This is a genomic window from Bradyrhizobium sp. KZN70725 (assembly GCF_055264925.1).
Map to the genome: position 1 here is coordinate 1 of NZ_JBUYWT010000036.1, position 54,362 is coordinate 54,362.

The window sequence follows — 54,362 nt, forward strand, 5'->3', positions numbered from 1 at the left end:
TGGTCGTCGCGCAATGCATAGCGTCGCATCGGCCGGCCCCTCCAAAAGCCGACCACCCATGAATCACTTATCCCCTGATTTGGGAATCCCTCAACTGAAGACAGGCTCTAGAGCATGATCCGGAAAAGTGGATACCGGTTTTCCGAAAAGATCATGCTCAAACAAAGAGATGAGATCATGATGCGATTCCATTGGAAACGCATCATGATCTAGCGCCTGCCGGCGGGCCCGACAAATTTCTCGTTGAACTTGTTGACGGACTGGCTGACGTCGCTGAGCGTCTTGCGGGTCTCGGCGATCATGGCGGTGGATTTCTTGTCGAAGCTCTGGATCAGCTCGCGCAGCGAGATCACGGTCGGCAGCAATTCGCCGCCATATTTGTCGCTGCCGAAGCTTTTCAGGAACTTGTCGGCCGAGTTCATCTTGGCGTCGACCGCGCTGATGCCATCGTCGGCGGCGTCGATGAAGCCGGCGATCAGCTCACCATTGCCGGACAGCGAATTGGTGAAGTTCTCGAGCCCGAGCAGCGAGTCCTTGATGTCGGCCTCGTTCTCGCTGATGACGCGGTCGACATTGCGCAGCGCGACCCGCAGCTTCTCCTGAATCCCCATCGTGCCTTCGGCGTCGGCCGTCAGCTCGGGAATGCCGTCGGCGCCGAGCGTCGGCGGCGGCGCATCGTCGGTGCCGCCGGTGAAGGAGATCGAGGCGATCCCGGTCAGGCCCTGGAATTCGAGGCCGGCCTGGGTGTCCTTCTTGATCGGGGCGTTGCCTTCGATCCGCGTCATCGCCACCACGCGGTGCCGGTCGAGCCTGATCGAGACCACCTCGCCGATCCGCACGCCGGCGAAGTTGACGCTGGCGCCACGGCGCAGGCCGGAGGCCGAGCCCTCGAAGATGACGCGGAACGGCACCATCCGCTTGATGCCGGCATAGCGCTGATAGCCCAGCCAGCCGCCGAGCGAGCCGGCGATCAGGGCCAGCGTTAGGGTGCCGATCAAGAGATTGCTGGCGCGCGCCATGCGTAAAACCCGTCTGCGAAGCAGACCCTAGGAGATAGCGGATTTGCCGCCGATAGTCACCGCGGGCTTTCCTTACCTCGCCCCGCTTGCGGGGTCGAGACGAGCGAAGCTCGCTCTTAGAGGTCGGATCGCATGCAGCGCAGCGGAATGCGGTCCGGGTGAGGGGAGTCTCCGCGCATTCGTCTCTCGCCGTCTTCGCGGAGCGAGCCCCTCACCCCAACCCTCTCCCCGTAAGAACGGGGAGAGGGAGAGGAGAATTACGCGCTCTGCTTCCGCGATGCCGCGAAGACGCCGGCCAGCACCAGCGCGAAGCCGATGAAGTGGAAGGCCTGCGGATGCTCGCCGATGAACACGATCGACATGATGGTGCCGAACACCGGAACCATGTGGAAGAACGGTGCGGCCCGGTTGGCGCCGATCAGCTGCACACCGCGGTTGAAGCACAGATAGGCCAGTGTCGAGGGGAACACCGCGACATAGAACAGCGACAGCAGGTTGTTGATCGTAAGCTGCATCACCGGACGCGTGCCGAGTTCCCAGATGTAGAGCGGGATCAGGACCAGCGCGCCGCAGCCGAAGGTGAAGGCGGCGACCGACAGGCCGTGGATCTTGGGCCGCTTCAGGGTCAGCACCGAATACAGCGCGAAGATCACCAATGCGACGATGAAGATCAGATCGCCCTTGTTGAACTCGATCTTCGACAGCGTCGTGAGATCACCGTGCAGCAGGATCACCAGCACGCCGGCGAGCGACAGCAGCACGCCGAACAATTGCGCCAGCGTCAGCCGCGCGCCGAGCAGGATCAGCGACCACAGCGCGACCACCAGCGGTGCCGCGGATTGCAGCAGCAGCGTGTTGAGCGCCTGGGTGTGCTCGAGCGCCCAGTATTGCAGCGTGTTGAAGGCGCTGATGCCGGTGATCGACATCAGCACCATGATGCCGAGATTGTTGCGGATCACCGGCCAGTCGCGGACGAGGTGCTTCCAGGCAAACGGCAGGATGATCAGGAATGCCGCCGACCAGCGCAGGAACGACAGCGTCACCGGCGGAATGTGGCCGGCGGCGAGGCGGCCGACGATCGCATTGCCGGCCCAGCATGTCGCGGTGATGCAGAGCAGCAGATAGGGCTGGTTGGCGATCCAGGAGCCGGCCGCAGGCGTTGATGTGGTGGAATCGGAGGCAGACATGAAGAGGGCCCGGGTTCACGACGCCGCGGCCTGCCCGGCTGGCACCGCCGGGCCGGTATGGATCTCCCCGGCTCGGATCACAGACACGGATTTCGTCATTCCATCAATGGGGATAGACGCATCGCGACCATGCGCGAAGACCCCTTCACCAAGGCAGCATGGCGGCGCCTGGCCGGGCCAGCCCCGCGCCGGTCGCGCAGGGGATCGAACATTTGGTCCTAGCCGGTCTCCGGCGGCCTGGTTTGGCGCTTGACGATCTGCTCGGCGAGCTCGATCAGGATCCGCTTGGTGTCGGGGTCCTGCACGTCGCGAAACACCCGCAGCATGCGCAGTTCGAGCAGGGACTGCAGCGATTCCGCTGTCTGGCCGGCCTGCGCCGGCGCTGCCGTGACCGGCCGGCGATTGAGGATGTCGGCGGCGATTCCGAGCATCTCGGCGACCGTCGCCAGGCGACCGGTATCGATCTTCACCGTGCCGTCGACGCCGTTCTTTTGCAGGGAGGCCCCTGCGCACAGGATCTCGGCGAGATCCGCCTGTGACAGCCCGATTGCGCGCCAGCGCGCCTGCACCAATTGGTCGATTTGGTCGTCCTGTGATGTGCTCATGATGCGTTCAGACCATCTCCAGCTAGGTCCGTGGACAGCATTTCCGCTACAAAAGTTGGTAGCAAATGAACCGGCGGTTCGTCGCGATGGGACTTCTACGGATCATCGGCTGGACAACGGGTCCTGCCGTACCGGGCAACGTGCAGGATGATCGGCGCCTCGACGCCGGCCGGGCAGTCGCGCCGGACGGGCACCCGAGTGCGCACCCTGGTCTGGGATGCTCGCATCAGCGTCATCCGGCCACGGCCCTTATTATCAAGACCGTGCGCGAATGCAATCAGGGGGCGATCGGGAAGATGAACCCAACCGGATGTGTGACCGCGCCACATATCGCGGTGTCTGGTCCTGGCAGGGCGATGCGGTCGGCATGGCGGCAGCCCCGCCATGGCTGCGCGGCGCCGCTCACAAATCGATGATTCCGAGCGCGATGCTCTTGGCCACCCCATGGGTCTTGTTGGATGCCTCGAGCTTGCGCAGCGCCTGCTTGATGAAGCCTTCCACCGTCTCCGGCGAAATGCCGAGGATCTGCGCGGTGTCGGCCACGGTCTTGCCGCGCGCCGCCCAGGCGATCACTTCCTTCTCCCGCCCGGTGAGCTTGATGGTTTCGGCGGCGTCCGCGGGCTTGAGGATGGTCGGCGCGTTGCGCTGGTCGCGGTTGACGATGTCCATCGCCCGCTGCACCCAGTAGATCATCAACAGATGCAGTTCGTGGCGATGGCAGACGAACAGCTTGTCGAAGTCGCGCGGCTCGTCCTCCCAGAAGAACACCGTCGAGCTCGAATGCACCGCGCCGAGCCGGTCGCGATAGTGGAAGGGAACGACGAAGCCGTCCTTGAATCCGAACTCCCGGGCGGCATCCATCGTCTTGACCTCGGGCGGTCGCTTGCGTCCGCTTCGCTCCGGCAGCTTCAGGCTGCTCCAGCTGAACGGCGTGTTGGTACGTCGTGACCGCGCCAGCGCCGGATCGGCATGAACGAACTCGTTCTGCACATACGCCCGCTTCCAGGCATCGGGAAATGTGCCGATATGATAGGGCAGATCAAGGTCGGGCCGGCCGGCATCGACAAAGGCAAAGCCCGAGAAGCCGTAATTCTGGACAACGCGATGCAATGACGAGCTGAGCTCGTCGATGGTATCCGACGCCTCGATGGTCGAAATCGCGTCTACCAGGCCCATTGACGAAAACCCCCGGTTTTAGGGGGTACCACAGTTAACCCCTTTCGTTCCAGATGTTCCCGCATTTGGAGGAAGGGACAAATGCTTCATTCATTGGACGGCTACCACGCCCTCATTACCAGGGAAGAGCTTGATCCGGCGCATGTCGGGGCGATGTTGCGGCTGCGCAAGCGCCTGTTCGTCGACCATTGCGGCTGGCTTCTGACCACGGTCGGGGATATCGAACGCGATCAGTTCGACTGCTGGTATACCGAGCACTGCCTGTTGTTCTCCGGCGTCGAGCTCGTCGGCGGCTTCCGGGCTATCCGCACCGATTATCCCTATCTCACCAAGTCGGTCTTCCCGCAGCTTGCGCTGCGTCGCTTTCCGACCAGCCGCGACGCCTGGGAGATCAGCCGTTTCGGCGTGCTGCCGAACGTTGCGAGGTCGCAGGCCGCACGCGTGAACTACGCGCTGATGTTCCGCTTCGCCGAGCTGCGCGGAGCGAAGGCGCTCGTCGCGTTGGCCGACCTCTCCTATGAGCGTTTTCTCACCCGCATGGACATCCGCACCCGCCGCTACGGCCCGCCGCAGGTGATCGGCAATGATCGCATGGGGCGCCCGCTGACGGCGCTCGCCGGAGAAATCCCGCTCGGTCTCGCCGCCAATCCCGGCCTGACCAAATTCCTCGACCTTGGACGGCAATTGGAGATCCACGATGCTTCACATGTTCTCGGACGTTCGAGCATTCCAGCGTGATCCGCTGCGTCTGCTGCTGACGCGCGGCAACGAGTCCGCGCTGGGGCTGGTGCCGTTGCAGCTCGGTCCTGCGCCGGTGTTCCTGGTGAACGATCCCGATCTGCTGCGCCCGATCCTCAAGGCGCCGGAGACCGACATCGGAAAGGGCAAGCTGATCAAGAAGCTGACGCCGGTGCTCGGCCGCAGCTCGCTGATGCTGAGCGGCGAGGAGCACAAGCGGCGCCGAGCGGTGCTGCAGAAGCACATGGCCAAGGGCAGCGTCGAGAAATTCCTGCCGCATATGTGCGCCGAGATCCGCGCGGTCGGCGCCAGCCTGGCGCGGCTCGGATCGTTCGATCCGCACCATGTCACCGCGATGCTGGCGCTGCGGACGATCTGCGTCGCGATCTTCGGCTCCCAGGTGATGTCGTCCGGCGACGAGGAAGCCCTGGTTCAGGCGGTGGGCGCGATCGAGGACGATCTTGCGGAAGAGATGTTCCGCGCGTTGCCGTTCGGTCCGGTGGCCTGGTATCGGCGGCGCAAGAACCGGATCTGCGCCAAGCTTGCGATGTCGACGGTGGTGCAGCGCCTGCGCCGCAAGGCCGGCTCGAGCAGCGCGCTGCGCGATCTCGAGGCGCTCGGCCTGACCGATCGCGATCTCGAGGACGAGATCCTGACATTGCTGCTGGCCGGCCATCACACCACGGGTTCGACCGCGGCGTGGATGTTCTACCAGATGGCCGCCGATCCCGCCCTGATGGACGAGATTGCCGACGAGGCGGCGGAGTGCCTCGGCGACGACGGCGAACTGCGGCTCGACGCGGTGAAGCGCGCCAATCTGAGCGCGACGCTGGTCAAGGAGGTCTGCCGGCTCTACCCCAGCGCCTGGTGGTTCTCGCGCGAGGTGATGCAGCCGGTGACGATCGGCGGGCGCGACCTCAAGGTCGGCACCTCGCTGTTGATCTGCCCCTGGCAGCTGCAGCGCGATGGCAGGCATTTCGAGGATCCGGACCGCTTCCTGCTGACGCGGCGCTACAACACCGACGCCTACATCCCGTTCGGCGCCGGTCCGCGCGCCTGCGCCGGGATGGGGGTTGCGATGCTCGAGCTGCAACTGCTCGCGCTCGAGATCGCCGCGGCCTATCGCTTCACCGGCGTCAGCCCGAATCCGGCGCCGTGGCCGAAAGCCTCGGTGACGCTGATTCCCCCGCCGATGACCATCGACATCGAAATCCGCGAGATGCGCCCGCGCATCCCGCATCTCGGCGACGAAGCCGAGCATCTGCCGTACATCCCAACCGTGGGTGCGGCGTCCATCAGCACACTACAATCGGTATCCCAATGACGACTCAGCTAACAACGGCCAGCGCCGGGCAAAGGGCCATGGATCAAGTGCAAGTGCGCAGTTTGCGCGACGTCATCGCTGTCTTGATCGAGCAGCGCAGCATCGTGAGGGCGGCCGGCGCAAGCTTCGCCGCGCATCTGCTCGACCTCGCGATCATGCAGCTGAGGCTCAACGTCAACGATATTACGGCGGAGGAATTATCCGGCCTGTCCGACTTCGTCGGCGCGGAGTTCATGAGGGACAAATCCTCGCATTGATCGCGGCGACCGGTCTTCGGATCAGTCTCGCGCAGGATTCGTCTTGCGCAGGATCAGTCTTGCGCAGGATCAGTCTTGCGTCGCCACCAGCGCCTTCATCGTGGCGCCGGCGGCAAGCGCGGCATCGTTCGGATCGATCTCGATCTGCAGGCCGCGCTGGCCGCCATTGACGAAGACCGTGACGTGGGTGAGGGCGGTCTCGTCGATCGCGGTCGGCACCTTCTTCTTCTGGCCGAACGGGCTGATGCCGCCGACATGATAGCCGGTCAGCCGCTCGGCATCGGCCGGGCGCATCATCCTGGCCGACTTGCCGCCGAGGGCGGCGGCAAGTTTCTTCATGCTGACCTCGCAGTCGGACGGCACCACGGCGCAGACCGGTTTGCCGTCGACCTCCGCCATCAGCGTCTTGAGCATGCGATTCGGGTCGACGCCGAGCGCCTCGGCCGCCTGCAGCCCGATGCTCTCGGCGCTGGAATCGTAGACATAGGTGTGAAGCTTGAAGGCAATGCCGAGCTTGCGCAGCGCCATCGTCGCTTGGGTGGAATTGGGCATGGACCCTGCCGGTTAATCTAGGTGAATGATCGCCGTAATAGGAGCTGCGATCAATCCACAGCAGGTCCGGCGTCACGTTGCCGTAACATTAAATTCCCGCCAGCCCGGCGCGGCCGGGCGCAGCATGGAATTTAATGGGGATATCAAAGGGTTGTAGGTCGTCTAAAAGGCGTAAACGAGCCCCTTCTTGCTTGCGCAGCCGAGCCGCTTCCTTTATCCGGTAGGCGCCTTGCGTGCGCGCGGCCGGGCGCCGCGATTTAGGCTGGGCATATCAATGCAGGTCGCTGTGGGCGGACGCGTTTTCGCCGCGATCATGGTCTGAAACACCTGAAGGGAACATCTTCGCAATGGCCAATGTTGTCGTCGTCGGCGCCCAATGGGGTGACGAAGGGAAGGGCAAGATCGTCGACTGGCTGTCGGAACAGGCCGACATCGTCGTGCGCTTCCAGGGCGGCCACAATGCCGGCCATACGCTCGTGATCAATGGCGAGACCTACAAGCTGGCGCTGCTGCCCTCCGGCGTGCTGCGGGCGAACAAGCTCGCGGTGATCGGCAATGGCGTGGTGTTCGATCCGCAGGCCTTCCTCGACGAGGTCGCCAAGCTGAAGGGGCAGGGCGTGGCGGTCGGACCGGACAATCTGCGGATCGCCGAGAACGTCACGCTGATCCTGCCGCTGCATCGCGAGCTCGACGCCTTGCGCGAATCGTCCAACGCCATCACCTCGATCGGCACGACCCGCCGCGGCATCGGCCCGGCCTATGAGGACAAGGTCGGCCGCCGCGCCATCCGCCTGATGGACCTCGCCGACCTCGACACCCTGCCGCACAAGATCGAACGCCTGCTGGCGCATCATAATGCGCTGCGCCGCGGCCTCAACCTCGCGGAGATCGACGGCAAGAGCATCCTGAGCGAGCTGTCAGCGATGGCGCCGAAGCTATTGCCCTATGCCGAGACGGTGTGGCGGCTGCTGGACCTCAAGCGCCGCGAGGGCAAGCGCATCCTGTTCGAGGGCGCGCAGGGCGCGCTGCTCGACGTCGACCACGGCACCTATCCCTATGTGACGTCGTCCAACACGGTGGCGGCGCAGGCCGCGACCGGCACCGGCCTCGGCCCGGGCGCGGTCGGCTATGTGCTGGGCATCTGCAAGGCCTACACCACCCGGGTCGGCCAGGGTCCGTTCCCGACCGAGCTGAACGACGAGATCGGCGAGGAAATCGGCCGTCGCGGCAAGGAATTCGGCGTCAATACCGGGCGCAAGCGCCGGGTCGGCTGGTTCGATGCCATGCTGGTGCGACAGACTGTCCGCACCTGCGGAATTGCCGGGCTGGCGCTGACCAAGCTCGATATTCTCGACGGGTTCGACAGCATCAAGGTCTGCATCGGCTACAAGCTCGACGGCAAGGAAATCGACCATCTGCCGGCGGGTGAGGGCGCGCAGGCCCGGGTCGAGCCGATCTATGAGATCATCGAGGGCTGGAAGCAGCCGACGGCCAATGCGCGGTCCTGGGCGGATCTGCCGGCCCAGGCCATCAAGTACGTTCGCCGGGTCGAGGAATTGGTGGGGTGTCCGATCGCCCTGCTGTCCACTAGCCCGGAACGTGAAGATACTATTCTGGTACAGAATCCGTTCGAGGCTTAACGGGATATTACCTATATCCCTCCAATTGTGTGGAAATGGCTGACTACTACCCGCTGATCGCCCGTGCCATCGCCGGATTGGACCCCAACGCCCCCGGCGAAGCCCGCCGTGCGCTGTATGCGCGGGCGCGAACGGCGTTGATCCAGCAGCTCCGCGGCGTGCAGCCGCCGCTCTCCGAGTCCGAGATCACCCGCGAACGGCTGTCGCTGGAAGAGGCGGTTCGCAAGGTCGAGTCCGAGGCCGCGCAGCGCGCCCGCGAGGCCTCCCGCCCCGGCGGCGCTGCCGCTGTCCGCGGCAGCCGCGCCAATGCCCGGCCGCCCGAGCCCGGTCCCGCCGACACTGCCGCGCGCCCGCGGCCCCCGGCCGAACCCCGTCCGCCGCGCAATCTGCGCCCCGACGCGCCGCCGCCGGCCCCGCCGCGGCCGCAAAACCCGCCGGTCCCGCCCGAGACCCAGGCGCCGCCGGTCCGGCCGGGCCCGCCCCGCCGCGGTCCGGAAGGCGCGCCGCCGCCGGTGCCGCCGGCCGCGCCGGGCGTGCGCGGCTTCCGCGACATCACCGCCGATGCTGACGATCTCGGCCGTGCCGCGGCGCAAGCCAGCCGCAACGCGCGCAAGACCTACGCCAACGTGCCGTCGCCCTCGCCGGAATTCGATCGGCTCGAGCCGAGCCTTGAGAATCGCGGCGGCGATCCCGAGGCGCCGTATTCCTACGACGAGTCGATCGAGGAGGCCGAGCGCTACACCCCGCAGCCGCCGCAAGGTCCGCCGCCGCAGCGGTCGCGGGCCGGCAACGGCGAGCGCGAGCCGAAGAAGCCGCCGCGCGTCGGCTCGATGTTCCCGTTCAAGACCGCGATCGTGATCGGCATCCTGCTGATCCTGGTCGGCACCGGCATCCTGTTCCGGCAGCAGGCCATGACCCTCGTCAGCAGCCTGTTCAAATCCTCGGCCCCGGTCGAGGCGCCGAAGGATGCCGCGTCGACGCCTGCGAGCAAGAAGATCACCGACCGCGTCGGCCAGCCCTCGTCGTCGGGCGAGACGGTCGCCCCGGTGGCGCAGCGCGTGGTGCTGTATGACGAGGATCCGTCGGATCCGAAGGGCAAGCAGTATGTCGGTTCGGTGGTCTGGCGCACCGAGCAGGTCAAGGGATCGGGCAACCAGAAGCCCGACATCGCCGTGCGGGCCGACATCGACATCCCCGATCGCAAGTTCAAGATGACGATGTCGTTCCGCCGCAACACCGATTCATCGCTGCCGGCGAGCCATACCGCGGAATTGACCTTCATCCTGCCGCAGGACTTCGCCAATGGCGGCGTCGGCAACGTGCCGGGCATCCTGATGAAGTCGAACGAGCAGGCGCGCGGCACGCCGCTGGCAGGGCTCGCCGTCAAGGTCACCGACGGCTTCTTCCTGGTCGGCCTCTCCAATGTCGACGCCGACCGCTCGCGCAATCTGCAGCTCCTGAAGGAGCGCTCGTGGTTCGACGTGCCGCTGGTCTACACCAACCAGCGCCGCGCCATCATCGCGATCGAGAAGGGCGCCCCCGGCGAGCGAGCCTTCAACGAGGCGTTCGCGGCGTGGGGTGAGTAGCGGCCTTAGCTCTCGCCCCGGTCGCCAGCAATGTCGTCGCCCGGCTTCGTCCGGGCGATTCCGTATCGCAGCAAGATCAGCGGCTGTTGCAGCGCATCGACGTGCAGAGCTCCGGAACATCGCCGCGACTTTCGATTTTTCCCTAGAACCGTCGCGCGACCGCGTTACACTTGGTTGACGTCGGGCAAGGGCACGCCATGAAACGCTATCTGATCTTCGCAGCCATCGGGCCGTTCATCGGCGGCTTCCTGCTGCTGCTCATGACCACCTATCAGTCCGGCTACTGGACCGAGACCAGTGGCGGCGAGGTGACCAAGCTGCTCGTCGTGTTCGTGAAGTCGCTGCAATACAATTATCTGTTCGGCATCGTGCCGTCGCTGATGTTCGGTGCGATCGACGACATCCTGATGCATGTGAGGCGGATCGCGCCGGTGGTGCGGATGCTGCTCGTTGGTGCGGTGGCGTTCGTCGGCGCGGCGTTGACCTACGCCTCGCACGGCTCCGAAAGCGGCGCGGTGCAGTTCATCCTGTACGGAATGGTCGGCTTCATCCCGGGCGTGATCACGTCCTGGCTGGCGCACAAATATGCCGAAGAGCTGCACGCGCCGGCGCAGCCGGCTTCCCAGCATTAGGGCAGGTGCTCAGTACCAAGGGAAAAGCAGAAGTCGCGTTCGGCGACTTCTGACCCAACCGCGAAATGAGCACGTCGCGATCGGACAAGGGCCGCGCTCAACGCCCGGCGCGGAATAGATCGCCCCTTGCAGTAATCGTATCAGCGCGCGTCCGGCTACCTTCACACAACTGTCACATCATCGTCATGCAAACGTAGTCCCAATGTCATGTCCGCGTTCGTCCTCGCGACCCGCGGCCGTCCGGGGCAGCGGCGATGCCGATCCCGGGCGTGCTCTATTCTGTGTTCGCGCATTTATTTCAGCCGTCGCTGCAGACGACCGGGACGTACCGATCTGCGTCCGGATTCGGGGAAAGGAATTTCGAGTGGCAGATGCAAGCTTCAGCCTTCTGACGGGCAACAGTATCGAAACGCGCCTGGTCCGAGCCGGCGGCATTATTTTTCGCGAGGGCGAGCAGGCCAACGAGCTCTTCGTGATCAAGAGCGGCTATGTGCGCATTCAGGTCGGCAACAAGACGATGGCGGATCTGGCGCCCGACACGATCTTTGGCGAGATGGCGTTGATCGACAATGAGCCAAGGAGCGCGACCGCCACGGCGCTCACGGATGTCGAGCTCGTCCCGGTCTCGGAAAAGCAGTTTCTCTTCCTCGTGAGCCAGACGCCGCATTTTGCCCTGAAGGTCATGCGGACGCTGGCGCAGCGGCTCAGAACCATGAACAAGGGCGTCTACTGAAGCGAGCATGGCGGAGCCTCGAAGTAACAGGCCTTGAAGGTGACACAGTGGTAATGTGACGCAACTTGAACCGCCTGCCTGCGTTACCATGTGATGGCCATGACCGAGGACGACATCTTCACGCCCCACGCCGCGCGATCGCGGCCACCCTTTGGCGGCGCGCAGGCGCGCGGTAAGGTCATCGACCAGGACGGGCGCGAACTCGCCGATGGCCCGCTGCATCCGCAGTTCCAAGGTTTTCAGGGAGCCTTTCAGGAAGGCTTCCAGTTCGACTTCCGCAACTCCACCGCCAATCCGTTCGGCAATCTGACGCGCGAGGAGCGGCTCGCGCGGCTGGAGATGATCGCAAGGCTGCTCGACGTCGCGTTCATCGTGCCGGGCACCAAAGTGCGCTACGGCATCGACGGGCTGATCGGCCTGATCCCGGTGGTCGGCGATATCATCACCACCGCGATCTCGCTATGGCTGGTGCGCGAGGCCCGGTTGCTGGGCGCGCCCTGGCACATCACCGCGCGGATGCTCGCCAACGTCGCCGTCGACGGCGTGATCGGCATGGTGCCGGTGGCGGGCGATGCCTTCGACGTCATGTTCCGCGCCAATATCCGCAATGTGCGGATGCTGCGGCGCTGGCTCGACAAGCAGCCGAGATTGTGACCCTCAAAAACAAAAGCCCCCGGAACGATCCGAGGGCTTTTCGTTGAGCGAAGAGCAGAAAGCTTATGCGGCGTCAGCGTCGGTCTGGCTGGCGGCCGGGCGCGGACGACGCGGCAGCGGAAAAGCCTCGCTCTCATAGAGCGAGCGGATGCCGTTCTGGTCGAAACGGGCTTCCTCGACCTGGAGATAGGCGCCGTTCAGCGAGTCCGCCGGCAGCTGCTCCATCGCGAACTGCACGGCCTCGGCAGCGGTGCCGAAACGGCGGTAGGCGAAACCCGCCCGCTTCTTCTTGCGGATCGCGGCGGGGAACAGTTCGGCGGATGTGTTATAGTTGAACGGACGCAGGGGACGCATGGTCGACGACCTCTTGTGTTCTTTTCAGTTGGCGTTGCGAAAGGGATTTTGGGGGACGGCGGCCTATTATCGGCGGCGCGCCGTACATGTCATTTCGACCCCTAATATAGGCCTCTTTGACAAAAATGCGACCCCAGAAGAGCCCCTGACAGGGCACATGCTGAATCCGCGCATAGCACCGGCACCAGCCAGATAAGTCATTTTGTTTCAATAACTTATGGCTCTCAAATCTTGTCGAGCCAGGCTAGGATCGCGACCACGATCAAAATCACCCCGAAAAGGCCCATTCCGGAGTGGCCGAGGCCATAGCCATAGCCGCGAATTCGGCCGCTATAGCCGCCCAGCAGGATAATCAGCAAAAGGATGATGAGGATCAGTCCAAGCGACATGGCGCCCTCCTCAGAACAGGCGGCAGCCGCACGGCGAGACGCCTACGGCCCCGCGAACACCGAGCAAAGCACATTCCGGCCTGCGAGTCGTTAAGGCCGTCAGCCGATCACGAGGATGTTGCCGGGCGCCGGAGCCAAAACAAAGCCCCACGCGACTGGCCTGCTGGTCGCGTGGGGCGCGGCGTGGTGGGCGCCGTTACTTCTTCTCGTCGAGCTTCAGCGCCGCCGAGTTGATGCAGTAGCGCAGGCCGGTCGGGCCGGGGCCGTCGTTGAAGACGTGGCCGAGATGGCCGTCGCATTTCGAGCACAGCACCTCGGTGCGGATCATGCCGTGGCTCATGTCGCGCTCCTCGTCGACATGGCTCTCGACCGCGGGCTTGGAGAAGCTCGGCCAGCCGCAGCCGGAATCGAACTTCTGGTCGGATTCGAACAGCGTCTGCCCGCAGCCGGCGCAGACATAGGTGCCCTTGCGGGGATCATGCTCGTATTCGCCGGTGAAGGGCCGCTCGGTCGCTTTCTCGCGCAGCACGGCGTACTGCATCGGCGTCAATTCCTTGCGCCACTCGGCCTCACTCTTGCGGACCTTGCCGTCGGTCTTGGTATCGGACATGGAAACTCCCTTGTTGGTTGTCATTGCGAGGAGGGAAGCGACGAAGCAATCCATCTTTCCGCTTGCCGCGGCATGGATTGCTTCGCTTCGCTCGCAATGACGGGAAGCGTCGCCTCAGTTGGTGACCTTGGTGCTGCCCACCAGCGTCGGCTTCTCGATGTAGTTCTCCGCGAAGATCTTCTTCAGGTTCTCGACCTTCGGGATGTCGTTATAGGCAATATAGGGTTGGTTCGGGTGCAGCGTCAGATAGTCCTGGTGGTAGCCCTCCGCCGGATAGAAAGCCTCGAGCGCGCCGACCTTCGTGACGATCGGCTTCTTGTAGACCTTGGCGGCGTTGAGCTGGGCGATATAGGCGTCCGCCACCTTCTTCTGCTCGTCGCTGGTGGTGAAGATCGCCGAGCGATATTGCGTGCCGGAATCGGGGCCCTGCCGGTTCAGCTGGGTCGGGTCGTGCACGACGGAAAAGAAGATCTGCAGGATCTTGCCGTAGGAGATCTTCTGCGGGTCGTACTTGATCTCGACCGATTCCGCATGGCCGGTGGTGCCGGTCGAGACCTTCTCGTAATCGGCGCTTGCCTTGCTGCCGCCGGAGTAGCCGGACACCGCGCTGACGATGCCGGCGGTGTGCTGGAATACGCCCTGCACACCCCAGAAGCAGCCGCCGGCCAGCACTGCGGTCTTGATGCCGGATTCCGGCGCGCTCGCGGCCGGCGCCGGGATGATCACGGCGTCCTCAGCGGCAAGCGAGGGCGCAACGGCAAAAGCTGTGACGGCCAGCGCGCCGATCGCGGCGGCGCACAGCGAGAGGCGGCTGAGGGAGCTTTTGGGCATGGGTTCCTCGTGGGGTCGCAAGTGGGGCCAGTCTAGAGCGGGAGCCGGCATTGGCCAATCAGGCCGGGTGGCTCCGACACTTCAAAATACGGGCGAGGAGGCGTTTTGTTACGGCGCCGGCCACACGGTTTCGTGAGGGAAATGCTGGGGATATAGCGCAATCTCTCCTCCCGTCGTCCCGGCGAAAGCCGGGACCATAACCACAGGATTGAATTGTTAGAAGGCTGTGGCCCCAGCGTCGTGCAACAATGACCTTCGGTGGTTATGGGTCCCGGCTTTCGCCGGGACGACATCGGGTATGTTGCGTCATCGAGAGTCATACATTCACGGTCTCTCAGGATGACGGGTCTACAAGTGCGCGGCACGTCACACCACCACGCTCAGCCGCTTCGCCGCCCGCGTGATCCCCGTGTAGAGCCACCGCGCGCGCGAGTCCTGGAAGGCAAAGCTCTCGTCGAACAGCACGACGTCGTCCCATTGCGAGCCCTGCGACTTGTGCACGGTCAGCACGTAGCCGTAGTCGAACTCGTCATAGGGCTTGCGCTGCTCCCACGGCACGCCTTCGACGCCGCCGTCGAAGCACTCGCCGCGCACCGAGACCTTGGTGACCTTGTAGCCGAAATCCTCGTCCGGCATCACGCGCATGGTGATGATCCTGGATTTGGACTGCGCGCGCGCCTTGACCCGCCACAGGCCGCCGTTGAACAGGCCCTTCTTGCGGTTGTTGCGCAGGCAGACCAGCTTGTCGCCGGCGACCGGCAGCGGATCCTCGATGTTCTGCCGCTGCCGCACCCGCATGTTGTAGGCGCGGCGGGTGTTGTTGCGGCCGACCAGCACCTGGTCGGCGCTCATCACGCGGTCCGGATCGAGCTCCTTGCGTGACACCACCTCGCTCTCGCCATGGCGGCCGATCTCGAGCTCGCGACCCTCGCGGATATCCATCGACATCCGCACGATCGGATCGTCCTGCGCCTGGCGGTGCACCTCGGTCAGCATCGCGTCGGGCTCGGCATCGGTGAAGAAGCCGCCGCCCTGGATCGGCGGCAATTGCGCGGGATCGCCGAGCACCAGCAGCGGGCAGTCGAACGACATCAGATCGCGGCCGAGCTCGGCATCGACCATCGAGCACTCGTCGATCACGATCAACTTGGCCTTTGATGCCGGCGCGTCGTCCCAGAGCTCGAAGCTCGGCTGCTCGACGCCGGACTCGCGGGCGCGGTAGATCAGGGAATGGATCGTCGAGGCGCTGTCGCAGCCCTTGTTGCGCATGACGAGCGCCGCCTTGCCGGTGAAGGCCGCGAACTTCACCTCGCCGTCGACGCCTTCGGCGATGTGGCGGGCGAGCGTGGTCTTGCCGGTTCCGGCATAGCCGAACAGGCGGAACACCGGCGGCGTGCCGTTCTGGCCGGGCTTGGCCTTCAGCCAGTCGGCGACGGCTTTCAGCGCAGTGTCCTGATGCGGCGTGAAGATGGTCATGGGCTTTCGGAAGAGTGAGCGCGCGACCGATAGCGCCGCGACTCAGGCCAGCACAAGCTAAACATTCATGCGTTCCGATCAAGCCGTCTCCCGCTGCGCGGAATTGGGGTTTCGCCCCCGAGGCTAGACTTGATCCGGAGCGCCACTAGACTGCCCCAAAACAACAAGCGGTCGAGACCACGATAACTGGTCAAAGAAGCGACCTTGGGAGTGACTCCATGAAATTCGGCATCTTTTACGAGCTGCAACTGCCGCGCCCCTGGAACGACGGCGACGAGCTCAGGCTCTACCAGAACGCGCTGACGCAATTGGAAACCGCCGACCGGCTCGCTTACGACTACGCCTGGGTCGTGGAGCACCACTTCCTCGAGGAATATTCGCACTCGCCGGCGCCGGAATCCTTCCTTGCCGCCGCGAGCCAGCGCACCAAAAACATCCGGCTCGGCCACGGCATCTTCCAGCTCACCACCAATCATCCGGCCCGCGTCGCCGAGCGGGTCGCGGTGCTCGATCTCTTGAGCAACGGCCGCTGCGAGTTCGGCATGGGCGAGAGCGCCTCGATCACCGAGCTGACGCCGTTCGGCCGCGACATGGAGACCAAGCGCGAGGTGTTCGAGGAAGCCGTGCAAGCGATCTTCCCGATGTTCAGCAAGGTCGGCACCGAGCATCACGGCAAGTATTTCGATATCCCGCTGCGCAATGTCGTGCCGAAGCCGGTGCAGAAGCCGCATCCGCCGCTCTGGATGGCATGCTCGCAATTGCCGACCATCGAACGCGCCGGGCAGAACGGGTTTGGCGCGCTCGGCTTTCAGTTCGTCAGCGCCGAGGCGGCGCATGCCTGGGTGCACGCCTATTACAACGCGATCACCAAGCGGCTGAAGAAGCTCGCCGACTACGAGATCAATCCGAACATGGCGCTGGTCTCGTTCTTCATGTGCGCGAAGACCGACGAGGAAGCGCGCCGGCGCGCCGACGGCGCAACCTTCTTCCAGTTCGCGCTGCGCTATTACGGCCAGGCCCAGAACCGGCAGCGGCCGGCGCCCGGCACCGTCAACATGTGGAACGAGTATAACAAGTGGAAGCGCGACAAGCCGGAGGCGCAGGAGGCTGCGCTGCGCGGCGGCCTGATCGGCTCGCCGGAGACCTTGCGCAAGAAGCTGCGGCGCTTCCGCGCCTCGCATATCGATCAGGTGATCCTGCTCAACCAGGCCGGCAAGAACACCCATGAGCACATCTGCGAGTCGCTCGAGCTGTTCGCGAAAGAAGTGATGCCGGAGTTCCAGCACGATCCCGAGCACGATGCCTGGAAGAAGGGCGTGCTCGATGGCTCGATTAAGCTCGAGGAGATCGACACCCAGGCGTTCACGGACCGCTATGGTAAACTCGCGGTCAATGTCGGCTCGAAGGCAGCAGCTGCGGGCTGATCAATTAATGCGCAGCCGCCTCGCGATCGCGTGAAGAAAATAATTCGCTACACGCGCTCGGAGCTTTAAAAGAAACGGCACGCGCGATGCCTGCACCGAAGTGCGGGCATCGCTATTTTTGTGCGGTGCTCGACAGCTTCATTCGCGCGCCCCATCATCCTGACATCGCATGATCGTGCAGCGCGATAGCGCGCTTGATCGTCAGGAGAGTTTGGAATGAAGCGTCGTGAGTTCCTCCAGCTGTCGCTCGTCACAGCCGCCGCCGCTGCGCTGTCACGCGGTGCGAAGGCGCAGGCGGACGCGAAGGAAATTCGTATCGGCTACCAGAAGAACGGCGTGCTCGTTATCACGCGCCAGCGCGAGGCCTTGGAAAATCATTTCAAGCCGCAGGGCATCGGCGTGAAATGGATCGAGTTCTCCTCGGGCCCGCCGATGATGGAAGCGATGAATGTCGGCAGCGTCGATTACGGCGCGGTGGGCGATTCCCCGCCGATCTTCGCGCAGGCCGCCGGCGCGGCCATCGTCTATGCCGCGGCGCAGCCCATCATCAACGGCTCCGGCATCCTGGTGCCGCAGAATTCGGCGATCGCGTCAATTGCCGATCTCAAGGGCAAGCGCGTCGGCTTCACCAAGGGATCGAGCGCGCATAATGTCGTGATCCAGACGCTGGAGAAGGCCGGGCTCACCTATGACGACATCACGCCGGTCTATCTGACGCCGCCGGACGCCGGTCCGGCCTTCGCCAATGGCGGCATCGATGTCTGGGCGATCTGGGATCCGTATTTCGCGATCGCCGAGACCAAGCAGAACGGCCGCATCCTGGTCAAGACGCGCGACATCACCAAGACCAACTCGTTCTACATCGCCAACCGCGACTTCGCCCGCAATCGCGGCGCGATCCTGCAGCAGATCGTCGATGTCACGACGTCGAGCGCGGCATGGGCGCAGGCGCATCCCGACGAGGTCGCCAAATCGCTGGCCGCCGTCACCGGCGTGCCGCTCGATATCCAGACCATCGCGGCGAAGCGGGCGGGCTTCTCGGTCGGACCCGTGACCGACGACATCATCGCGACCCAGCAGGGCGTCGCCGACCGCTTTTTCAAGCTCGGCCTGATCCCGAAGCAGATCGCGATCCGCGACATCGTCTGGCGCAATCCCCAGACCTGATCGGCGCGCGTTTGGTCATTTCCAATGCAGAGGATAGTCCCATGATGCGTTTATTTCGACGCTGGATCGCCCGCGCGGTGCTGTCGCTCAGCATCGTCGCCGCAACCGTCAGCGCCTCCTACGGCCAGGAGAAGGTGGTCCGCATCGGTTACCAGAAATATGGCAAGCTGGTGCTGCTCAAGAGCAAGGGCTCGCTCGAGGAAAAGCTGAAGGCGGTCGGCACCAAGGTGGTGTGGACCGAGTTTCCGTCCGGGCCGCCGCTGCTCGAGGCGCTCAATGTCGGCGCGATCGATTTCGGCAACACCGGCGAGGCGCCGCCGATCTTCGCGCAGGCCGCCGGCGCGCCGATCCAGTATGTCGCCTATGAGCCGCCGGCGCCGAAGGGCGAGGCGATCCTGGTGCCGAAGGACAGCGCGATCAAGTCGGTCGCTGACCTGAAGGGCAAGAAGGTCGCGCTGAACAAGGGCTCCAACGTCCACTATCTGCTGGTGAAGGCGCTGGAGAAGGCCGGCGTCAAATATTCCGAGATCGAGCCGGTGTTCCTGGCGCCGGCCGATGCGCGCGCGGCGTTCGAGCGCGGCGCCGTCGATGCCTGGGTGATCTGGGATCCGTTCCAGGCCGCGGCGGAGGCTGCGACCGGCGCCCGCACCGTCGCCGACGGCACCGGCATCGTTGCGAACTATCAGTTCTACTTCGCCTCGAAGAAATTCCTGCAGGCCGATCCGAAGATCGTCGAGCTCGTGCTGGCGCAGCTGAGCGAGGTCGATGACTGGGCCAAGGGCGATATCCACGCCGTTGCCGAGCAGCTGGCGCCGAGCATCGGCCTGTCGGTGCCGGTGGTCGAGGTCGCGTTGAAGCGGCAGGCCTACGGCATCAAGCCGGTCACCGATGCAGTGGTCGCGGACCAGCAGCAGGTCGCCGACACGTTCTTCGCGCTCGGCCTGATCCCGAAACAAATCAAGATTTCCGACGTCGCATGGAGGCCGGGCACGTGAGCAACCCAACCAACGCCAACATCCTCTGGTTCCTGCCGACCCACGGCGACAGCCGCTATCTCGGCACGTCGATCGGCGGCCGCGAGGTGAACTTCAATTATCTGCGCCAGATCGCGCAGGCCGCCGATCAGCTCGGCTATTACGGCGTGCTGCTGCCGACCGGGCGGAGCTGCGAGGATTCCTGGGTGGTGGCCTCGGCCGTCGCGCCCTGGACCGAACGCCTGCGCTATCTCGTGGCGGTGAGGCCCGGCCTGCAGTCGCCGAGCGTCGCCGCACGGATGACCGCGACGCTGGACCGGCTGTCGAACGGCCGCCTTCTGATCAACGTCGTCACCGGCGGCGATCCGATCGAGAACAAGGGCGACGGCATTTTCCTCGATCATGACGAACGCTACGCGGTGACCCGCGAGTTCCTCAACGTCTACAGCGATCTGCTGGCGGGCAAGACCGTCAATGTCGAAGGCAAGCACATAAGGATCGAGGACGGCCGCCTGCTGTTCAATCCGGTGCAGTCGCCGCGGCCGCCGCTGTATTTCGGCGGCTCCTCGGATGCCGGCATCGACGTCGCGGTCGACACCGTCGACAAATATCTGACCTGGGGCGAGCCGCCGGCGCAGGTCGCCGAGAAGATCGCCAAGGTGAAGGCGGTGGCGGCGCAGCGCGGCCGCAAGCTCTCGTTCGGCATCCGCCTGCATGTGATCGTGCGCGAGACCAACGCGGAGGCGTGGCGCGCCGCCGACGAGCTGATCCAGTACGTCACCGACGACACGGTGGCCGCCGCGCAAAAGATCTTTGCGCGGATGGATTCGGTCGGCCAGCAGCGCATGGCGCAGCTCCATGGCGGCCGCCGCGACCAGCTCGAGATCAGCCCGAACCTGTGGGCCGGCGTCGGCCTGGTGCGCGGCGGGGCCGGCACCGCGCTGGTCGGCGATCCCGAGACCGTCGCCGCGCGGGTCAAGGAGTATCAGGAGATCGGCGTCGATACCTTCATCATGTCGGGCTACCCGCATCTCGAGGAAGCCTATCGCTTCGCCGAATTGGTGTTCCCGCTGTTGTCGCTGGCGCAGGGCGGCAACGTGACGCCGATCCGCGTCAACACCGGGCCGTTCGGCGAGACTATCGGCAACGACTACCGTCCGCAGAAGCAGGCATCGCAATCATGAGTCTCATCGACAGTCTCCCGCGCCGCAAAGCGTTTTCGAGCGAAGTGGATGCCGGTTCCCGTGAAGAAAACGCGTCAAAACAAAAATCTGGAGCTCCGTTCCGATCCCATCGGAACGGAAACAGCTCCAGCGCGCCGAAACTCCCGAAGGTCGATGGCTTGATCCCCTGGATCGTGCCGCTGGCGATCGTGCTGGTGTGGCAGCTTGCCTGCGTCACCGGCTACGTGCCCTCGCGGGTGTTGCCGGCGCCGACTGACGTCGCGGTGGCGGGATGGAAGCTGCTGCTGTCCGGCGAACTGGTCCGCAACATCTGGGTCAGCTTCTGGCGCGCCTCGATCGGCTTCTTGATCGGCGGCGGCATCGGCTTTGCGTTCGGTCTCGCCAACGGGCTGTCGCAGCTGTCGGCAAAACTCACCGACACCACCTTGCAGATGGTGCGCAATATTCCGCATTTGGCGCTGATCCCGCTCGTCATCCTGTGGTTCGGCATCGACGAGTCGGCAAAGCTGTTCCTGGTTGCGCTCGGCGTGTTCTTCCCGATCTATCTCAACACGCTGCACGGCATTCGCACCGTCGACCCGCAGCTGATCGAGATGGGCCGCATCTACGGTATGACCGACGGCGAGCTGTTCCGCCGGGTGATCTTCCCCGGCGCGCTGCCCTCGATCTTCGTCGGCCTGCGCTTCGCGCTCGGCATCATGTGGCTGACCTTGATCGTCGCCGAGACCATCGCGGCCTCGTCGGGCCTCGGCTACATGGCGATGCAGGCGCGCGAGTTCATGCTGATCGACGTCGTCGTGCTCTCGATCCTGATCTACGCCTTGCTCGGCAAGCTCGCCGACAGCGCCTCGCGGGCGCTGGAGCGGCTGACCCTGTCGTGGCATCCCGCCTTCCAGAAGAAGTGAGAATGAGAATGCAAGAAGCGCTTCGTTTCGAAACCGCTGAAGCCGAGCCGGTCGACCGCACCGAGATCGTCGTGAAGGCGCGGCAGTTGCGGCGCGTGCCGGAAGGCGCGGCCCGCGGCCTGTCGCTGACCATCCGCGGCCTGCGCAAGGCGTTCGGCGACAATGAGGTGCTGCGCGGCATCGACCTGCACATCCCGGCCGGCCAGTTCGTCGCGATCGTCGGCCGGAGCGGCTGCGGCAAGAGCACGCTGCTGCGTCTGATCGCCGGCCTCGACGCGCCGACGGCGGGAACCATCGCGTTCGGCGAGCCGCCGCGGGCGCAGGACGTCCGCGTCATGTTCCAGGAGCCGCGGCTGCTGCCCTGGGCGCGGGTGCTGTCCAATGTCGAGGTCGGGCTGGGGCGCGAGCGCTCGTCTGCTGATGCACAGGCGCGCGCCGAGCGCGCGCTGGTCGAGGTCGGACTCGGCGACAAGCGCACCCAGTGGCCGTCGGTGCTCTCGGGCGGGCAGAAGCAGCGCGTTGCCCTGGCGCGGGCGCTGGTCAGCCAGCCGCGCGTGCTGGCATTCGACGAACCGCTCGGCGCACTCGATGCGCTGACGCGGATCTCGATGCAGCAATTGCTGGAGCGGGTCTGGCGCGACCAGGGCTTTACCGCGATCCTGGTGACGCATGACGTCGCCGAGGCGGTCGCGCTCGCCGACCGCGTGCTGGTCATCGAGGACGGCCGCATCGCAGAGGATGTCACGATCGACCTGCCGCGGCCGCGCCGGCGCGGGTCGGCCGAACTCGCTGCGCTGGAGGGCGAGATCCTGAAGCATCTGCTCGAAGGCAGCGAAGACAGTCTGTGAGGTTGCCATGAATTCCATCGTCCGCAATGTTTCGATCGTATCAGCGGTTGCGGCCGCCGAATTCCGCGGCGCGATGCGTCACCTCACCGGCGGCGTCAGCGTGATCACGGCCGGTCGGGCCAAGGATATTTCGGGAATGACGGTGACCTCGGTGTCGTCGCTCTCGGTCGAGCCGCCGTCCTTGATCGTCAGCATCAACCGCGCGGCCTCGTCATGGCCGCTGATCGCACGCCATGGCGTATTCGGCGTCAATATCCTGGCCGCGGATCAACGCGACATCGCCGAGCGCTTCACCGGCAAGGGCGGCCTGAAGGGCGCGGACCGCTTCACCGGGGCCGAATGGACGACGCGGGCGTCAGGCGTCCCGCTGCTGGTCGGCGCGCTTGCCGCGGTTGATTGCGAGGTCGAGGAGACCATCGAACGGCATTCGCACGTGATCGTCATCGGCCGCGTGCTCGACGTGATCGCGTCCGAGCGTACCGCCGCGCTGGCGTATTGGCACGGCGAGTATGTCGCGCTCGACCATGAGGAAGACGCCGCACGGCTGGCTGAGGTCAGCCTGCCGTCGCGTCATGTTCATGTGCGAGGGCCGCGTTAGCGCGCCGTGCTTATCCGGATCGGACTTTAGAAAACTGCGCTCAGCGATGCCGGGCTGTCGATGATCACATTGCTGCCGCGGACGCCAGCCCATACAGCCTGGACGGTCTGAGCTGCATTGGCCAGCGGAATGCCAACGACGAGTGTGGTCGGGATACGGCCAAAGCTCGACGGGGTCTCGTTATAGGTGAAGCTTGCGACGACCGGCGAGACCGTGCCATTGACGGTGACTCCGAACACGCCGCCCGGAATATCATTGCCCGTGGCGTAGGGATTCGGAACGTTAAGGGTGATGATCGCGGTGGTGCCGACGCCCTCCGGAATCGTCAGGCTGAGGCCTTGCATCGGCGTTAAAGTCGCGGAGGTTGTGGACAGGGTGCCGCTGGTCTGCGCGTAAAGGGCCATATCACTCTCCAGTTGTCTAAGAATGTAAATGCAATAGGAGATTGAATAAGGCAACCTGCCGCAAGATTCAAGGGATGAACGGCACCGAGGCCGGCGCGGCTTGTCGGCCGTGGCGCTTTCCCAATCGGCGCATTAAATGGCGCGGATGTTTCGGAGAGGTGACGGTTCGATGAAGCGCGTGGGAACCTGGCTGCTCTACATCGTCGGTGCGATCGCCGTCGCCTATCTTGCGCTCTATGCCTATGTGACGTTCACGGGCCGCGACATCACGCCCGGCGATCCGATCCGGATCTTCCGCAAGCCCGACGCGCCCAGCTATTCGTGAGGCGAGGCAAGCGGCGGGACTTGCCGCCACCAGGGTTTCTCAGCCGGCGTTCGCCATGCGCTGATAGTCGGGCGCGCCATTGCCGGCCGGGGTGATCGGGATGCCGCCGTCGGCATATTCGTTCAGCTTGTTGCGCAGCGTGCGGATCGAGATGCCGAGGATGTTGGCGGCATGGGTGCGGTTGCCGAGGCAGTGCTTCAGCGTTTCCAGGATCAGGTCGCGCTCGACATCGGCGACGGTGCGGCCGACCAGCGCGCGGGTGACCTGCTCGGCGGCCAGCGTGGCGTGCGCGACCGCGGGCGCGGTCTTGGCGAGGTCGAGCCGGTCGCCGTCGGGGGTCAGGATCGCCTCAGCGCCGATCTCGTCGCCCTGCGCCATCAGGACCGCGCGATGGATGGTGTTCTCGAGCTCGCGGACGTTGCCCTGCCAGCGGTTCGCGGTCAGGACGCGGCGGGCATCAGTCGAGATCGGACGCACCGGCATGCCGTTGGCCTCGGCATATTTCCTGGCGAAATGCTGCGCCAGCTCGAGGATGTCGGCCGGGCGGTCGCGCAGCGGCGGAATCTTCAGGTTGACGACGTTGAGGCGGAACAGCAGGTCCTCGCGGAAGGTGCCCTCGCGCACCGCCTCCGAGAGGTTGCGGTTCGAGGTCGCGATGATGCGGATGTCGACCGGGACCGGCTTGGTGCCGCCGACGCGGTCGATCACGCGCTCCTGGATCGCGCGCAGCAGCTTGGACTGCAGCCGCACGTCCATCTCGGAGATTTCGTCGAGCAGCAGCGTGCCGCCGGTCGCTTCCTCGAACTTGCCGATGCGGCGGGCGACCGCGCCGGTGAAGGCGCCCTTCTCATGGCCGAACAGCTCGGATTCAAGGAGGTGCTCGGGGATCGCGGCGCAGTTGATCGAGATGAACGGCCGCTTGGCGCGGGCCGAGCGGGAATGGACGTAGCGCGCCAGCACTTCCTTGCCGGTGCCGGACTCGCCGGTGATCATGACGGAGGCATCCGAGCCCGCGATCTGCTGTGCCAGCTTGATTACCCGGCCCATCGCCTCGTCGCGGTAGATCAGATCGCGCGCGTCGTTGGCGACCGCGGCCAGCACCGCTGCGATCAGCTCGGGGTCGGGCGGCAGCGGGATGTATTCCTTGGCGCCGGCATGGATCGCGGCGACCGCGGCGCGGGCGTCGTTGGAGATGCCGCAGGCGACGATCGGCACGTGGATGTGCTCGGCTTCGAGCCGCATCACGAGGTCGCGGATGTCGAGGCCGACATCGACCAGCAGGAGGTCGGCGCCCTTGCCGCCGCGCAGCACGTTCATCGCCTGTTCGGCGGCCTCGGCGTGGGTCACCGAGGCGCCGTTGTCCATCGCGATCTTGGTCGCGGTCGTGAGCTGGCCCTTCAGGGTGCCAACGATGAGAAGCCGCATGATGATCTCCTGTTCGTCTGGTCGCGCAGGTCCCGCGCGTGACCGCCTGAGTTGTTAAGAGCGTTCTGCCTTGATGATTTCGGTCATGGTCACGCCGAGCTTGTCTTCCACCAGCACCACTTCGCCACGCGCCACCAGGCGGTTGTTGACGTAGATGTCGATCGCCTCGCCGACGCGGCGGTCGAGCTCGAGCACGGTGCCCGGTCCGAGCTTCAAGAGGTCGCCGACGTCCATCTTGGAGCGGCCAAGCACCGCCGAGACCTGCACCGGCACGTCGAACACGGCCTCGAGATCGGCCGCGATGCGCGCGGCATGTTCGTCCTCGTTGTAGCCGATGTCGTCGATGGTGGGCGCGTCGGCGGAGTTGAGATCGGGAAGCGGGACTTGGGTGTCGGTGTCGGTCATGGTTCAGCCCTCAATCGCCTTCAGCCGGCCTGGCGCGGGACGCCAGATAGCGCCCGACGAGTTCGTTGATCTTGCCTTCGATCGCGGCGCGTTCCAGCACGACGCCGCCATCGGCCCATTCGATCCGGCAGTCGCCGGTCGCAATCGTCGGCTCGGCCAGGATCACCAGCCGGCCCTGAAAGCCGGAATGCGCCGCCATCCGCTCGATATTGTCATGCGCCGCCTCGTAGAGCGCGTCGTTGATGCGGACCACGAGATGCGGCGTCGCCACCAGATGCGAGAAGCAGTCGGAGACCAGCGCGGTGATCTCGCCGAGCGGCTCGCGCGCGATCAGCTCGGAACAAAGCTTGCGGGCGACCGCCACCGCGACGTCCACCGCCTCGGTCTCCATCCGCGTCTCGATGCCGGCGAAGCGCGCCGCGATGCCCTTGATCGCGGTGCCGATCTCCTCCAACGCCTGCGCGGCGCGGCGGTCGCTCTCGACCTTGGCCTCGCGCAGCGCGGCCTCGTAGCCGGCGCGATAGGCCCGCGCCTCGGCGTCGGCGACCTTCTGCGCGACCTCGGCCGGCGTCGGCGCGCGTTCGCGTGCGCGGTCCGGCGCCGAGAAATCCGTGTCGAACAGGAATTTTGCGGGCGCGGCCATCAATACACCAGCTCGTCGTCGGCGCGGTTCTTGGTCAGCGTGATCTCGCCGCGGGCGGCGAGATCCTTGGCGAGGTTGACCAGAAGCGCCTGGGCCTCGTCGACGTCGCGCAGCCGCACCGGGCCCATCGCGGCCATGTCGTCCATCAGCATCTTGCCGGCGCGCGAGGACATGTTGCCGAGGAAGAAGCTGCGTACCTCCTCGTTGGCGCTCTTCAGCGCGACGCCGAGCTTGTCCTTGTCGATGTTGCGCATCAGCGTCTGGGCCGAGGCGGTATCGAGCTTGATCAAATCGTCGAAGGTGAACATCAGCGCCTTGATGCGCTCGGCGGATTCGCGGTTTTCCTCTTCAAGCGAGGTGATGAAGCGGGTCTCGGTCTGGCGGTCGAAATTGTTGAAGATCTCGGCCATCACCTCATGGGCGTCGCGGCGGCGGGTCTGCGACAGGTTCGACATGAACTCGGTGCGCAGCGTCTGCTCGACGCGCTCGATGACTTCCTTCTGCACGGCTTCCATCCGCAGCATGCGGCCGACCACGTCGAGCGCGATGTCCTCGGGCAGGATCGCGAGCACGCGCGCGGCGTGCTCCGGCTTCAGCTTCGACAGCACCACGGCGATGGTCTGCGGGTATTCGTTCTTGAGGTAGTTGGCGAGCACCTCTTCCTGCACGTTGGAGAGCTTCTCCCACATGTTGCGGCCGGCCGGGCCGCGGATCTCGTCCATGATGCCGGAGACGCGCTCGGCCGGCAGGTATTGCTGCAGCAGCCGTTCGGTGGCGTCGAAATTGCCCATCAGCGCGCCGGAGGCCGACATCCGCGAGACGAATTCCAGCATCAGGTCCTCGACCACGTCGGCCTCGACGGTGCCGAGGGTCGACATGTGGACCGACAGCTCGCGGACTTCCTCGTCGTCGAGCATCGACCAGATCTTGCCGCCATACTGCTCGCCGAGTGCGAGCATCAGGATTGCCGCGCGCTTGGGGCCGGGTAGCGGCTTGCCCTTGGGCCGGGCGCTTTGCCGGTTCGCCAGCGTCGAGAGGACGGTGGCGATGTCGTTGGCGTTGGTGGTCTGGGGTACGGCGGCCATGTCAGTTCTCTACCGGCTCGCTCAGCCATTGACGGACGATGGAGACGGTTTCGTTCGGATTGCGTTCGGCGAGCTCGCCGACCCGGTGCACGGCCTGGGCGTGGACCTGGCCCTGGATCTGGGCGACGTCGATCAATTGCGCTGCGCCGCTGCCGCTCGGGATCAGCGCCTGACCCGGCGTTGCGGCGCTCTCGGCATGGGCTTCCGCCAGCGCGGGCATGCCCGCGCCGGTCAGCGCCGGAATGACGTCGGCCGCCACGATGCGCTTGACCAGCGGGCGGACCACCATGAACAGTACGACGAGGCCGAGCATCATCATGACGCCGAGCTCGATGACGTACATCACGTCATCCTTGGTGAACTGCAGCATGCCGAGCAGGCCGGTCGGCTCGGCGATCGGCTGCGCGGCGGGCGGCTCGGCGAAGCGCAGGTTGACGACCTCGACCTGGTCGCCGCGCTTCTGGTCGAAGCCGATCGCGGAGCGGACCAAAGCGGCGATGCGGTCGAGCTGCTCCTTGGTGCGGTCCTGATAGACCAGCTCGCCTTTTTCGTTCTTGGAGTAGCTGCCGTCGACCAGCACCGCGACCGAGATGCGGTTGACGCGGCCGGCCTCGGTCACCTCGGTCTTGGTGGTGCGGGAAATCTCGTAATTGTTGGTCTCTTCGCTCTTCTTGCTCTGGTCGCGGGCGCGGGCGGCGTTGTCCTGGTTCTGGCTGCCCGGCAGCTCGTTGGCGACGGTGACCTGGCCGGAATTGTCGGCGGTGAGGCTACTGTCCTCGCGGGTCTGGGTCGAGCGCAGCACGCGACCCTCGGGGTCGAACTTGTCCGAGGTCTGGGTGATCTTGTTGTAGTCGAAGTCGGCGGAGAGCTGGACGCGGGCGCGGCCGGCGCCGACCACTGACGAGACGATGTCCTCGACCTGCTTGCGCATCCGCTTCTCGAAGGCGGCGCGGCGCTCGTCGCCGACCGCGGCATCGGCGTCGGACTGGGCGCCGTCGGCGAGCAGTTGCCCGGCCTCGTCGACGATCGAGACCCGCTGCGGCTTCAGCCCGTTGACCGCGGAGGCGACGACGTGGCGGATAGCCCGGATCTGCTGCGGCTCCAGCGCGCCGCGTACCCTGAGCACGATCGAAGCGGAGGGCTCCGGCGTCTCGCGCGAGAACAGCGGCTTCTCCGGCAGTACCAGATGGACGCGCGCGGCCTGGACGCGGTCGATAGCGCGGATGGTGCGGGCGAGCTCGCCCTCCAGCGCCCGCAAATGATTGATGTTCTGGACGAAGCTCGTGGTGCCCAAGGCATCCGACTTGTCGAAGATCTCGTAGCCGACGCCGCCGCCCTTGGGCATGCCGCCCTCGGCGAGCTTCATCCTGAGCCGCGTCACCTTGTCCTTCGGCACCATGATCGCGGCGCCGTCATTGCGCAGCTCGAACGGGATCGCCTGGCGTTCCAGCTCCTTGATGATTCCAAAGGAATCCTCGGTCGACAGGTCGGTGAAGAGGGTGGTCATCTGTGGCGTCGTGACGCGCATGATGACGAAGGCGAAGAAGCCGATCAGGGCCGCGGTGACCGCAACCATGGCCGCGAGGCGGGCCGCACCAAGACCTCTTAGGAAAGCAACCAGACTTTGCACCAACGGCCCCCAGGATTCGGCCCGCGCGGGTCCGACTGGGCAAATATTGCCTAGGGTATGGTTTCCATATGGTTAACGAAGGTTAAGGACCGCGGCAAAATCGCGGACATGAAAAAAACCGGCTTCGCAAGGCGAGGCCGGTTTTCGTCAAATGCCACAGGATCGGCGCCGAATTACTGCCGATATTGCTGGATGCGGGTGGTGCGCAGCCCGGCCAGACCGTGCTGGTCGATCGAGAACTGCCAGGAAAGGAATTCATCGACGGTCAATGTGTAGCGGCTGCAGGCCTCCTCGAGGGAGAGCAGGCCGCCGCGGACCGCAGCGACGACTTCGGCCTTGCGGCGGATGACCCACCGTTTGGTACCGGGGGCCGGCAAATCCGCAATCGTTAACGGGCTGCCGTCAGGCCCGATGACGTATTTCACCCTCGGGCGATGGGGTTCTGTCATGGCGTACTCACAAACTCTCAACCACTGAACTCGCAAGGGGTAAGCTACGCCTCCCGGTTTAAAATTTGCCTAAGCCCAAGCGTTCAATACGAATCTCGTTGGAACGGCCGGGAACATTCGGGTCTACCCGCCGGCAGGCAGACCGGCGCGCGGCGCAATTCGCGGTTCGGTGCGCTCAAATCGAGGGGCGCAGGGGACCGCGCGCCAGCGTCAGCAAGGCATCGGCGAGCGCCTCCGCGGCCTTGTTCGGCCGTCTTTTCTCGTAGATGGCGAATTCCAGCTCGGGAAGTGGCGGCAGGCCGTCGCCAATTCCGAGAACGCGCAGGCCCGTGGTGACCGCGCTGAGCGGCAGCGGGGTAATGGCAAGTCCCGCGACGGCGGCGGCGCGGACGCCGGTCAGGCTCGGGCTGGTATAGACGATCTCCCAGCCGAGCTCGCCGTCGCGCAGCGCGGAGAGCGCGGCGTCGCGCGACACCGATCGTTCGCGGTACAGCGCCAGCGGCAGCGGCACGCCGGGAACGAGATCGAACGTTTCCGCCGCGGTCCACACCAGCGGTTCGCGCCACACCAGACGGCCTTTCGACGTTCCGAGCGGCCGCTTGGCGAACACCAGATCGAGCCGGCCCGCATCGAGCTGCTCGATCAGTTCGGCGCTGACACCGATCTGCACCTCGAGCTTGACCCCGCGATGCAGCGCGGCGAAGCGGCCCAGCGCCGACGGCAATGAGCCGCCGGCGACTTCCTCGACCACGCCGAGACGAACCGAGCCGGACAGCCGCGGCGCCACGAGCCGCTGCCGCGCCGCTTCCTCGAGCTGCAGCAAACGCCGCGCATCGCCGAGCAGCATCTCGCCTTCGTCGGTCAGCGCGACGCTGCGCGTCGTGCGCCGGAACAGCGGCCGCCGGGTCTCGAGCTCGAGCCGCTTGATCTGCTGGCTGATGGTTGACTGGGTCAGATGCAATTGCTCGGCGGCGCGGTGGAAGCCGCCGCAATCGGCGACCGCGACGAAGGCCCGCAAAAGTTCGAGGTCGAGCATCGATTAATCCATATCTGTAATCAATCATATTATAGAATATCGTTTCTATTATCAATTCCGCCCGCCTACCTTCGCTTCAGATGATCAAGCAAGGAGAGGCCATCATGTCGGAGACGACACCACGAACCGATCGCACGGCGCGCCTCGTGCGCGCGCGAACTGTCTGCGGCACAAACGGAAAGGTCTGCCCGCCCGACCGCGCGATCGAGCTGCTCGAGGCGGTCATCGCATCCGGCGACCGGGTGGCGCTCGAGGGCGACAACCAGAAGCAGGCCGACTTCCTGGCCGCGTGCCTCGCCGGGGTGGACCCGTCGCGGGTGCATGATCTGCACATGGTGCAGTCGGTGCTGGCGCTTCCCGATCATCTCGCGGTGTTCGAGCGCGGCATCGCCAACCGCCTGGACTTCGCCTTTGCCGGCCCGCAGAGCCGCCGCCTTGCCGAGCTCGTTGCCGCCAAGGCGCTGCGGATCGGTGCGATCCATACCTATCTCGAGCTTTACGCGCGGATGCTGGTGGACCTGACGCCGCAGGTTGCGCTCATCGTGGCCGACAAGGCCGATCGCGACGGCAATCTGTACACCGGTCCGAACACCGAGGACACGCCGACCATCGCCGAGGCCGCGGCGTTCCGCGGTGGCGTCGTCGTGGCGCAGGTCAACGAGATCGTCGATCGTCTGCCGCGCGTCGACATCCCCGGCGACTGGGTCGATGTCGTGGTGCCCGGTCCGAAGCCGTATGCGATCGATCCGCTGTTCACGCGCGATCCCGCCAAGGTCAGGGACGAGAACGTCCTGATGGCGATGATGGCGATATCGGCGGTGTATGAGCCTTATCAGGTGACACGGCTCAATCACGGCATCGGCTATGCCACCGCGGCGATCGAGCTGATCCTGCCGACCTTTGCCGCCAAGCGCGGGCTGAAGGGCAAGGTCGCGCGGAATTTCGTGCTCAACCCGCATCCGACGCTGATCCCCGCCATCGAAGCCGGCTTCGTCGACAACGTCTATTGCTTCGGCTCGGAGCTCGGCATGGAGCGATTTGTCGCCAGCCGTCCCGACGTGTTTCCGGTCGGCGCCGACGGCAATCTGCGCTCCAACCGCGCGCTGGCGCAGGTCGCCGGACAATATGCCTGCGACCTGTTCGTCGGCGGCACCTTGCAGATCGATCCCGAGGGCAACAGCTCGACCGCCACCAAGGACCGCATCACGGGCTTCGGCGGCGCGCCGAACATGGGTGCCGATCCGCGCGGCCGACGCCACGACAGCGTTGCCTGGTTGCGTGCCGGCGAGGAAGCAGGCGAGCGTCTGCGCGGCCGCAAGCTCGTGGTGCAGATGGTCCAGACCTGGCAGCCGAACGGCGCGCCGAGCTTCGTCGAGCGCCTCGACGCGTTCGACCTCGCGGCCTCGGCCGGCTTTGCGCTGCCGCCGGTCATGATCCATGGCGACGACGTCAGCCACGTGATCACCGAACGCGGTGTTTGCAACCTGTTGCGTTGCCGCTCGCCGCAGGAGCGCGAGGCCGCCCTGCGCGCGGTCGCCGGCGACACCGAGTTCGGCCGGCGGCAGGACGCCGGGACGACCGACGGCCTGCGCCGCCGCGGCATCGTGATGCTGCCGTCCGATCTCGGCCTCGACGTCGAGACGGCGACGCGCGACTGGCTCGCCGCGAAATCGATCGACGACCTCGTCACTGCATCGGGCGGCCTCTACGTGCCGCCTGCCAAATTCCGCCGCTAGAAGGAGGCTCCCATGACCCACGCCGAGCACATCCCAGGCAGTCCACCGGCCTCACTCGACAAAGCAAGGCAACTCGCCGCGGCATTGTTGTCCGAGCGCGGCGAAGCGTCGGGCGCCCTGATCGCGCGCCAATTGCAGCAGACCATGCGTGCGCTCGATGCCACCGGCCGGCACGGCTTTCAACGTTATCTGGCGAGCGCGTTTCAGCCCGACGCGGCGGCGCTGCAGGATGCGGCGAAGCGTTATCTTGCCGACGGCACCGCGGCGGCCGCGGCCGATTTGGCCGACGCCGCGGATCCGCCGCGCCAGGAGGTGTTGCGGCGGATGAACATGGCGCCCGGCGGCACGGCGAGCCTGATCGCGATGCGCAGCGAGATCGCCGGCCGTTTCGGCTCCGAACCGGAGCTGAAGCTGCTCGATGCCGATCTCAAGCATCTGTTCGTCTCATGGTTCAATCGCGGCTTCCTCGAGCTTCGCCGCATCGACTGGCAGTCGCCGGCCGCCGTGCTCGAGAAGCTGATCGCCTATGAGGCGGTGCACGAGATCAAGGGCTGGGACGATCTGCGCCGCCGCCTTGCGCCCGACCGCCGCTGCTTTGCCTTCTTCCACCCCGCGCTGCCCGGCGAGCCGCTGATCTTCGTCGAGGTCGCGCTGGTGCAGGGATTGGCCACCGCCGTGCCACCGCTGCTGGTGCAGGATGCGGATCAAGACAGCGCAGGCCTCAGGGCCGCGCATGCCGACACCGCGATCTTCTATTCGATCTCCAACTGCCAGGACGGACTGCGCGGCGTGTCGTTCGGCAATTTCCTGATCAAGCAGGTGGTCGAGGAGCTGCAAACGGAATTCCCGCAGCTGAAGCGCTTCTCCACGCTGTCGCCGATCCCGGGCTTCCGGCGCTGGCTCAGCCAGCAGCCGCAATCCGGCGGCAACGAGGTCGCGATGCTGCGCGAGCTGGAGCGCGAGGGCTGGTGGCACGACGCGGCGACCTGCGAGACCTGGCGTCCGGTCCTGATGAAGCTGTGCGCGCAATATCTCACGCGCTCGCCGGCGTCAGGAAATCGCATCGATCCGGTGGCGCGCTTCCATCTCGGCAACGGTGCCCGGCTGGAGCGGATCAATTGGCTCGGCAACACGGCCGACCGCGCGATGGCGGAATCCTTCGGCATCATGGTCAACTATCTTTACGATCACGACAGCATCGAGCGTAACCATGAGGCCTTTGCGCGCGTAGGAGAGATTGTCCGTTCACCGCAGGTGGACGCGCTTCTCTGATTTTCAACTCAGCATACAACAACGGAGCAGTAACATGATGATGAACAGACGCGCCTTCTCGACCGCCTTGCTCGCTGGAGCCGCGGCTTCACTGGTGTCCACGCGCGGCATGGCCGCCACCACGCCGCCGGTCAAGGCGCGCAACGTCGTGCTGGTGCACGGCCTGTTCGCCGATGGCTCCTGCTGGTCCGAGGTCATTCCGCGGCTGCAGGCCGCCGGGCTCAACGTCACGTCGGTGCAGAATCCGTTGACCACGCTGCCTGAAGCGGTTGCCTCCGCGCAGCGGGTGCTCGATCGCCAGGATGGTCCGACCGTGCTGGTCGGTCATTCCTTCTCCGGCATGATCGTCACCGAGGCCGGCGTGCATCCGAATGTCTCGGCGCTGGTCTATGTTGCGGCGCGCGCACCCGATGCGGACGAGGATTACACCGCGCTGGCCAAGACCTATCCGACGCCGCCAGCGAGCGCCGGCATCGTGTTCGACGGCGACGAGGGTCGGCTCGGCGAAGAAGCGTTCCTGCGCGATTTCGCCGGCGACCTGCCGGAGGCGAAGGCGAAGGTGCTCTATGCCGTGCAGCAGCCGTTCCAAAAGCAACTGCTGGCCGGCAAGACCAGCCATGCGGCCTGGCGCAGCAAGCCGAGCTACTACGCCGTCTCGACCGAAGACCGCACCATCAATCCGGATCTCGAGCGCTTCATGGCCAAGCGGATGGGCGCCACCACGATCGAGGTGAAGGCCAGCCATCTCGCGCTGATCTCGCAGCCCGACGCGATCGCGCGGCTGATCCTCGACGCCGCGCGACAGTCGAGCTGAGCGTCGGCGCCAGCCGTGCGTGGGAGAGCATCCGCTTCTCCCGCGCACGATCACGCGATTTAAAGGATATGCGCGCCATGACCGTCGAAGATGCCGCGATCGCCGGCGCGCGGCACAAGATCATGTCCGGCGGCATCGACATCCGGCGGCCGGGCGCGCTTGGTGCCGAGCGTGTTCAGCAGCGCCGCGACCGCGACCATCACAAGGACACCGGCAAGACTGAGTCCGATCTGCATCGAGAGCCGGTTCGAGATGTCGAACAGGTCGCATTGGCTGGCGAGCGCCAGCAGGACGCCGAGACAATAGATCGGCAGCGAGTTCTCGCCACAACGCCTCGCGCTGCGCAGCATCGGCGTCGTCAGTCCCTGCCAGCCCGCTGGAACGAGCCATGACACCACGATGGCGAGCGCCAGAAAATGCAGCAGCCGCAACGGGCTCAGATTCGACTTGTCCATCGGAAACAGCAAATCCGTCAGCGCCTGCGGCAGCAGCGGCGGCTTGATGCCGTGGCCCAGCGCAACGACGAGGCCGAACGCGAGATAGAGCGCGGACAGAACCAGCGCAGGGCGCGACGTCACCCATCCCTGGATCGTCCTTCCCTCGATGACGTACCATGCGCCCAGCACGACCGGAAGCTGCCAGGCCAGCGGGTTGAAGAACCAGACGCCGTCGGGCCAGGAGGGAATGCTCCAGCCGAAGACATGCACCAGCGCATAAAGCGACAGCGAAAGGCCAAGCGTCAGGTTCGGCGCCCGCAGCAGCAGCCACAGCAGCGGTGCGAATAACACGTGGCAGATCACAAAGACCGGCAGCACGTCGGTATTGACAGGGTGGAATTGCAGGACCGCGGCGTGCGCAAGCGCTGCGCCCGGACGTTCGAACAGAACCCGCGTATTGCTGTCGTCGGCGAGGCGATCGCTGCCCGCGAGGTAGACGACGATCGCGCAGGCGAGCGTCAGCAGCAGAAAGGCGGCATAAATATCCCATCCTCGCCGCAGCGAACGGCCGATCATGCCGCGCCAGCCGTCGCGCTGACGCGCTCTGCCGTAGGCCAGGGCGCAGGTGACGCCCGAGATGAACATGAAGATTTCGGCGGCATCGCAGAAGCCGTAGTTGCGCAGGGTCAGCCAGCTTCCGACGTTGTCTGGAATGTGATCGAGAAAGATCCACCACAACGCGATTCCGCGACAGACATCGATGCGCGGGTCGCGGCCGGTCGATCTGAACTCCGGCGGGGTCTCGCCGAGCAATCGCTTCGAGCTGCGGGTTCGATCGTGCATCTGTCGATCTGTCTGGCGGGCGCGCGCGGCCTCATCGGACCTAGGTCCATGAGACGCTCGGGTGCTCCGAGGCGTGCGCGTGCCGGACTAGCCTCCGGTCAACCTGTATGATTATGCGTTGCGGCTACCCGAGGGTTGGCGGCGCTTCCGCCGGCCAGCCGCAATCACGGGGACCGGGTGGATCGCTATCCTCTGACGGCGCCGCCTGCGCGACGTCGCCGATGGCCGGCAACAAATGCTGCTTTCGCATTTCGGCGAGGCGGGCGCGACAGTATTCACGATAAAGCATGTCGAATATGATGGACATGATCGAACGCCTTCTTGATCACCAGGTTGACTTTCCCACGTGACAGATTTCGACCATTTCAACCGGCGGCGATAACCGACAGTGCCGCAGGCAGTCCGACGCAACCAAAATCGATATCAGTCGTTCTACTGAATGACCTGCGCGTGGCGTCTTAGCCAGGAAACCGCGTACGGGGCACGACACTGATTTGCGCTTGCACGGAATGTTTGAAACGGATCCGATGGCAGCAATTATAAATAGAGCGATCGCGACTGCTTCTTCTTAAGAGGGAAATTTGCCGCGATTTTCATGATGTCATTATATACGTAATATTCTAATCACCAAGTGAACCAGTTCACATCAGTATCAATCACAGGCGAGCAAGACTAGCAGACCGGTAGCGTGGCTTCTTGGACTCATGCGCACGGATCGGGCGAAGACCGGTGCGTGAATCGCAAAATGCAGATACCGATTGTGGAGTGCCGCAACATTTCATTCCGACGTTTTGTGAAGGCTGGAGGTCCCCATGCCGATGGACGCAGCCAATTTCGCATCGTATCGATTTTCGACGTGCGAGCTTCCGGAACGCATTCGTATCCCGCTCTGGCGCGAGCACTTTGGCCGATGCATCGTGCACGCCGATATCGAGCCTCTATCGAACGTTTCATTCCAGGCCGATGCGTCGCTGCGATCGGTTCAGGGATTGCGCATGCTGGCGCTGAAGGGCACGTCGATGCGGTTCAAGCGTTTGCAGGCGAACCTTGCCGATGGCGATGACTCCATCGGGGTCATCTTCTGCTCTCCGGGCAGATGTCAGCTATCGCAGCGCGGCCGGGACGCCGATTTTCGCGCCGGCGACGCAATTGCAATTCTGCATTCCGAGCCCGCCAGCGTCACCTATATCGACGGGTTGCAATTCGGCCTGGCCGTGCCGCGCGAGGCGCTTGCGCAGCGCGTGACCGACGTCGAAGGTCTGGTCATGCGGCCGATTTGCCACCGGACAGAAGCATTCCGACTGTTCATCTCATACCTGAAATCGGTGCTTAAGACGAAAGCGCTGAGCGCGCCGAAGCTTCGCGATACAGTCGTGACCCATATCCACGATCTCATCGCGCTCGCGATCGGCGAGTGTGCTGCGTTGGGCGAGAGCAGCGCGAGCGCCGTCGTCGCTGCGCGGCATCGTGCTATGCTCGACTACATCGCCGCACACTTTGAGGAGCCCGGGCTCAACGTTCAAACGGTTGCGCGTGGCCAGGGCATCTCGCCGCGCTATCTGCAGCGCCTGATGGCGTCATCAGGCCCGTCGTTCACCGAGCGCTTGAATGAATTGCGGCTCCAGCGGGCGCTCAAATTGCTCACCGAGCCAGATGCCGGCCGTCGGCGAATTTCCGATATCGCGCTCGAGGTCGGTTTCTCGGATGTTTCGCATTTCAACCGTCTGTTCCGAGCCCGCTTCGGCGATTCGCCACGCGGTGTGCGGCTCGCACGAAAGGGCTCTCACTGAGCCGCCGCCCCTGATCGGGATGTGCGCGAGGTGCTGCCTAGGGGCGCTCCGGAGCGAAGGGCGAGGTGGGTTGAGGCCGGCTGCAAGTCTGGTTGGGGCAAAACCCGACGTTGGGGCGGGCCCGAGCCTCGAACGCCTCGCGGCTGTGCGCGCATTAGCTTATGTGAATCGACACAACTTATGTGAATCGAAGCGCTATGGTGGCGGCTCTGCTCCCGGAGTGGCGAGCCATTGGTCGATCTGGACGGCGCGCTCGGCCTCGCGGGCCTTCTTGAGAAGTCGTTCCCGCTCGGTGCCGGGAGGCAGATGCGAAGCCCTCGCGCGGGCCGCTTCCTCCAGCTGAATGAGGCGGTATGCGAGCGTCGTGGTTTGCTTGAAGCGATTGCGACGTTTCATGTGTGCAATTGGTGTTTCAACCCTGATGTAGGTCCGAACCGCGCTCGTCGTCGTTTGTTCCTATTGAACGGCGGGGCGTGGCCTGTCCTGGTCGCGTCCTTGAGAGCACCATGCGGCGGGCCGGCCAAGGAATGCCGGACATCGGCCGGCAGCGTCGATCTGCAGGAAGCGAGCCGAGCCGAGATGAGAACGATCATTCCCCGTCAGACGCTCGTCGAAGCCAGGGGGATGCGGAAGAGTTCGCTATCGCCCGCATCGCGAACCGAAATGAAATTGCCGTCGCGAACCATCTCCGGCTTTTCAGTGCCGATCCGGTGAGCGATGAAGCTGCCGTGATCCTGGGCGTCCTTGTCGTCGGCACAGTCGTGACCGACGACGTCGTGTGCGGGGATGTCGCCCGCGAGATGGAAGAAGTATCTGGGCATCTAGGTCAGCTTGTCCAAATTGCCGAACGGCTTCGCGGGCGGCGCGTTCTCGGCGTTCTTGATCTGCTGCGCGCCTTCCTCGGCTAGCCTGCCATCGTTGATGATCTCGGCGTTGAGCTGCTTGACCCGTCCGCCGATCCTGTCTGCAATGCCTGTCATGGCTTACCTTTGTTCGTGCTGCCGCCCGCGGCCTCTCACGACTGAAGTATCGCTCGTGGAGAATGTTCCTCCGAGGGGTGAGGACCCAGCCATCCAAGAAAGGAACAAATGACTGTCCGGAAGATTGGATCGCCAGCAACGGCCGAGGCTCAGGCCGAGCGGTTGACGCGAGAAGTTCAGTGACGAAGCGCCTGACCAGGAAAGAGCAGTTCGATCGATCGAAGATCAACATGCACGATCTGCTTCAGGTGAGATGCTGGACACATGCCCTCGGCGTGTCGCGCGAACAGCTGCGTAAAGCCGTCGAGAAGGTCGGTGACTCGGCCGTGACGGTTCGCAAGGAGCTCGGAATTCCCGAGGAATGACATGGCCACCGAACAGCAGATCCGGGACTACGCGCGGCAGCTCTGGGAGAAGGCCGGAAAGCCCGACGGCAGGGACGAGGAATTCCGGCACGCGGCCGAGGTCGAGCTGAATGCGGAGAGCGAAAGTCCGGACGCGCCAACACTGGACCAGCCGAACAAGACGTCCATTCCCGGATGAACGCCTTGGCGCGAGGAGCGCGCCGGCAACGATTGATCGGGATCCTCCGTTAGGAACATTGCCATTCTGTCGCGGTTCTCGAAACGCCGCATGGAGCGGTGAGGAGGACGTTATGAAGAAGCTGGTTCTGATTTCTGTTGCCGCCGTATTGGCGTCGACGGGCGCTTTTGCCCAGAGCACGATTGTCGGCACGACCGGTGCCGGACATGCCGCCACCGTGCAGATCGAGCCGCAATATCGCACGCGAATCCACAGCTATGTGACCGAACACAAGATCCGTCCCGTCGAGACGCGGGAGAGGATCGTCGTCGGCTCGCCTGTGCCGCGCGAGGTCGAGCTTGAAGCGGTGCCTGCCGATTGGGGTCCGTCGCTCACCAGATATCGCTATGTCTATACCGGCCAGCGCGTGATGCTGGTCGATCCCGACACCCGTACGGTCGTGCAGGAAGTCGAGTGAGGCCGCTCTGATGGCGGGCCGCCTGCAACGGCGGCGGCCCGCGCTCAGCCGGAACGTCCGATCCGCGGGGCAAGCGCCGTTCCGTCAGCGGCCATCGACCGCGTCGGCCGTCAGAGACCGATGCTGGCCACAGCCGCTTCCGCGACGCCCTTCGCGTCGAGGGCGCCGGTCTTGCCGATCTCGATGACCTTGCGGGCCACGATCTCGCAAAGCGGATCGTTGCGATCGACCAGACCCATCGAATGCAGCGCCAAGCTGAACGCCCTGTTGAAGAGCTCGATTTGCTCCGGCGTGTATTCGCCCGTCTTCAGCAAGCGATTGATCGGCATTGTCGAGCCCCACAGCAAGCAGCCAAGTGACGTGGCTATAGCATGGAACCGTCGCGATCGGCACCCGGCTTTCCCTGCGCGCCCTACAACAGTGAAGGCGGAACGAACAGCAAAGCTCGGGCAAATCATGTCGCGAGAATGCGGATGTTTGATTCACCGGCCGAACCACATATTCGGTGTCGTCCCTGCGAAAGCAGGGACCCATTACCCCAACTCTCAGTTGTTGCGCGACACTGGGGCCACGATCCCGCTTATCATCAAATGCGGTGGTGATGGGTCCTGGCTTTCGCCAGGACGACGATACAGTGTGGTGAGCGCGGTCGCCCGCTCAAAGCGCGGCTACGGATCGTGGCAATGTGCTCAGCTCGAGCCAGTCGCCCCGCGCACCACGCGCTTGATCTTGTCGGTGGTATAGGTCTGCCCGCCGATCGAGAGCAGCGGCGGGGAGGCGGTCAGGTCGACGGAGTCGACAACGCCCTGCACCTCGGTCGAGATGGCGATCGGGTTGCCCTTGGAATCCTTGCCGGTGGCGGTCAGCGTGTAGGTGCCGGCCGGCCATTGCGTGCCGTCATTGCCCTTGCCGTCCCAGACGAAGCTGGCGTTGCCCTGCTTCAGGCTGAAATTGCCGGAATAGGCGGTCTGGCCGGTCGCGCTGGTGATCGTGATGGTGGCGCTGGTGGCTTGCGGGGACACCAGATTCCAGGTCGCGGATTTGTCGAACTGGGTCTTGCTGCCGTCGACCGCGACCGTGTTGCCGACATAGACCAGCGCCTGGGTCGACTGCGCGCTCTTCTCGATCTCGATCAGCGACTTCAGCTGATCGTTGGATTTCAGTTGCTGCTCGACGCCCGCGAACTGCACCAGCTGCTGGGTGAACTGGTTGGTGTCGAGCGGGTCGAGCGGGTTCTGGTTCTGCAATTGCGTGGTCAGCAGCGTCAGGAAGGTCTGGAAATTGTCGGCGATGCCCTGCGAGGAGGTCGTCAGGCCGCTGCCGCTGCTTCCAGAGTTCGTTCCGTTGCTGGTGCCCGGTGCTGAGACGACGGGCGTCGGCATGGTTGCATCGACTGCCATGGTGAACTCCTTACACTCTGATATCGACGCCGCCGAGGGCGCCGGTTGCACGGCCGTAGGAGCGGCCCGCCGCTGCGGCGGGAACGCTGTCCTCCTCGGTGACGATCAAACGATGGGCGTTCGGATTGGACTGGCCATTGTTGTTCTGGCCCGACTGCGACTGGTCGCGCAGGCTGAACTGCAATCCGCCATTGCCGGTCGAGAGGCCGGCATTGTCGAGCGCGCGCTGCAGCTGGTTGGCGTCCTGGCGCAGCATCGACAACGTTTCCGGGCGTTCGACGGTGAGATGCGAGGTGACCTGGCCGTTGCGATCGACATCGATGCGGACATCGATGCGGCCGAGCTCGGCGGGGTCGAGCCGGACCTCGAAGCGACTCTTGCCGCTCTTGGCGGAGGCGGCGATCTGCACCGCAAGCCCGCTGAGCGGCACGGCGGCGCTCTGCGCGGCGTTGGTCACGGTCAATTGTGCGGTCGCAGACGGCGTCGTCTGGGTGGTCGCCAATTGGGTCTGGAACGTATTGGGCGCCTGAGCGCTGGAATCGGGCGTCGCGAGCGGGGATTGCACAGCCGCCTGGCCGCCGACCGTCGGCGCGGCGTTGCCGTCGCCCTTCGCATCGGACTTGATGGCATCGGCTGCACCGTCCGCGGCGGCCTTCGCCTTGCCGGCGGCGGCGGCCGATTGCGCGACCGCGGGGACGATGTTGGTCGGAGCGGCCTGCGCGGTGTTGGCGTTGCCCTGGGCTGCGCCGTCCTGATCGGCAGGCGCCGTCGCGGCCGCCGCGTCCGTCGTGGCGACCTGCGCCTTGGCCTGCGTCGTCGTCTTCGCGGCGGGCGTTCCGGCGGCAACCGTGGCGGCGAGTGCCGCATCGCCGGTCGCCGTCGCGGCGCCCGGAACCGTCGTCGCATCGGCGGTGGTGATGATCTGCGCGTCGGTCTTGACGCCGGCTGCCTTCGCGACCTTGTCGGCGTTCGCTGTGGTGACCGCCGCCGCTGCGGTGTCGGCGCCGGCAGGCGCGCCGCTGCCGGCCGCCGCACCGGTGCCGGCGATGGCCGAGCTTGCCGCGATGGCCGCTGCCGCGATCGCGAGTGGTGCGGCCGGCTGGTCGGACGGCGCGGTGGCCGCCGGTGTCGGGGCGGTCGCCGGTGTCGCGGCAACAGGAGCAATCACGGCATTCACGGTTGCCGCACCGGGATCCTGCTGCGCAGTAGCCTGCGTCGCGTCCGGCTTGTCACTGGTCGATTTCGCATCGGAGCTCGATGTCGAGTCGTCCGATTTCGATTTCGACTTGGTCCTGGACGGCGCGTCGCTGTCGACCTTGTTGTCGTCGCGCGAACTGGCGGAATCCCGCGACGTCCGGTCGGAGCCCGTGCTGGTGTCGCGGGAGCGTGCGTCGGTCGTCGAGGGCGGATCGTCGGACCGCCGCGAGGGCGCCGGCTGGGAGTCGTAGCGGCTGCTGTCGTTTGTGGACGCAGTGTTGCTGTCGACCAGCGCGGCAAAGCCGTCGTTCCCCGCCTGCGAAGCGGGATCGGGCCGCGCCGACCGCTGCCTCGCGCCCTGAAAAGACCGGCCTGCCAATGCTTCCGACGTGACGCTGACCACTGCCAACCCTCGCAAATGAGACTTCCGGCGTTTTGTCAGCAAGGAGTGGGCCAACAAGGGGGCGGCAATAAATAATGAGTTATTTCAGAAGGTTATGAGCTATCTTGGTCGGCTGGAACGGGTTCCCGGCAGGTCTCCTTTTTGCCCGGCGGCAAGATTTGCCGTCCAGGCGCGGCACGGCACGGCTTCCGCGGATTGCCTCACCGGAATACGGCCTATATTAAAGGTGGCCTCCAACGCGTCCGAACCGACCGAAGCGGCCTTGGATGTGTTCTAAGGCTCTCTGGACAAAAGGCTTTTTCCAATATCGTCGCGGAGCGCATAAGCTCGCCGCGACAGTGACCAATGACCGCTTAAAGATGCTCAACAGTCTGGATCTCGAAGGCCGCCCTGAAGACACACGGATCGTCGTTGCCATGTCCGGCGGCGTCGACTCGTCAGTGACGGCTGCGCTGTTGAAGTCGCAGGGTTACGACGTGGTCGGGATCACGCTGCAGCTGTACGACCACGGCGCCGCGACCCATCGCAAGGGCGCCTGCTGCGCCGGCCGCGACATCCACGACGCGCGCAATGTCGCCGAGCGGATCGGCATCCCGCATTACGTGCTCGACTACGAAAGCCGCTTCAAGCAATCGGTGATCGACAATTTCGCCGACAGCTACGCGCTCGGCGAGACGCCGGTGCCGTGCATCGAGTGCAACCGTTCGGTCAAGTTTCGCGACCTGCTCGCGACCGCGCGCGAGCTCGGGGCGCAGGCGCTCGCCACCGGCCACTATGTCGCCTCGCGGCGGCTTGCCGACGGATCGCGCTCGCTGGTCTGTGCCGCGGATGCCGATCGCGACCAGAGCTATTTCCTGTTCGCGACCACGCGCGAGCAGCTCGACTTCCTGCGCTTCCCGCTCGGCGATATGACCAAGCCGCAGACCCGCGAGTTGGCGCGGCGCTTCGATCTCGAGGTCGCCGACAAGCAGGACAGCCAGGACATCTGCTTTGTGCCGACCGGCCGCTACACCGACATCATCGGACGGCTGAAGCCGAATGCGATCGCGCCGGGCGACATCGTCGATCTCGACGGTCATGTGATCGGCCAGCACCAGGGCATCGTTCATTTCACCGTCGGCCAGCGCAAGGGGCTCGGCATTGCCTCCGGCAGCCCGCTCTATGTGGTCAAGCTCGATGCGGCGACGCGCCGTGTCGTGGTCGGGCCGCGCGAGGCACTGCGGATGGATCGCATCGCGCTGCGCGACGTCAACTGGATCGGCGACGGCGCGCTGGATCGGGTGATCGGCGAGGGCATCGAGATCTATGTCCGCGTGCGTTCGACGCGCGCGCCGCAGCCAGCGTGGTTGCGCGCCGTCGATGGCGGCTATGAGGTCGAGCTCGTCGCCGGCGAGGAGGGCGTGTCGCCCGGCCAGGCCTGCGTGTTCTACGACGCGGCCTCTGGGCAGGCGCGTGTGCTCGGCGGCGGCTTCATCAGGAGTGCAAGCGCCAGCCGCGCAATACGGGCCGCGACGCAGGACGTGTTGGCGCCGCTTGCGGAAGCGGTTCGCGGATAGACAGAAGAAACGTCGGGGCAGGGGAATGGCTGGGGACATCGACCGCGAAGGGGTCGAAAAGGCGTATGGCCGCTGGGCACCGATCTACGATCTGGTGTTCGGCAAGGTGTTCGATCAGGGCCGTCAGTCGACGATCGCGGAAGCCGACCGGATCGGCGGCCGCGTGCTCGACGTCGGCGTCGGCACCGGGCTCTCGCTGTCGGAATACAAGCGCACCACAAAGCTATGCGGCGTCGATATTTCCGAGCCGATGCTGCGGCGGGCGCTCAAGCGCGTGCGCACGCAGGGCCTGACCAATGTCGAGGCGCTGGCGGTGATGGACGCCAAGAATCTCGCATTTCCGGATGCGTTCTTCGACGCGGTGGTCGCGCAATATGTCATCACCGCGGTGCCGGATCCCGAGGCGACGCTCGACGATTTCATCCGCGTGCTGAAGCCCGGCGGCGAGCTGATCCTGGTCAATCACATCGGTGCCGAGAGCGGCCCCCGCCGCGTCTTCGAGCTCGCCTTCGCGCCGCTGGCGCGGCGGCTCGGCTGGCGTCCGGAGTTTCCGTGGGAGCGGCTGACTAATTGGGCGGCGAAGCATGGCGGGGTCAGCCTTGCGGAGCGCCGGCCGATGCCGCCGATGGGGCATTTCTCGCTGATCCGCTTCCGCAAATCGTGAGGTTGCGGCGATTTTGCGAGGGAACATCGACGCGTCGTCACGGTTTTCTCGTCATGAGGATCAGTCGAACACTCGCTTTATCCTGTGTGCTGATGCTGGCACCCGCTGTTGCCTCGGCGCAGGCGCCGCCGACATCAGCCACGCCGCCGGCACAGACCGCGCCGCCGGCGCCGCAGCGCGCCGCCGCGAATTGCGCGCCGCAGCAGCAGCCGTCGCATCCCGGCGCGCCGGCTCCCGAGGGAACCACCACCGGGCAGAGCAGCCAGCCGCTGGGCGACAAGCTCGCCAAATCCGACGGGGTGTTGTGCCCGCCGGCCGGGGTCGATCCCGAAATGCGTGCGCCGACCCCGCAAGGCGGCAACACGCCGGTGATTCCGCCGCCCGGCAGCCCCGGTGGCGACCCATCGGTGAGGCCGAAATAGCCTCTGCCTGCAATAAGTTGCTGCCCCGTCCGGGTTTGCTTGACAGGCGCGCATGCCACTCTTTATATGCCGCGCGTTCGCACCCGCGGCTCACCAGCCGCCGATGGCGAGCCCATGGCGGGGTAGCTCAGCTGGTTAGAGCACGGGAATCATAATCCTGGGGTCGGGGGTTCGAGTCCCTCCCCCGCTACCATCTTTCCCCACACTCCTTTGACTTGGTTTGGATAGGCCTTTTCCCCGAGCAGGGCGTTTAGCCGGCCTGCTATCTCCACGGCTACACCACCTGGGCGGCCTGGATCGCGGAACACGGTGACCGACTCAACCAAGTCTCTGATCGCTTCTGCGGCCTCTCCGTCGCCCGCACTGACACCTTTACCAAGTGCTTCTTCAAGCCGACCGAGTTGCTCCTCATATCGTTTGAGGATGGCCGGATGCAGTGCGACTTCCTTCAGGGCGGGTGGTTCACTCTGCAACTCCTCAGATATCCGCTTTCGTTCGGCATCTAAGGCAGTCGATCGCGGTCCGAAAACGGATGGATCGCCATGTCCTTTCGCGATCGCATCCACCAGTCGTTCGATTTCCCGGCTTATTTGCCCAAGCTGCTGCTCAAGGCGCTGCCGTTTTGCATGTGAGGTGGCCGCGAGGCGCTTCCGCTCCTCAAGATACGTGCGTACGTATTCTGAGATAACCTTCGGTGCGCGCAATTCGGCCTTTAGTCCGTTGAGGACCGCGCTCTCGACAGTGTCTAAATAAAAAGTCTTGGCGTCCGGACACGTGCCGCTCTCCGTCGCCGCCGAGCAGCGAATGCGAACGCGCCCTGATTTGTCCCGCCCATTGGTTGCCATGCCCGAGCCGCACGAGCCGCAACGGAGCAGGCCAGACAGCATTCGACGAGGCCGGCGTTGATGGCTGGGGTGGGTGTGACCGCGTTCCTCTTTGCGCTGCTGAGCTGCTCTAAATAGCTCTGGATCGACAATTGCAAGATGCGGCACTTCAGCCACCTGCCAGTCACTCTTAGGATTTGGTCGTGACAGGCGCTTTCCCGAGTCGGGATCTTTCACCATCCTGACTTTGTTCCAGACGAGGCGCCCTACATAAAGCTCGTTCTGCAGAATGCCGGCACCTCTTGCGAGATTGCCATTGATAGTTGAGGCATTCCATGCCCGCCCTCGCGCAGGTGATACCCTCTCTTTGTTGAGATCGTGCGCGATTTCGCGAGGCGTCCGACCGTCCACGTATTCCTGGAAGATGCGCCGGATCACTTGTGCCTCGGCCTCGACGATGACCCGTTCGCCACTCTTTCCAGCGACCGCAGCGTATCCGTATGTTAAGCCACCTCCCGCCAAACCCTGCTTGACCCGGCCTGCTTGGCCACGCCGCACCTTGTGCGCGTTGTCTTCGCGATAGAGTTGTCCAACGAGGCCGCGAAGACCGACCAGCACGGTATTCACGACGCCTTCGTGGACTGCCCGGATCTCGATGCCGAGAAAAGATAGTCGCTTATGGATACCTGCTAGATCTTCCATATCGCGAGAGAGGCGATCGAGCGCTTCGACAATCACCACGTCAAAGGATCGCTCCCGCGCTTGGTCTAACATCCGCAGAAGGCCTTCGCGTCCCATGACCGAGCCACCTGAACGAGCGCGATCTTCATGGGTGCTGATAACCGTTAAGCCTTCGCGCTCTGCATAGGCTTGACAAAGTGAAAGCTGATCTTCAATCGAACGCTCGCTCTGAAGATCGGTTGAGAATCGAGCATAGATCGTCGCTCTCTTCCTTGTCTCTTCGATCGGCGAGCTCTCTTTCATGATCCTCCCTCGCAGCCAGACGAGCAAGTACGCGCGCAAGGCGTAAGATCGCCTTGTCTGGATTCGTCTGCAAGGACAATTTGCGAGGCGCTTCACGCACGATCGAACCTCTAGGTGATCGCGCAACTCAACGAGGTGTACGCACCTGCGCTGGCGCCACTCCACAAAATGTCGGCGTTGGTGATCATCCAGAGCATCATGCTTGGGCGGTGCCTAAGCGGAATGGCCGCTATGAGTTCGTCGTGTAATTGGATGCCGCGGCGAAGAAAAAGGGATAGAGTTCAGAAGGCCTTCACCGCCGAAGTGCGTGCTGCTAGGCGTTCAAGCGGACTGTCGACGAATGTCGATATGAGATCGCCGGCAGCAAGACCGCTTGGCTTTCGGCGAAGTACATGATTGCCGCGTCTACCCCCTTGATCGGGTGCCCAGCTTTAGGAATTGTCCTTGGAGATGAGATCGATCCGATGGAGTGCGGCAGTCCGGATGGATTCCGTTAGCTGCTTTGGAAGGTGCTTGGGAAGCGCCGTCTCATCTTTCTTCGAAAGCCCTCACGTCCTGGACGAGCAGGAGCATCGCTTGATAGTCGATGACATCGCTGCTCGCCGTCGTGGAGAAGGCAGATGCGCGACCCCGCCTTGGACCAATATATCCCAAGCTTTGTCCGAGCTCGACGTTATAGACGGAAGGCTGTCCGACGTTCTCAAGGGCGGGTTTCGAGCCCTATGAGCGGGCGTTGGCGCCTCCTCAACTAACGGTTGGAAAGTAGTGGACTATCACTTCGGCGTATAGCCGGCAGATGAATGAATGCGTAAGAGGGCGTTACGAACGTCTTGCACGAGAGAAAGTATCATGGCCCCAAGCAGGGCGGAGAAGGCGACGTCGTTCCTGAAGGGATACAAACCCGCGCCGAACGATCTGGTTGGCGGAGATCCGGCGCGCGGGCGACCGGCTCTTTTCAGGGCGCGCAATCCGGAGGGACTTCCGGTTCTGGTCAAGGCTTGGAACCGAGAGGGCGCCGCCTCAGATGCCGACATGAAGGACATTTGGCGGAGCGAGATACGCCAACTGCAGAGGCTTGCTGCAGTTCCGAAGGCGGATGACCTCTTCGTTCCGATGATCACGGCCGGGTCGGACAAGGATGGATTCTATATCGTGCTGGATCCCGGCCGCGGCGATCCCCTCGAGACTTTTCGGAACGCTACGTCGAAACCACCAGTATTGTCAGCCCCCAGGTTGCCGCGGAATCGCAGGTTGCTGTGGGACAATTTTCTACGTGTCGCCCGGGCTCTCGAACTACTGCACTCGCAGGGCATCATACATCGAAATCTCGACCCCTGGTCGATCGTCGGATCGTTCGGGGAGGAGCCCGATTTCCGGTTGACCGGCTTTGAGTGGTCCATGCGACTGGCCACGGTCGAAGACGTCCCGCGCGCAGGCGCCGGTGGCGCCGTATCGCAAGCGGCATCGTTCGGACAGGACTGGCGCAATCTAGGCTTGATGATCTCGGAGCTGCTCGACGTATCGCCGGGAAGGGTAATCGACCTGCGCTTGCTGCTCTCCGAGGTCGCCGACCATCTTTCGGTTTCCGAAGTGAGGATCTTGCGTAAACTTACCGGTACCATCCCCGTCGAGCGTCTTGATGGTGAACAGATCTGTCGCGAGATCTCCGACGTGATCGAAACCATTCAGGCTCAGGCTGCAGGGGGAGAGCTCAAGCTCGCGGCGGCCTTCCGGCTGGATCCGCGCTCGCAATTAACGAAGGACATCCGGCTCGCTACGGGAAATGAGATCGAGGCGAATGACATCGATGGTTTGATCGCCTACGTTAAGGACGATCTTGCGGGCGAGCCATATCTGACGCTCGTGAAAGACGGCCCGAGCGGCGTCAAGGTCGCGTTGCTGGGCAATCAGATGACCTACTGGCTGTCTCCCTATCGTGCCCCGGAAACCACCGATGTTCCGACCTTCGAATTCGTGGTTTGCGAGAAGGCGGAGCTTGCCAGGCCGCATGCGATCATGGGTTCGGAAGTTTTGCTTCCGGAAATGATCGAAATTCTGCCCACAGGTAAGGCCCAGGAACAGAGCTTTGCCCGACGTCGAGGCCGCGTGGCTCATTGGCAGCCGCACATCGACGCCCTCAAGCCTGCGGAGCAGCGGAAGACCGATCTGGACCGCAAGTACGAAGCCTTCGCGCTGCTGACCGCGCTCGAGATGGCTTATGCGGTGGCAGATATCTTTCCTGTTTCCGTGCAGCCAGGCCGGCCGTCGGAAGGGGGGAATCACGGTGTGGTCGCCACGTCGCGGCACGATGAAGAGAGGGAGGCGCTATCGAAGGCGCTGCTCTTCCGCACCTCGCCCGCGGTGCGCCTTTCCGAGCTGCTCGACAAGGGAGAAGCGACCGACAAGAGCAACGATGGTTGGTCCCTGGCCCAGACCGGATCGCTGGGCGAACGAGACGTCGAAAACCACTGGCGATACGTCGGTGTCGATGCGGCGAAGCAAAGGGAGACCTTCAAGTTCGAAGGCTCCTTCGCGACAAGGATCCGCGACGAAGCATTTTTGATCCCGGGGGAGATGCGTGGAAAGCTCACGCAATTGCGCCGCCGTCTGAAGGCGCTCCGTGCGTTGCGGGAGCATTCCGAGTTGCTGCGTATGCTGACCGATCCACGCGGTCGCATCGAAGATAGTCACGATCCCGTAAAGCAGGACAGTGATTTCAAGAGCCTGGACAAATCGAAACAGGAAGCGTTGACGAACATTCTCTCGACCATACCCTTCTTTTTGCTGCAAGGTCCTCCGGGTGTCGGCAAGACCTATGCTGTGTCCGAAATCGTGCGACGTCGCTTCACGGATGAACCGACCTCGCGACTTCTGCTTTCTGCGCAGAGCAACGCTGCTATCGATCACTTGATGCAGGAAGTGATGGCGATGCTGCCGAACGACGTAGAGCCGGTGGCTGTCCGGGCGCGGCCGGCTGATGACGACGCCAGCGATACGGATCTGGAGATCGATCGCCAGGCGGACATCTGGCTGGACGCTCTGGCCGACAGCGATCTCGTCGAGGAGGCCGATCCGAGCGTCCGCGACAAGATCCGGGACTTGGCGGCCGCCCGCAAGGCAAAAGGCTCGGGTAAGTCGAAGGCCGCGCGCGCGATGATTGCGGAGGCGCGAGCGTTCGAGGCGATGATCCTTCGTTCGGCGAACCTCGTGTTCGCGACGACGAACTCCGCGGCAGTCGAGCAGTTGATCGAGGAATCCAGCCTTTTCGACTGGACGATCATCGAGGAAGCGGGCAAGGCGACGGGCAGCGAACTGCTTTCGCCTCTGCTGCTTTCGCATCGGCGGCTGATGATAGGCGATCATCAGCAATTGGCGCCTTACGGCGCCGACAACATGATCAAGCTTCTGTCGAGCGCCGAGTCGGTCAAGAAGGCGCTGCGGGCGGCGATGCCGTACATAGCTCGGTACCAGAAGGAGCCCGGTATCGAGGAAATCTTCAACGTCATAGAAGTCGATGATGCGGATTTCGGTCGACTTTGCGCGGATACGCTCGCCGTCCTGACGCTGTTCGAAACGTTGGTACGCGGCGAGATTGCCGCAAGGACCGATAACGGCCGAATACGGCGCCCGATCTTTCACAAGCTCGACGAGCAACATCGCATGCATCCGGCGATCGCAAAGATCGTGTCGGACTGCTTTTACGATGGCACTATCAAGACGAACGAGAAGGTCGAGAAGAAGTATCGCGAAGGCAAGCCTCCGTTCAGGTTTTCGGACGCTCGGCTTCCGGAACGGCCGATTGTATTCATCGATATGCCTTATAGCCGCGAGACCATCGGTTATCGGGGCGGTGATCGCGCGCCCCCATGGATAAACCCGGATGAAGTGACCGCTGCGCTGCAGGTGCTCCGATTGCTGCGAGTGACCGATCGCTCGCGACCGTCGCTCGCCGTGCTTTCTCCCTATAATGAGCAGGTCAAGAGGCTGCGACAGACCATCAGATCGGAGATGGCGGGCTCGTTGAAGCAGCTATCCCAGTTTGAACCGGCATTGGGCGAGGACGGCTATTGCGGGACAGTAGACTCCTTTCAGGGCGACCAAGCCGACGCGGTTTTGATCTCGCTTGTGAGGAATAACGAAAAGGCGACAATCAAGAGCGCGCTCGGATTCCTCGAGGACAGCCGTCGGATGAACGTTCTGCTCAGTCGCGCGAAGTGGCGCATGATTGTCATCGGCAGTCTGAGCTTCTATCGTCACGTGATGAACTACTCGGAAAAGGTGCCCACGGCGGATATCGGATTTCTGAAGAAGTTCCTGGCCTGCTTGGAGGCGGCTGAACGAGATGGGGACGCCAGCATCGTCCCTTGGGACACATTACGGAAGAAATCATGAGCTTGATCGAAGTTGCCATTCCGATGAGGAGAGGTCGGCGCCGCTTCCACGTCGAGAAGGGGCGGCGGTGGAGCGTCATTGAGCACCTAATGCTGGAGGCCGTGTCGCGGGCGCCAGCCACGACGGCGGAGCTCTCGAAACGCTCGAACTTGCATCGCCGGATCGTCGTCGAGGCGTTCATCCGTCTGATGCGGGCGGGCTGGGTCGAGATCATCGACAATCCGAGCGCGACGATATTTCGGGCGACGGTCGCGGGTAAGGAGCAGATAAGGTTCGGAGAGCTAAGGGGACTGACGACGATCAGACCCAGAACGATGAGTTTCGCCTATGATCGCGTGACCGGGCAGGCGTTTCGAGGCAGCGAATTTTCCATTCGAGCCCGCAATCGGATCTCGAAATCGTCGGATGCCGATGCGCTGGTATTTCTCAGCCCTGACCCGCGAAAAGATGCGGAAGATCTGAGCCAGATCTACAGTGCATTGGAAGGAGACAACGAGGTCATCATCGGATCCGACTCCTCGCCGCACCTGCCGATCGAAGGATATGCGGTCGTGAGAGTGATGGGGGGCGTGATCGATGACGTATCCGCGCGGGCGGAGCAGCCGTTGCGCAGTGCCATCCTGAAGGCGGCCGCGGCCGCAGCGACGCCTGCAGCGAAGACGAACGCCGGCACCGAGGTGACGGTCACCGATCCTACCGACTGGACCGAACCCGTAGTGGACGCACTATTCGATCAGAACGACCTGATACTTGGAGACGGGGAGCACAAGACGGCCTTCTTGGATGCCTTGTCGCGCGCGCGCGAGCATGTCGTCATCCATTCGACTTTCATATCGGATCGTCAGGACGATTTCCTAAAGCCGATACTGGCCGCGGCGGCGCGGAATGTACGAGTCGATATCTTGTGGGGGCAATCGGACGATCCTACCGACAATTCCACCTCCCGCACCGCGTCGTCGACGCTTAGACAGTCGATCCAGCAGGCCGGGCGCTCGGACCTGGTCAAGGTACATACTTTGACGACGGATTCGCATGCCAAGATCATCGCCAGCGACGACGGGAACGGTGCATGGAGCGCATTGGTCGGTTCCTGCAATTGGCTTTCGACGGAGTTCGACAGTTTCGAAGCCACGGTCCGATTGAGGGATTCGCGGCTTGCTGGACGCATCGTAAACCACGTAGCGGCTATGTCCTTGGGCTCGCGCGGAGTTTGGCATCCTTTGGCGGACGAACTCACCGTACTCGCCCGTCGTATCGCGAGCACCAAACCCGCATCGGGAAGAAAGGCTAAGGTACGAATTCTTTTGTCGCCGGATCATGCATCGATCCCGTTGGAAGCGCGCGACCACGCGAAAAAGCGGATCGCCATTACCAGCCATCGCATTGGTATCGCCGGGCTTCCAATGGCGATTGTACCAGCCGTCACGGCTGCACAAGAGAGGAAGATTCAAGCGTCGCTATTTTTTGGACGTGCTACCGGCCCATTGTCTGGCGTCGATGCGGCTGAACTTACACGCGAGTTCGAGCGTCAAGGCGTCCGTATCCGTCCGATCTTCCAGCCGAGACTTCACGCGAAGGTCCTGTGCTGGGATGATGACGCACTGGCGGTGAGCAGTCAGAATTGGCTGTCAGCGAGTTCGTCTCAAGCTAGTCCCCGAAAGGAGATTGGCGTATTCGTCGAACTCAATAAAATCGCCGACACTTTCGTCCGACGCTTCGAGCATGCGCGGTCGCAATTCTCGTGACCTCGTGCTCCCGTGCATGTCGTTCCGAGCACGTAGGCGTGTCGTGCAATACCTCCGGGGATGGAGGAGCGAGGCAAGAAGAGCGGAAAGCCGGCCAAGAAGCGCTCCTCATGACGTCGGTCGCCGCCGGGTTTCGGCGCGCATGCAGTCATCGCTCGCGAATTGAGCTGCGGCGGTTCCATCACGTATGTCGCGATCGCGGCCCGGTACCGCTGGTCGCAGCCCGTGATCATGTCCTACCAGGCCCTGCCGTCGGCGAGATGCCCGAAATCCACGAGCGCAAGGACGCTGAGCAACAATCTGAGCTCTCCGCACGCACGTCCGCGCGTAGCGACGCGCCGCCGTCACGAACGACCCTATACTTCGGGCATTGACGGCGAGGGCTCCATCTGGTCGTCGTCATCGTCAGTCGCGTCACGTACCCGGCGGGTCTTCCTTGACGCTGCGGGCGACGATCCGAAGTGTCTCGTCCGGTAGCGGCCGCTGCAGTTTCAGGGCTTCGTCCGCAGGTGCTGTCATCCAGATTTCGACTTCGTCCGGCTTCGTTAGGATCACTGGCATCGCCTTCGGGTGGATGGCCGCGACATCGGCGTTTGGCTCCGTCGTGAGGAACGCGAAGAGGTCGTTGGTCGTCTCACCTTCCTTGACCTTCCGGACAGACGTCCAATTGGTCCAGATGTCGCAGCCGGCTGGCGAGATCGTGCACGAAGGTGGTAGGCGGGTGCTTCATCGCCGCGAGGTCCACGTCGCTCGGCGTCTTGCAGCGCGCGCACCTGATCTCCAGCCAGGGGAAGCCTCCATTCACGGCCTGATCGATGGTCGGCGATGGATCGATCGGTTCGCCGTCACTCCACATCCGCTCGTTCCAGCTTTCGCAAAGCAGCGTGTCCGCTTGCTGGATCATTGCTTCGCCCTTGGCCCGCATCTCCGCCGATTGGCCAGCCAGGATATTCGCCATCGCGCGTGCCTTGCCGAGCTCTTTCGCCAGAGCCTTGCGATCGCCGCCCGACAGGGGCGTAGGATGATACTTCGGGGCCATCCGGACATCCAGGCGCAAAGAGATCGGATCGGCAAATCCTGAGCAAACTACGGCGTCTCGAACGCTGGCCAGCACCCGTCTTCTTCATGTCTGCCGGTGCGCTGCTGGCAGGTGTTGTCGAGCAACCGTTGCGCCACGTCCTTCCAGACGGCGTTGGCGCCATACAAGCGGACGGCATCGGCGGTCTGGATCTCCACGGTCCGCTCGCAGCGGCGGCAGGAGACGCGCAGCACGTGGGCCTTAATTTCCGAGAGGCGTCGCTGTCGAGCCTGGGCCACGGCCGGGCCGGCGCGAGGGTCTTTGAGGACCGATTCCCAATATTCGGCCGGGAGCGGAGCATCTGGACCCGCAGCGGACGGCGCTCGTCTACGGTCGGCTTCAGCGGTCAGTTTTTCCATTTGCTTCGGGTTCGGCATGCGCCAGCTCGCGGGTCGGTCGGTCATGTCCGAATTAGAACATAGCAAGAACACTGTCGAGTCCGACCGGGCAGCCGCCGAGAAAAAATCCTCCTGTCGGACGGGTCGCGATGTCGGAACCAAGCCGGGTCGTTCGTCTTGAATCCGGTATCAGTATCGGAGTTCCGCCGGCATGGCCCACCG

The 54,362-nt window shown here is 64.2% G+C and carries 56 protein-coding genes, 1 tRNA gene and 2 pseudogenes (1 of these 59 running past the window's edge); 30 read left to right on the top strand and 29 right to left on the bottom strand.

Translation table 11 applies throughout. From position 1 onward, the window contains the following. Positions 1 to 209 precede the first annotated feature (209 nt). The 4 genes from ACZBJS_RS28135 to ACZBJS_RS28150 all read right to left on the bottom strand — a co-directional run bounded on the left by ACZBJS_RS28135 (position 210) and on the right by ACZBJS_RS28150 (position 3,987). A complete protein-coding gene (locus ACZBJS_RS28135; protein WP_316397122.1) occupies positions 210 to 1,019 on the bottom strand; it encodes an MlaD family protein in 810 nt (269 codons plus the stop codon). A gap of 257 nt (positions 1,020 to 1,276) precedes the next feature. Further along, positions 1,277 to 2,206, bottom strand: coding sequence for a DMT family transporter (locus ACZBJS_RS28140; RefSeq protein ID WP_057015611.1), 930 nt, complete (start codon positions 2,204 to 2,206; stop codon positions 1,277 to 1,279). Between the two features lie 218 nt (positions 2,207 to 2,424). After that, positions 2,425 to 2,811: a hypothetical protein gene (locus tag ACZBJS_RS28145; RefSeq protein WP_229192868.1), complete on the bottom strand. Its 387-nt coding sequence runs from the start codon at positions 2,809 to 2,811 to the stop codon at positions 2,425 to 2,427. A gap of 402 nt (positions 2,812 to 3,213) precedes the next feature. Continuing rightward, entirely contained in the window at positions 3,214 to 3,987 is a 774-nt protein-coding gene (locus ACZBJS_RS28150; RefSeq protein WP_016842683.1) for a helix-turn-helix transcriptional regulator, read from the bottom strand. 81 nt (positions 3,988 to 4,068) lie between these two features. On the opposite strand from ACZBJS_RS28150, the gene ACZBJS_RS28155 reads away from it, so the two are divergent. The 3 genes from ACZBJS_RS28155 to ACZBJS_RS28165 are packed head-to-tail and all read left to right on the top strand — an operon-like array spanning position 4,069 to position 6,306. Next, positions 4,069 to 4,725 (top strand): acyl-homoserine-lactone synthase, encoded by a 657-nt coding sequence (locus ACZBJS_RS28155; protein ID WP_316397123.1) that lies wholly within the window; start codon positions 4,069 to 4,071, stop codon positions 4,723 to 4,725. Next, positions 4,685 to 6,049: a cytochrome P450 gene (locus tag ACZBJS_RS28160; RefSeq protein ID WP_253589087.1), complete on the top strand. Its 1,365-nt coding sequence runs from the start codon at positions 4,685 to 4,687 to the stop codon at positions 6,047 to 6,049. The genes ACZBJS_RS28155 and ACZBJS_RS28160 overlap by 41 nt, the downstream gene beginning before the upstream one ends. 38 nt (positions 6,050 to 6,087) lie before the next feature. Then, entirely contained in the window at positions 6,088 to 6,306 is a 219-nt protein-coding gene (locus tag ACZBJS_RS28165; RefSeq protein WP_016842680.1) for a hypothetical protein, read from the top strand. A gap of 69 nt (positions 6,307 to 6,375) precedes the next feature. Here ACZBJS_RS28165 and ybaK read toward each other — a convergent pair whose 3' ends face one another. Continuing rightward, positions 6,376 to 6,858, bottom strand: coding sequence for a Cys-tRNA(Pro) deacylase (ybaK, locus tag ACZBJS_RS28170; RefSeq protein WP_028333475.1), 483 nt, complete (start codon positions 6,856 to 6,858; stop codon positions 6,376 to 6,378). Between the two features lie 347 nt (positions 6,859 to 7,205). Here ybaK and ACZBJS_RS28175 point away from each other — a divergent pair, with 347 nt between their 5' ends. From ACZBJS_RS28175 to ACZBJS_RS28195, 5 genes are all read left to right on the top strand, one after another. Next, positions 7,206 to 8,498, top strand: a complete 1,293-nt coding sequence (locus tag ACZBJS_RS28175) for an adenylosuccinate synthase (RefSeq protein ID WP_076829982.1) — start codon at positions 7,206 to 7,208, stop codon at positions 8,496 to 8,498. Positions 8,499 to 8,533: 35 nt separating this feature from the next. Then, a complete protein-coding gene (locus tag ACZBJS_RS28180) occupies positions 8,534 to 10,084 on the top strand; it encodes a hypothetical protein (RefSeq protein ID WP_316397124.1) in 1,551 nt (516 codons plus the stop codon). Positions 10,085 to 10,281: 197 nt separating this feature from the next. Beyond that, the gene (locus tag ACZBJS_RS28185; protein ID WP_028343492.1) at positions 10,282 to 10,716 is read left to right on the top strand and encodes a DUF5413 family protein; all 435 of its coding nucleotides are present in this window, start codon (positions 10,282 to 10,284) and stop codon (positions 10,714 to 10,716) included. Positions 10,717 to 10,918: 202 nt separating this feature from the next. After that, positions 10,919 to 11,449, top strand: coding sequence for a Crp/Fnr family transcriptional regulator (locus tag ACZBJS_RS28190; RefSeq protein WP_316397125.1), 531 nt, complete (start codon positions 10,919 to 10,921; stop codon positions 11,447 to 11,449). Between the two features lie 93 nt (positions 11,450 to 11,542). After that, positions 11,543 to 12,103, top strand: coding sequence for a DUF4112 domain-containing protein (locus ACZBJS_RS28195; RefSeq protein ID WP_316397126.1), 561 nt, complete (start codon positions 11,543 to 11,545; stop codon positions 12,101 to 12,103). A gap of 63 nt (positions 12,104 to 12,166) precedes the next feature. On the opposite strand, the gene ACZBJS_RS28200 is transcribed toward ACZBJS_RS28195, so the two are convergent. The 5 genes from ACZBJS_RS28200 to ACZBJS_RS28220 form a co-directional block, all read right to left on the bottom strand. Continuing rightward, positions 12,167 to 12,457 carry a hypothetical protein gene (locus tag ACZBJS_RS28200; RefSeq protein ID WP_016844322.1) on the bottom strand — a complete coding sequence of 97 codons (291 nt, stop codon included), beginning with the start codon at positions 12,455 to 12,457 and terminating at the stop codon, positions 12,167 to 12,169. A gap of 224 nt (positions 12,458 to 12,681) precedes the next feature. Beyond that, positions 12,682 to 12,846, bottom strand: a complete 165-nt coding sequence (locus ACZBJS_RS28205) for a DUF3309 family protein (protein WP_016844323.1) — start codon at positions 12,844 to 12,846, stop codon at positions 12,682 to 12,684. 196 nt (positions 12,847 to 13,042) lie between these two features. Next, positions 13,043 to 13,456 carry a peptide-methionine (R)-S-oxide reductase MsrB gene (gene msrB / locus ACZBJS_RS28210; protein WP_057017314.1) on the bottom strand — a complete coding sequence of 138 codons (414 nt, stop codon included), beginning with the start codon at positions 13,454 to 13,456 and terminating at the stop codon, positions 13,043 to 13,045. Between the two features lie 114 nt (positions 13,457 to 13,570). Continuing rightward, positions 13,571 to 14,287, bottom strand: coding sequence for a peptide-methionine (S)-S-oxide reductase MsrA (gene msrA / locus ACZBJS_RS28215; protein WP_316397127.1), 717 nt, complete (start codon positions 14,285 to 14,287; stop codon positions 13,571 to 13,573). Between the two features lie 366 nt (positions 14,288 to 14,653). Continuing rightward, entirely contained in the window at positions 14,654 to 15,763 is a 1,110-nt protein-coding gene (locus tag ACZBJS_RS28220) for an ATP-dependent DNA helicase (protein ID WP_316397128.1), read from the bottom strand. Between the two features lie 218 nt (positions 15,764 to 15,981). On the opposite strand from ACZBJS_RS28220, the gene ACZBJS_RS28225 reads away from it, so the two are divergent. From ACZBJS_RS28225 to ACZBJS_RS28255, 7 genes are all read left to right on the top strand, one after another. Beyond that, positions 15,982 to 17,187 (top strand): LLM class flavin-dependent oxidoreductase, encoded by a 1,206-nt coding sequence (locus ACZBJS_RS28225; RefSeq protein WP_316397129.1) that lies wholly within the window; start codon positions 15,982 to 15,984, stop codon positions 17,185 to 17,187. A 216-nt stretch (positions 17,188 to 17,403) separates the two neighbouring features. Continuing rightward, positions 17,404 to 18,354: a sulfonate ABC transporter substrate-binding protein gene (locus ACZBJS_RS28230; RefSeq protein ID WP_316397130.1), complete on the top strand. Its 951-nt coding sequence runs from the start codon at positions 17,404 to 17,406 to the stop codon at positions 18,352 to 18,354. A 41-nt stretch (positions 18,355 to 18,395) separates the two neighbouring features. Next, entirely contained in the window at positions 18,396 to 19,349 is a 954-nt protein-coding gene (locus tag ACZBJS_RS28235) for a sulfonate ABC transporter substrate-binding protein (protein WP_316397131.1), read from the top strand. Next, on the top strand, positions 19,331 to 20,512 hold the full coding sequence (ssuD, locus tag ACZBJS_RS28240) for an FMNH2-dependent alkanesulfonate monooxygenase (RefSeq protein ID WP_316397132.1): 1,182 nt from the start codon (positions 19,331 to 19,333) through the stop codon (positions 20,510 to 20,512). The genes ACZBJS_RS28235 and ssuD overlap by 19 nt, the downstream gene beginning before the upstream one ends. Positions 20,513 to 20,670: 158 nt before the next feature. Further along, entirely contained in the window at positions 20,671 to 21,417 is a 747-nt protein-coding gene (locus ACZBJS_RS28245; RefSeq protein WP_057017321.1) for an ABC transporter permease subunit, read from the top strand. Positions 21,418 to 21,425: 8 nt separating this feature from the next. Then, complete coding sequence (locus ACZBJS_RS28250) at positions 21,426 to 22,265, top strand: ATP-binding cassette domain-containing protein (RefSeq protein ID WP_316397188.1); 840 nt, start codon at positions 21,426 to 21,428, stop codon at positions 22,263 to 22,265. A gap of 7 nt (positions 22,266 to 22,272) precedes the next feature. Beyond that, on the top strand, positions 22,273 to 22,863 hold the full coding sequence (locus ACZBJS_RS28255) for a flavin reductase family protein (RefSeq protein WP_316397133.1): 591 nt from the start codon (positions 22,273 to 22,275) through the stop codon (positions 22,861 to 22,863). A 26-nt stretch (positions 22,864 to 22,889) separates the two neighbouring features. Here ACZBJS_RS28255 and ACZBJS_RS28260 read toward each other — a convergent pair whose 3' ends face one another. Beyond that, positions 22,890 to 23,267 (bottom strand): hypothetical protein, encoded by a 378-nt coding sequence (locus ACZBJS_RS28260; protein WP_016844337.1) that lies wholly within the window; start codon positions 23,265 to 23,267, stop codon positions 22,890 to 22,892. 169 nt (positions 23,268 to 23,436) lie between these two features. Here ACZBJS_RS28260 and ACZBJS_RS28265 point away from each other — a divergent pair, with 169 nt between their 5' ends. Beyond that, on the top strand, positions 23,437 to 23,592 hold the full coding sequence (locus tag ACZBJS_RS28265) for a hypothetical protein (RefSeq protein WP_316397134.1): 156 nt from the start codon (positions 23,437 to 23,439) through the stop codon (positions 23,590 to 23,592). Between the two features lie 39 nt (positions 23,593 to 23,631). Here the strand turns inward: ACZBJS_RS28265 and flbD are convergent, their stop codons facing one another. From flbD to ACZBJS_RS28300, 7 genes are all read right to left on the bottom strand, one after another. After that, positions 23,632 to 25,017, bottom strand: coding sequence for a sigma-54-dependent transcriptional regulator FlbD (gene flbD / locus ACZBJS_RS28270; protein WP_253589094.1), 1,386 nt, complete (start codon positions 25,015 to 25,017; stop codon positions 23,632 to 23,634). A gap of 54 nt (positions 25,018 to 25,071) precedes the next feature. Further along, positions 25,072 to 25,422 carry a flagellar motor switch protein FliN gene (gene fliN, locus ACZBJS_RS28275; RefSeq protein WP_028333458.1) on the bottom strand — a complete coding sequence of 117 codons (351 nt, stop codon included), beginning with the start codon at positions 25,420 to 25,422 and terminating at the stop codon, positions 25,072 to 25,074. A 10-nt stretch (positions 25,423 to 25,432) separates the two neighbouring features. Then, complete coding sequence (locus ACZBJS_RS28280; RefSeq protein ID WP_316397135.1) at positions 25,433 to 26,065, bottom strand: FliH/SctL family protein; 633 nt, start codon at positions 26,063 to 26,065, stop codon at positions 25,433 to 25,435. Then, positions 26,065 to 27,150 carry a flagellar motor switch protein FliG gene (fliG, locus tag ACZBJS_RS28285; RefSeq protein ID WP_018273552.1) on the bottom strand — a complete coding sequence of 362 codons (1,086 nt, stop codon included), beginning with the start codon at positions 27,148 to 27,150 and terminating at the stop codon, positions 26,065 to 26,067. Before fliG ends, ACZBJS_RS28280 begins: the two co-directional genes overlap by 1 nt. Before the next feature lies 1 nt (position 27,151). Next, on the bottom strand, positions 27,152 to 28,780 hold the full coding sequence (gene fliF / locus ACZBJS_RS28290) for a flagellar basal-body MS-ring/collar protein FliF (protein WP_316397136.1): 1,629 nt from the start codon (positions 28,778 to 28,780) through the stop codon (positions 27,152 to 27,154). Between the two features lie 173 nt (positions 28,781 to 28,953). Continuing rightward, complete coding sequence (gene sciP / locus ACZBJS_RS28295; protein WP_002714638.1) at positions 28,954 to 29,229, bottom strand: CtrA inhibitor SciP; 276 nt, start codon at positions 29,227 to 29,229, stop codon at positions 28,954 to 28,956. A 175-nt stretch (positions 29,230 to 29,404) separates the two neighbouring features. Continuing rightward, positions 29,405 to 30,265 carry a LysR substrate-binding domain-containing protein gene (locus ACZBJS_RS28300; RefSeq protein WP_463439590.1) on the bottom strand — a complete coding sequence of 287 codons (861 nt, stop codon included), beginning with the start codon at positions 30,263 to 30,265 and terminating at the stop codon, positions 29,405 to 29,407. Positions 30,266 to 30,345: 80 nt separating this feature from the next. Between ACZBJS_RS28300 and mdcA the strand changes: the two genes are divergently transcribed. From mdcA to ACZBJS_RS28315, 3 genes are read left to right on the top strand one after another with little or no spacing between them, the layout of a single operon-like run. After that, positions 30,346 to 32,001, top strand: coding sequence for a malonate decarboxylase subunit alpha (gene mdcA, locus ACZBJS_RS28305; protein WP_316397138.1), 1,656 nt, complete (start codon positions 30,346 to 30,348; stop codon positions 31,999 to 32,001). Positions 32,002 to 32,013: 12 nt separating this feature from the next. Beyond that, a complete protein-coding gene (locus ACZBJS_RS28310; RefSeq protein WP_316397139.1) occupies positions 32,014 to 33,273 on the top strand; it encodes a malonyl-CoA decarboxylase in 1,260 nt (419 codons plus the stop codon). A gap of 34 nt (positions 33,274 to 33,307) precedes the next feature. Then, entirely contained in the window at positions 33,308 to 34,087 is a 780-nt protein-coding gene (locus ACZBJS_RS28315) for an alpha/beta fold hydrolase (RefSeq protein ID WP_076830013.1), read from the top strand. A 59-nt stretch (positions 34,088 to 34,146) separates the two neighbouring features. Here the strand turns inward: ACZBJS_RS28315 and ACZBJS_RS28320 are convergent, their stop codons facing one another. Then, positions 34,147 to 35,367 (bottom strand): OpgC family protein, encoded by a 1,221-nt coding sequence (locus ACZBJS_RS28320; RefSeq protein WP_316397140.1) that lies wholly within the window; start codon positions 35,365 to 35,367, stop codon positions 34,147 to 34,149. A gap of 812 nt (positions 35,368 to 36,179) precedes the next feature. Between ACZBJS_RS28320 and ACZBJS_RS28325 the strand changes: the two genes are divergently transcribed. Next, positions 36,180 to 37,157 (top strand): helix-turn-helix transcriptional regulator, encoded by a 978-nt coding sequence (locus ACZBJS_RS28325; RefSeq protein WP_316397141.1) that lies wholly within the window; start codon positions 36,180 to 36,182, stop codon positions 37,155 to 37,157. Between the two features lie 195 nt (positions 37,158 to 37,352). On the opposite strand, the gene ACZBJS_RS28330 is transcribed toward ACZBJS_RS28325, so the two are convergent. The 3 genes from ACZBJS_RS28330 to ACZBJS_RS28340 form a co-directional block, all read right to left on the bottom strand. Then, positions 37,353 to 37,553, bottom strand: coding sequence for a hypothetical protein (locus tag ACZBJS_RS28330; RefSeq protein ID WP_057017332.1), 201 nt, complete (start codon positions 37,551 to 37,553; stop codon positions 37,353 to 37,355). A 203-nt stretch (positions 37,554 to 37,756) separates the two neighbouring features. Further along, positions 37,757 to 37,978 (bottom strand): DUF6894 family protein, encoded by a 222-nt coding sequence (locus ACZBJS_RS28335; protein ID WP_028333448.1) that lies wholly within the window; start codon positions 37,976 to 37,978, stop codon positions 37,757 to 37,759. After that, entirely contained in the window at positions 37,979 to 38,137 is a 159-nt protein-coding gene (locus ACZBJS_RS28340) for a hypothetical protein (protein ID WP_253589102.1), read from the bottom strand. Between the two features lie 179 nt (positions 38,138 to 38,316). Here ACZBJS_RS28340 and ACZBJS_RS28345 point away from each other — a divergent pair, with 179 nt between their 5' ends. From ACZBJS_RS28345 to ACZBJS_RS28355, 3 genes are all read left to right on the top strand, one after another. Further along, a complete protein-coding gene (locus ACZBJS_RS28345) occupies positions 38,317 to 38,502 on the top strand; it encodes a DUF3606 domain-containing protein (protein WP_028333447.1) in 186 nt (61 codons plus the stop codon). Between the two features lies 1 nt (position 38,503). After that, positions 38,504 to 38,680, top strand: coding sequence for a DUF2934 domain-containing protein (locus ACZBJS_RS28350; protein ID WP_076830016.1), 177 nt, complete (start codon positions 38,504 to 38,506; stop codon positions 38,678 to 38,680). A gap of 112 nt (positions 38,681 to 38,792) precedes the next feature. Further along, complete coding sequence (locus ACZBJS_RS28355) at positions 38,793 to 39,137, top strand: DUF1236 domain-containing protein (protein WP_028333446.1); 345 nt, start codon at positions 38,793 to 38,795, stop codon at positions 39,135 to 39,137. A gap of 110 nt (positions 39,138 to 39,247) precedes the next feature. Here the strand turns inward: ACZBJS_RS28355 and ACZBJS_RS28360 are convergent, their stop codons facing one another. From ACZBJS_RS28360 to ACZBJS_RS28370, 3 genes are all read right to left on the bottom strand, one after another. Continuing rightward, positions 39,248 to 39,466, bottom strand: a complete 219-nt coding sequence (locus ACZBJS_RS28360) for a hypothetical protein (protein ID WP_018273549.1) — start codon at positions 39,464 to 39,466, stop codon at positions 39,248 to 39,250. A gap of 360 nt (positions 39,467 to 39,826) precedes the next feature. After that, positions 39,827 to 40,537 (bottom strand): flagellar hook assembly protein FlgD, encoded by a 711-nt coding sequence (locus ACZBJS_RS28365; RefSeq protein WP_463439591.1) that lies wholly within the window; start codon positions 40,535 to 40,537, stop codon positions 39,827 to 39,829. Positions 40,538 to 40,547: 10 nt separating this feature from the next. Then, entirely contained in the window at positions 40,548 to 42,137 is a 1,590-nt protein-coding gene (locus ACZBJS_RS28370) for a flagellar hook-length control protein FliK (RefSeq protein WP_316397142.1), read from the bottom strand. 359 nt (positions 42,138 to 42,496) lie between these two features. Between ACZBJS_RS28370 and mnmA the strand changes: the two genes are divergently transcribed. From mnmA to ACZBJS_RS28390, 4 genes are all read left to right on the top strand, one after another. Next, a complete protein-coding gene (gene mnmA, locus ACZBJS_RS28375; RefSeq protein ID WP_316397143.1) occupies positions 42,497 to 43,693 on the top strand; it encodes a tRNA 2-thiouridine(34) synthase MnmA in 1,197 nt (398 codons plus the stop codon). Positions 43,694 to 43,718: 25 nt separating this feature from the next. After that, the gene (locus ACZBJS_RS28380; RefSeq protein WP_141343435.1) at positions 43,719 to 44,357 is read left to right on the top strand and encodes a class I SAM-dependent methyltransferase; all 639 of its coding nucleotides are present in this window, start codon (positions 43,719 to 43,721) and stop codon (positions 44,355 to 44,357) included. Positions 44,358 to 44,410: 53 nt separating this feature from the next. Beyond that, positions 44,411 to 44,779, top strand: coding sequence for a hypothetical protein (locus ACZBJS_RS28385; protein WP_316397144.1), 369 nt, complete (start codon positions 44,411 to 44,413; stop codon positions 44,777 to 44,779). A 116-nt stretch (positions 44,780 to 44,895) separates the two neighbouring features. Further along, positions 44,896 to 44,972, top strand: a tRNA-Met gene (locus tag ACZBJS_RS28390). Between the two features lie 532 nt (positions 44,973 to 45,504). On the opposite strand, the pseudogene ACZBJS_RS28395 reads toward ACZBJS_RS28390, so the two are convergent. Then, a pseudogene (locus ACZBJS_RS28395) lies at positions 45,505 to 46,587 on the bottom strand (recombinase family protein); the annotation flags it as partial. Between the two features lie 849 nt (positions 46,588 to 47,436). Here ACZBJS_RS28395 and ACZBJS_RS28400 point away from each other — a divergent pair. Continuing rightward, positions 47,437 to 50,979, top strand: coding sequence for an AAA domain-containing protein (locus ACZBJS_RS28400; protein ID WP_316397145.1), 3,543 nt, complete (start codon positions 47,437 to 47,439; stop codon positions 50,977 to 50,979). Beyond that, on the top strand, positions 50,976 to 52,724 hold the full coding sequence (locus tag ACZBJS_RS28405) for a phospholipase D-like domain-containing protein (RefSeq protein WP_463439592.1): 1,749 nt from the start codon (positions 50,976 to 50,978) through the stop codon (positions 52,722 to 52,724). The genes ACZBJS_RS28400 and ACZBJS_RS28405 overlap by 4 nt, the downstream gene beginning before the upstream one ends. A gap of 414 nt (positions 52,725 to 53,138) precedes the next feature. Here the strand turns inward: ACZBJS_RS28405 and ACZBJS_RS28410 are convergent. From ACZBJS_RS28410 to ACZBJS_RS28420, 3 genes and pseudogenes are all read right to left on the bottom strand, one after another. Further along, positions 53,139 to 53,405 (bottom strand): annotated as a pseudogene (locus ACZBJS_RS28410) (SOS response-associated peptidase family protein); the annotation flags it as partial. Beyond that, a complete protein-coding gene (locus tag ACZBJS_RS28415; RefSeq protein WP_316397190.1) occupies positions 53,359 to 53,763 on the bottom strand; it encodes a hypothetical protein in 405 nt (134 codons plus the stop codon). The gene ACZBJS_RS28415 and the pseudogene ACZBJS_RS28410, both read right to left, overlap by 47 nt. Positions 53,764 to 53,810: 47 nt before the next feature. After that, positions 53,811 to 54,206, bottom strand: a complete 396-nt coding sequence (locus ACZBJS_RS28420; RefSeq protein WP_200844448.1) for a hypothetical protein — start codon at positions 54,204 to 54,206, stop codon at positions 53,811 to 53,813. Positions 54,207 to 54,351: 145 nt separating this feature from the next. On the opposite strand from ACZBJS_RS28420, the gene ku reads away from it, so the two are divergent. Further along, positions 54,352 to 54,362 carry the 5' end (the start) of a non-homologous end joining protein Ku gene (ku, locus tag ACZBJS_RS28425; protein ID WP_316397147.1) on the top strand. The gene runs 922 nt beyond the window's last position, so only the first 11 of its 933 coding nucleotides appear in the window; its start codon is at positions 54,352 to 54,354; its stop codon lies beyond the right edge, outside the window.

Excerpts from the sequence above, each read along its gene's own strand:
- ACZBJS_RS28135 (WP_316397122.1), bottom strand. The coding sequence starts at position 1,019 with ATGGCGCGCGCCAGCAATCTCTTGATCGGCACCCTAACGCTGGCCCTG.
- ACZBJS_RS28140 (WP_057015611.1), bottom strand. The coding sequence starts at position 2,206 with ATGTCTGCCTCCGATTCCACCACATCAACGCCTGCGGCCGGCTCCTGG.
- ACZBJS_RS28145 (WP_229192868.1), bottom strand. The coding sequence starts at position 2,811 with ATGAGCACATCACAGGACGACCAAATCGACCAATTGGTGCAGGCGCGC.
- ACZBJS_RS28150 (WP_016842683.1), bottom strand. The coding sequence starts at position 3,987 with ATGGGCCTGGTAGACGCGATTTCGACCATCGAGGCGTCGGATACCATC.
- ACZBJS_RS28155 (WP_316397123.1), top strand. The coding sequence starts at position 4,069 with ATGCTTCATTCATTGGACGGCTACCACGCCCTCATTACCAGGGAAGAG.
- ACZBJS_RS28160 (WP_253589087.1), top strand. The coding sequence starts at position 4,685 with ATGCTTCACATGTTCTCGGACGTTCGAGCATTCCAGCGTGATCCGCTG.
- ACZBJS_RS28165 (WP_016842680.1), top strand. The coding sequence starts at position 6,088 with ATGGATCAAGTGCAAGTGCGCAGTTTGCGCGACGTCATCGCTGTCTTG.
- ybaK (WP_028333475.1), bottom strand. The coding sequence starts at position 6,858 with ATGCCCAATTCCACCCAAGCGACGATGGCGCTGCGCAAGCTCGGCATT.
- ACZBJS_RS28175 (WP_076829982.1), top strand. The coding sequence starts at position 7,206 with ATGGCCAATGTTGTCGTCGTCGGCGCCCAATGGGGTGACGAAGGGAAG.
- ACZBJS_RS28180 (WP_316397124.1), top strand. The coding sequence starts at position 8,534 with ATGGCTGACTACTACCCGCTGATCGCCCGTGCCATCGCCGGATTGGAC.
- ACZBJS_RS28185 (WP_028343492.1), top strand. The coding sequence starts at position 10,282 with ATGAAACGCTATCTGATCTTCGCAGCCATCGGGCCGTTCATCGGCGGC.
- ACZBJS_RS28190 (WP_316397125.1), top strand. The coding sequence starts at position 10,919 with ATGTCATGTCCGCGTTCGTCCTCGCGACCCGCGGCCGTCCGGGGCAGC.
- ACZBJS_RS28195 (WP_316397126.1), top strand. The coding sequence starts at position 11,543 with ATGGCCATGACCGAGGACGACATCTTCACGCCCCACGCCGCGCGATCG.
- ACZBJS_RS28200 (WP_016844322.1), bottom strand. The coding sequence starts at position 12,457 with ATGCGTCCCCTGCGTCCGTTCAACTATAACACATCCGCCGAACTGTTC.
- ACZBJS_RS28205 (WP_016844323.1), bottom strand. The coding sequence starts at position 12,846 with ATGTCGCTTGGACTGATCCTCATCATCCTTTTGCTGATTATCCTGCTG.
- msrB (WP_057017314.1), bottom strand. The coding sequence starts at position 13,456 with ATGTCCGATACCAAGACCGACGGCAAGGTCCGCAAGAGTGAGGCCGAG.
- msrA (WP_316397127.1), bottom strand. The coding sequence starts at position 14,287 with ATGCCCAAAAGCTCCCTCAGCCGCCTCTCGCTGTGCGCCGCCGCGATC.
- ACZBJS_RS28220 (WP_316397128.1), bottom strand. The coding sequence starts at position 15,763 with ATGACCATCTTCACGCCGCATCAGGACACTGCGCTGAAAGCCGTCGCC.
- ACZBJS_RS28225 (WP_316397129.1), top strand. The coding sequence starts at position 15,982 with ATGAAATTCGGCATCTTTTACGAGCTGCAACTGCCGCGCCCCTGGAAC.
- ACZBJS_RS28230 (WP_316397130.1), top strand. The coding sequence starts at position 17,404 with ATGAAGCGTCGTGAGTTCCTCCAGCTGTCGCTCGTCACAGCCGCCGCC.
- ACZBJS_RS28235 (WP_316397131.1), top strand. The coding sequence starts at position 18,396 with ATGATGCGTTTATTTCGACGCTGGATCGCCCGCGCGGTGCTGTCGCTC.
- ssuD (WP_316397132.1), top strand. The coding sequence starts at position 19,331 with ATGGAGGCCGGGCACGTGAGCAACCCAACCAACGCCAACATCCTCTGG.
- ACZBJS_RS28250 (WP_316397188.1), top strand. The coding sequence starts at position 21,426 with ATGCAAGAAGCGCTTCGTTTCGAAACCGCTGAAGCCGAGCCGGTCGAC.
- ACZBJS_RS28255 (WP_316397133.1), top strand. The coding sequence starts at position 22,273 with ATGAATTCCATCGTCCGCAATGTTTCGATCGTATCAGCGGTTGCGGCC.
- ACZBJS_RS28260 (WP_016844337.1), bottom strand. The coding sequence starts at position 23,267 with ATGGCCCTTTACGCGCAGACCAGCGGCACCCTGTCCACAACCTCCGCG.
- ACZBJS_RS28265 (WP_316397134.1), top strand. The coding sequence starts at position 23,437 with ATGAAGCGCGTGGGAACCTGGCTGCTCTACATCGTCGGTGCGATCGCC.
- flbD (WP_253589094.1), bottom strand. The coding sequence starts at position 25,017 with ATGCGGCTTCTCATCGTTGGCACCCTGAAGGGCCAGCTCACGACCGCG.
- fliN (WP_028333458.1), bottom strand. The coding sequence starts at position 25,422 with ATGACCGACACCGACACCCAAGTCCCGCTTCCCGATCTCAACTCCGCC.
- ACZBJS_RS28280 (WP_316397135.1), bottom strand. The coding sequence starts at position 26,065 with ATGGCCGCGCCCGCAAAATTCCTGTTCGACACGGATTTCTCGGCGCCG.
- fliG (WP_018273552.1), bottom strand. The coding sequence starts at position 27,150 with ATGGCCGCCGTACCCCAGACCACCAACGCCAACGACATCGCCACCGTC.
- sciP (WP_002714638.1), bottom strand. The coding sequence starts at position 29,229 with ATGACAGAACCCCATCGCCCGAGGGTGAAATACGTCATCGGGCCTGAC.
- ACZBJS_RS28300 (WP_463439590.1), bottom strand. The coding sequence starts at position 30,265 with ATGCTCGACCTCGAACTTTTGCGGGCCTTCGTCGCGGTCGCCGATTGC.
- mdcA (WP_316397138.1), top strand. The coding sequence starts at position 30,346 with ATGATCAAGCAAGGAGAGGCCATCATGTCGGAGACGACACCACGAACC.
- ACZBJS_RS28310 (WP_316397139.1), top strand. The coding sequence starts at position 32,014 with ATGACCCACGCCGAGCACATCCCAGGCAGTCCACCGGCCTCACTCGAC.
- ACZBJS_RS28315 (WP_076830013.1), top strand. The coding sequence starts at position 33,308 with ATGATGATGAACAGACGCGCCTTCTCGACCGCCTTGCTCGCTGGAGCC.
- ACZBJS_RS28320 (WP_316397140.1), bottom strand. The coding sequence starts at position 35,367 with ATGCACGATCGAACCCGCAGCTCGAAGCGATTGCTCGGCGAGACCCCG.
- ACZBJS_RS28325 (WP_316397141.1), top strand. The coding sequence starts at position 36,180 with ATGCCGATGGACGCAGCCAATTTCGCATCGTATCGATTTTCGACGTGC.
- ACZBJS_RS28330 (WP_057017332.1), bottom strand. The coding sequence starts at position 37,553 with ATGAAACGTCGCAATCGCTTCAAGCAAACCACGACGCTCGCATACCGC.
- ACZBJS_RS28335 (WP_028333448.1), bottom strand. The coding sequence starts at position 37,978 with ATGCCCAGATACTTCTTCCATCTCGCGGGCGACATCCCCGCACACGAC.
- ACZBJS_RS28340 (WP_253589102.1), bottom strand. The coding sequence starts at position 38,137 with ATGACAGGCATTGCAGACAGGATCGGCGGACGGGTCAAGCAGCTCAAC.
- ACZBJS_RS28350 (WP_076830016.1), top strand. The coding sequence starts at position 38,504 with ATGGCCACCGAACAGCAGATCCGGGACTACGCGCGGCAGCTCTGGGAG.
- ACZBJS_RS28355 (WP_028333446.1), top strand. The coding sequence starts at position 38,793 with ATGAAGAAGCTGGTTCTGATTTCTGTTGCCGCCGTATTGGCGTCGACG.
- ACZBJS_RS28360 (WP_018273549.1), bottom strand. The coding sequence starts at position 39,466 with ATGCCGATCAATCGCTTGCTGAAGACGGGCGAATACACGCCGGAGCAA.
- ACZBJS_RS28365 (WP_463439591.1), bottom strand. The coding sequence starts at position 40,537 with ATGGCAGTCGATGCAACCATGCCGACGCCCGTCGTCTCAGCACCGGGC.
- mnmA (WP_316397143.1), top strand. The coding sequence starts at position 42,497 with ATGCTCAACAGTCTGGATCTCGAAGGCCGCCCTGAAGACACACGGATC.
- ACZBJS_RS28380 (WP_141343435.1), top strand. The coding sequence starts at position 43,719 with ATGGCTGGGGACATCGACCGCGAAGGGGTCGAAAAGGCGTATGGCCGC.
- ACZBJS_RS28385 (WP_316397144.1), top strand. The coding sequence starts at position 44,411 with ATGAGGATCAGTCGAACACTCGCTTTATCCTGTGTGCTGATGCTGGCA.
- ACZBJS_RS28400 (WP_316397145.1), top strand. The coding sequence starts at position 47,437 with ATGGCCCCAAGCAGGGCGGAGAAGGCGACGTCGTTCCTGAAGGGATAC.
- ACZBJS_RS28405 (WP_463439592.1), top strand. The coding sequence starts at position 50,976 with ATGAGCTTGATCGAAGTTGCCATTCCGATGAGGAGAGGTCGGCGCCGC.
- ACZBJS_RS28415 (WP_316397190.1), bottom strand. The coding sequence starts at position 53,763 with ATGGCCCCGAAGTATCATCCTACGCCCCTGTCGGGCGGCGATCGCAAG.
- ACZBJS_RS28420 (WP_200844448.1), bottom strand. The coding sequence starts at position 54,206 with ATGACCGACCGACCCGCGAGCTGGCGCATGCCGAACCCGAAGCAAATG.